The 57,302-nt window shown below is 70.8% G+C and carries 55 protein-coding genes and 1 tRNA gene (2 of these 56 only partly in view); 20 read left to right on the top strand and 36 right to left on the bottom strand.

All coding sequences use genetic code 11. The features are described from left to right. The 5 genes from LY41_RS03985 to rdgB all read left to right on the top strand — a co-directional run. Positions 1–123, top strand: the 3' portion of a protein-coding gene (locus LY41_RS03985) for a rhomboid family intramembrane serine protease (RefSeq protein WP_253862885.1). The gene continues 543 nt to the left of window position 1, outside the view; only the last 123 of its 666 coding nucleotides appear in the window; the start codon falls outside the window, past its left edge; it ends in the stop codon at positions 121–123. 36 nt (positions 124–159) lie between these two features. Then, positions 160–942 (top strand): glutamate racemase, encoded by a 783-nt coding sequence (gene murI, locus LY41_RS03980; RefSeq protein WP_372493075.1) that lies wholly within the window; start codon positions 160–162, stop codon positions 940–942. Positions 943–1,081: 139 nt separating this feature from the next. Beyond that, a complete protein-coding gene (locus LY41_RS03975; protein ID WP_253862433.1) occupies positions 1,082–1,852 on the top strand; it encodes an MBL fold metallo-hydrolase in 771 nt (256 codons plus the stop codon). Positions 1,853–1,891: 39 nt separating this feature from the next. After that, positions 1,892–2,674, top strand: a complete 783-nt coding sequence (gene rph / locus LY41_RS03970; protein ID WP_253862432.1) for a ribonuclease PH — start codon at positions 1,892–1,894, stop codon at positions 2,672–2,674. Further along, entirely contained in the window at positions 2,671–3,285 is a 615-nt protein-coding gene (rdgB, locus tag LY41_RS03965) for an RdgB/HAM1 family non-canonical purine NTP pyrophosphatase (protein WP_253862431.1), read from the top strand. The genes rph and rdgB overlap by 4 nt, the downstream gene beginning before the upstream one ends. Positions 3,286–3,388: 103 nt before the next feature. On the opposite strand, the gene bcp is transcribed toward rdgB, so the two are convergent. The 5 genes from bcp to LY41_RS03940 form a co-directional block, all read right to left on the bottom strand. After that, the gene (bcp, locus tag LY41_RS03960) at positions 3,389–3,868 is read right to left on the bottom strand and encodes a thioredoxin-dependent thiol peroxidase (RefSeq protein WP_253862430.1); all 480 of its coding nucleotides are present in this window, start codon (positions 3,866–3,868) and stop codon (positions 3,389–3,391) included. Between the two features lie 41 nt (positions 3,869–3,909). After that, positions 3,910–4,470, bottom strand: a complete 561-nt coding sequence (locus LY41_RS03955) for a hypothetical protein (protein ID WP_253862429.1) — start codon at positions 4,468–4,470, stop codon at positions 3,910–3,912. 413 nt (positions 4,471–4,883) lie between these two features. Beyond that, entirely contained in the window at positions 4,884–5,060 is a 177-nt protein-coding gene (locus LY41_RS03950) for a hypothetical protein (RefSeq protein ID WP_253862428.1), read from the bottom strand. A 191-nt stretch (positions 5,061–5,251) separates the two neighbouring features. Beyond that, a complete protein-coding gene (locus LY41_RS03945) occupies positions 5,252–5,731 on the bottom strand; it encodes a nucleoside deaminase (protein WP_253862427.1) in 480 nt (159 codons plus the stop codon). A 43-nt stretch (positions 5,732–5,774) separates the two neighbouring features. Then, entirely contained in the window at positions 5,775–6,689 is a 915-nt protein-coding gene (locus LY41_RS03940) for a LysR family transcriptional regulator (protein WP_253862426.1), read from the bottom strand. A gap of 127 nt (positions 6,690–6,816) precedes the next feature. Here LY41_RS03940 and LY41_RS03935 point away from each other — a divergent pair, with 127 nt between their 5' ends. After that, positions 6,817–7,827 (top strand): DMT family transporter, encoded by a 1,011-nt coding sequence (locus tag LY41_RS03935; protein WP_253862425.1) that lies wholly within the window; start codon positions 6,817–6,819, stop codon positions 7,825–7,827. 45 nt (positions 7,828–7,872) lie between these two features. Here the strand turns inward: LY41_RS03935 and LY41_RS03930 are convergent, their stop codons facing one another. The 11 genes from LY41_RS03930 to LY41_RS03885 all read right to left on the bottom strand — a co-directional run bounded on the left by LY41_RS03930 (position 7,873) and on the right by LY41_RS03885 (position 14,548). Next, positions 7,873–8,088: a helix-turn-helix transcriptional regulator gene (locus LY41_RS03930; RefSeq protein ID WP_253862424.1), complete on the bottom strand. Its 216-nt coding sequence runs from the start codon at positions 8,086–8,088 to the stop codon at positions 7,873–7,875. Continuing rightward, positions 8,088–8,525, bottom strand: coding sequence for a hypothetical protein (locus LY41_RS03925; RefSeq protein WP_253862423.1), 438 nt, complete (start codon positions 8,523–8,525; stop codon positions 8,088–8,090). The genes LY41_RS03930 and LY41_RS03925 overlap by 1 nt, the downstream gene beginning before the upstream one ends. Before the next feature lie 105 nt (positions 8,526–8,630). Next, the gene (locus LY41_RS03920; RefSeq protein WP_253862422.1) at positions 8,631–9,041 is read right to left on the bottom strand and encodes a hypothetical protein; all 411 of its coding nucleotides are present in this window, start codon (positions 9,039–9,041) and stop codon (positions 8,631–8,633) included. A gap of 167 nt (positions 9,042–9,208) precedes the next feature. Then, the gene (locus tag LY41_RS03915) at positions 9,209–10,417 is read right to left on the bottom strand and encodes a peptidoglycan-binding protein (RefSeq protein ID WP_253862421.1); all 1,209 of its coding nucleotides are present in this window, start codon (positions 10,415–10,417) and stop codon (positions 9,209–9,211) included. Positions 10,418–10,450: 33 nt separating this feature from the next. Then, positions 10,451–10,765 (bottom strand): hypothetical protein, encoded by a 315-nt coding sequence (locus LY41_RS03910; RefSeq protein WP_253862420.1) that lies wholly within the window; start codon positions 10,763–10,765, stop codon positions 10,451–10,453. A 345-nt stretch (positions 10,766–11,110) separates the two neighbouring features. After that, positions 11,111–11,494: a lipopolysaccharide assembly protein LapA domain-containing protein gene (locus LY41_RS03905; RefSeq protein WP_253862419.1), complete on the bottom strand. Its 384-nt coding sequence runs from the start codon at positions 11,492–11,494 to the stop codon at positions 11,111–11,113. A gap of 150 nt (positions 11,495–11,644) precedes the next feature. Further along, positions 11,645–12,049 carry an Imm1 family immunity protein gene (locus LY41_RS03900; protein ID WP_253862418.1) on the bottom strand — a complete coding sequence of 135 codons (405 nt, stop codon included), beginning with the start codon at positions 12,047–12,049 and terminating at the stop codon, positions 11,645–11,647. A gap of 65 nt (positions 12,050–12,114) precedes the next feature. Next, positions 12,115–12,834, bottom strand: a complete 720-nt coding sequence (locus LY41_RS03895) for a DddA-like double-stranded DNA deaminase toxin (RefSeq protein WP_253862417.1) — start codon at positions 12,832–12,834, stop codon at positions 12,115–12,117. 107 nt (positions 12,835–12,941) lie between these two features. Then, on the bottom strand, positions 12,942–13,169 hold the full coding sequence (locus LY41_RS03890) for a hypothetical protein (protein WP_253862416.1): 228 nt from the start codon (positions 13,167–13,169) through the stop codon (positions 12,942–12,944). Beyond that, complete coding sequence (locus LY41_RS23520) at positions 13,166–13,291, bottom strand: hypothetical protein (RefSeq protein WP_301296481.1); 126 nt, start codon at positions 13,289–13,291, stop codon at positions 13,166–13,168. Before LY41_RS23520 ends, LY41_RS03890 begins: the two co-directional genes overlap by 4 nt. A gap of 69 nt (positions 13,292–13,360) precedes the next feature. Further along, positions 13,361–14,548: a helix-turn-helix domain-containing protein gene (locus LY41_RS03885; protein ID WP_253862415.1), complete on the bottom strand. Its 1,188-nt coding sequence runs from the start codon at positions 14,546–14,548 to the stop codon at positions 13,361–13,363. An 897-nt stretch (positions 14,549–15,445) separates the two neighbouring features. Between LY41_RS03885 and LY41_RS03880 the strand changes: the two genes are divergently transcribed. Further along, positions 15,446–16,417, top strand: a complete 972-nt coding sequence (locus tag LY41_RS03880; RefSeq protein WP_253862414.1) for a hypothetical protein — start codon at positions 15,446–15,448, stop codon at positions 16,415–16,417. Then, complete coding sequence (locus LY41_RS03875; RefSeq protein WP_253862413.1) at positions 16,414–17,220, top strand: hypothetical protein; 807 nt, start codon at positions 16,414–16,416, stop codon at positions 17,218–17,220. Before LY41_RS03880 ends, LY41_RS03875 begins: the two co-directional genes overlap by 4 nt. A gap of 40 nt (positions 17,221–17,260) precedes the next feature. Here the strand turns inward: LY41_RS03875 and LY41_RS03870 are convergent. Continuing rightward, a tRNA-Leu gene (locus LY41_RS03870) sits at positions 17,261–17,334 on the bottom strand. A 124-nt stretch (positions 17,335–17,458) separates the two neighbouring features. Between LY41_RS03870 and LY41_RS03865 the strand changes: the two genes are divergently transcribed. Further along, a complete protein-coding gene (locus tag LY41_RS03865) occupies positions 17,459–17,680 on the top strand; it encodes a DUF3618 domain-containing protein (RefSeq protein ID WP_253862412.1) in 222 nt (73 codons plus the stop codon). Between the two features lie 83 nt (positions 17,681–17,763). Here LY41_RS03865 and LY41_RS23515 read toward each other — a convergent pair whose 3' ends face one another. Beyond that, the gene (locus tag LY41_RS23515) at positions 17,764–18,501 is read right to left on the bottom strand and encodes a hypothetical protein (RefSeq protein ID WP_301296480.1); all 738 of its coding nucleotides are present in this window, start codon (positions 18,499–18,501) and stop codon (positions 17,764–17,766) included. A gap of 244 nt (positions 18,502–18,745) precedes the next feature. Then, positions 18,746–19,414, bottom strand: coding sequence for a TetR/AcrR family transcriptional regulator (locus tag LY41_RS03855; protein WP_372493074.1), 669 nt, complete (start codon positions 19,412–19,414; stop codon positions 18,746–18,748). A gap of 90 nt (positions 19,415–19,504) precedes the next feature. On the opposite strand from LY41_RS03855, the gene LY41_RS03850 reads away from it, so the two are divergent. Further along, positions 19,505–20,974 carry a flavin-containing monooxygenase gene (locus LY41_RS03850; protein ID WP_253862411.1) on the top strand — a complete coding sequence of 490 codons (1,470 nt, stop codon included), beginning with the start codon at positions 19,505–19,507 and terminating at the stop codon, positions 20,972–20,974. Between the two features lie 161 nt (positions 20,975–21,135). Here LY41_RS03850 and LY41_RS03845 read toward each other — a convergent pair whose 3' ends face one another. The 4 genes from LY41_RS03845 to LY41_RS03830 form a co-directional block, all read right to left on the bottom strand. Beyond that, the gene (locus tag LY41_RS03845; RefSeq protein ID WP_253862882.1) at positions 21,136–21,642 is read right to left on the bottom strand and encodes a helix-turn-helix transcriptional regulator; all 507 of its coding nucleotides are present in this window, start codon (positions 21,640–21,642) and stop codon (positions 21,136–21,138) included. Positions 21,643–21,858: 216 nt separating this feature from the next. Beyond that, positions 21,859–23,298, bottom strand: coding sequence for an LCP family protein (locus LY41_RS03840; RefSeq protein WP_253862410.1), 1,440 nt, complete (start codon positions 23,296–23,298; stop codon positions 21,859–21,861). A 731-nt stretch (positions 23,299–24,029) separates the two neighbouring features. After that, positions 24,030–26,297 (bottom strand): phospholipase A2, encoded by a 2,268-nt coding sequence (locus tag LY41_RS03835; protein WP_253862409.1) that lies wholly within the window; start codon positions 26,295–26,297, stop codon positions 24,030–24,032. 143 nt (positions 26,298–26,440) lie between these two features. After that, positions 26,441–27,823 (bottom strand): GGDEF domain-containing protein, encoded by a 1,383-nt coding sequence (locus tag LY41_RS03830; protein ID WP_253862408.1) that lies wholly within the window; start codon positions 27,821–27,823, stop codon positions 26,441–26,443. Between the two features lie 869 nt (positions 27,824–28,692). On the opposite strand from LY41_RS03830, the gene LY41_RS03825 reads away from it, so the two are divergent. After that, entirely contained in the window at positions 28,693–29,583 is an 891-nt protein-coding gene (locus tag LY41_RS03825) for an SDR family NAD(P)-dependent oxidoreductase (RefSeq protein WP_253862407.1), read from the top strand. A 12-nt stretch (positions 29,584–29,595) separates the two neighbouring features. Here the strand turns inward: LY41_RS03825 and LY41_RS03820 are convergent, their stop codons facing one another. Both LY41_RS03820 and LY41_RS03815 read right to left on the bottom strand, forming a co-directional pair. After that, entirely contained in the window at positions 29,596–31,461 is a 1,866-nt protein-coding gene (locus LY41_RS03820) for an AMP-dependent synthetase/ligase (protein ID WP_253862406.1), read from the bottom strand. A 191-nt stretch (positions 31,462–31,652) separates the two neighbouring features. After that, complete coding sequence (locus tag LY41_RS03815; RefSeq protein WP_253862405.1) at positions 31,653–32,828, bottom strand: aminotransferase class I/II-fold pyridoxal phosphate-dependent enzyme; 1,176 nt, start codon at positions 32,826–32,828, stop codon at positions 31,653–31,655. A 72-nt stretch (positions 32,829–32,900) separates the two neighbouring features. Here LY41_RS03815 and LY41_RS03810 point away from each other — a divergent pair, with 72 nt between their 5' ends. After that, the gene (locus LY41_RS03810) at positions 32,901–33,608 is read left to right on the top strand and encodes a PIG-L deacetylase family protein (protein ID WP_253862881.1); all 708 of its coding nucleotides are present in this window, start codon (positions 32,901–32,903) and stop codon (positions 33,606–33,608) included. Positions 33,609–33,619: 11 nt separating this feature from the next. Here the strand turns inward: LY41_RS03810 and LY41_RS03805 are convergent, their stop codons facing one another. Continuing rightward, complete coding sequence (locus LY41_RS03805) at positions 33,620–35,077, bottom strand: DEAD/DEAH box helicase (RefSeq protein ID WP_253862880.1); 1,458 nt, start codon at positions 35,075–35,077, stop codon at positions 33,620–33,622. A 294-nt stretch (positions 35,078–35,371) separates the two neighbouring features. Between LY41_RS03805 and LY41_RS03800 the strand changes: the two genes are divergently transcribed. Beyond that, positions 35,372–36,505 carry an NAD(P)/FAD-dependent oxidoreductase gene (locus LY41_RS03800; protein WP_253862404.1) on the top strand — a complete coding sequence of 378 codons (1,134 nt, stop codon included), beginning with the start codon at positions 35,372–35,374 and terminating at the stop codon, positions 36,503–36,505. Positions 36,506–36,563: 58 nt separating this feature from the next. Here the strand turns inward: LY41_RS03800 and yaaA are convergent, their stop codons facing one another. Continuing rightward, positions 36,564–37,304: a peroxide stress protein YaaA gene (gene yaaA / locus LY41_RS03795; protein WP_253862403.1), complete on the bottom strand. Its 741-nt coding sequence runs from the start codon at positions 37,302–37,304 to the stop codon at positions 36,564–36,566. A 113-nt stretch (positions 37,305–37,417) separates the two neighbouring features. Here yaaA and LY41_RS03790 point away from each other — a divergent pair, with 113 nt between their 5' ends. Then, positions 37,418–39,166: a proline--tRNA ligase gene (locus LY41_RS03790; protein ID WP_253862402.1), complete on the top strand. Its 1,749-nt coding sequence runs from the start codon at positions 37,418–37,420 to the stop codon at positions 39,164–39,166. A gap of 370 nt (positions 39,167–39,536) precedes the next feature. Here LY41_RS03790 and LY41_RS03785 read toward each other — a convergent pair whose 3' ends face one another. Beyond that, positions 39,537–39,953: a YjbQ family protein gene (locus tag LY41_RS03785; protein WP_253862401.1), complete on the bottom strand. Its 417-nt coding sequence runs from the start codon at positions 39,951–39,953 to the stop codon at positions 39,537–39,539. Positions 39,954–40,175: 222 nt separating this feature from the next. Here LY41_RS03785 and LY41_RS03780 point away from each other — a divergent pair, with 222 nt between their 5' ends. The 3 genes from LY41_RS03780 to LY41_RS03770 are packed head-to-tail and all read left to right on the top strand — an operon-like array spanning position 40,176 to position 43,036. After that, a complete protein-coding gene (locus tag LY41_RS03780) occupies positions 40,176–41,300 on the top strand; it encodes an NAD(P) transhydrogenase subunit alpha (protein WP_253862400.1) in 1,125 nt (374 codons plus the stop codon). After that, entirely contained in the window at positions 41,301–41,648 is a 348-nt protein-coding gene (locus LY41_RS03775) for an NAD(P) transhydrogenase subunit alpha part 2 (protein ID WP_253862399.1), read from the top strand. 56 nt (positions 41,649–41,704) lie between these two features. Next, positions 41,705–43,036 carry an NAD(P)(+) transhydrogenase (Re/Si-specific) subunit beta gene (locus LY41_RS03770; protein ID WP_372493114.1) on the top strand — a complete coding sequence of 444 codons (1,332 nt, stop codon included), beginning with the start codon at positions 41,705–41,707 and terminating at the stop codon, positions 43,034–43,036. Between the two features lie 36 nt (positions 43,037–43,072). On the opposite strand, the gene LY41_RS03765 is transcribed toward LY41_RS03770, so the two are convergent. Next, entirely contained in the window at positions 43,073–43,990 is a 918-nt protein-coding gene (locus LY41_RS03765) for an Lsr2 dimerization domain-containing protein (RefSeq protein WP_253862397.1), read from the bottom strand. Between the two features lie 118 nt (positions 43,991–44,108). On the opposite strand from LY41_RS03765, the gene LY41_RS03760 reads away from it, so the two are divergent. After that, entirely contained in the window at positions 44,109–45,515 is a 1,407-nt protein-coding gene (locus tag LY41_RS03760; protein ID WP_253862396.1) for a dihydrolipoyl dehydrogenase family protein, read from the top strand. A 95-nt stretch (positions 45,516–45,610) separates the two neighbouring features. Here LY41_RS03760 and LY41_RS03755 read toward each other — a convergent pair whose 3' ends face one another. Further along, positions 45,611–47,437 carry a hypothetical protein gene (locus LY41_RS03755; protein WP_253862395.1) on the bottom strand — a complete coding sequence of 609 codons (1,827 nt, stop codon included), beginning with the start codon at positions 47,435–47,437 and terminating at the stop codon, positions 45,611–45,613. A gap of 235 nt (positions 47,438–47,672) precedes the next feature. On the opposite strand from LY41_RS03755, the gene LY41_RS03750 reads away from it, so the two are divergent. Both LY41_RS03750 and LY41_RS03745 read left to right on the top strand, forming a co-directional pair. Next, positions 47,673–48,164 (top strand): DUF3145 domain-containing protein, encoded by a 492-nt coding sequence (locus LY41_RS03750; protein ID WP_253862394.1) that lies wholly within the window; start codon positions 47,673–47,675, stop codon positions 48,162–48,164. 67 nt (positions 48,165–48,231) lie between these two features. Next, positions 48,232–48,825, top strand: a complete 594-nt coding sequence (locus tag LY41_RS03745; protein ID WP_253862393.1) for a hypothetical protein — start codon at positions 48,232–48,234, stop codon at positions 48,823–48,825. A gap of 96 nt (positions 48,826–48,921) precedes the next feature. On the opposite strand, the gene LY41_RS03740 is transcribed toward LY41_RS03745, so the two are convergent. The 6 genes from LY41_RS03740 to aceE all read right to left on the bottom strand — a co-directional run. Next, on the bottom strand, positions 48,922–50,169 hold the full coding sequence (locus LY41_RS03740) for a beta-ketoacyl-[acyl-carrier-protein] synthase family protein (protein ID WP_253862392.1): 1,248 nt from the start codon (positions 50,167–50,169) through the stop codon (positions 48,922–48,924). Positions 50,170–50,204: 35 nt separating this feature from the next. Continuing rightward, positions 50,205–50,450 carry an acyl carrier protein gene (locus tag LY41_RS03735; RefSeq protein WP_253862391.1) on the bottom strand — a complete coding sequence of 82 codons (246 nt, stop codon included), beginning with the start codon at positions 50,448–50,450 and terminating at the stop codon, positions 50,205–50,207. An 84-nt stretch (positions 50,451–50,534) separates the two neighbouring features. Further along, complete coding sequence (locus LY41_RS03730; RefSeq protein ID WP_253862390.1) at positions 50,535–51,509, bottom strand: beta-ketoacyl-ACP synthase III; 975 nt, start codon at positions 51,507–51,509, stop codon at positions 50,535–50,537. Next, positions 51,506–52,426, bottom strand: a complete 921-nt coding sequence (locus LY41_RS03725; protein WP_308292197.1) for an ACP S-malonyltransferase — start codon at positions 52,424–52,426, stop codon at positions 51,506–51,508. Before LY41_RS03725 ends, LY41_RS03730 begins: the two co-directional genes overlap by 4 nt. 243 nt (positions 52,427–52,669) lie before the next feature. Further along, a complete protein-coding gene (locus LY41_RS03720; RefSeq protein ID WP_253862879.1) occupies positions 52,670–53,839 on the bottom strand; it encodes a PucR family transcriptional regulator in 1,170 nt (389 codons plus the stop codon). A gap of 791 nt (positions 53,840–54,630) precedes the next feature. Continuing rightward, on the bottom strand, positions 54,631–57,302 hold the 3' portion of the coding sequence (aceE, locus tag LY41_RS03715; RefSeq protein WP_253862388.1) for a pyruvate dehydrogenase (acetyl-transferring), homodimeric type. 136 nt of this gene lie beyond the right edge of the window; 2,672 of the gene's 2,808 nt are visible here — the last part of the coding sequence; its start codon lies beyond the right edge, outside the window; the stop codon is at positions 54,631–54,633.

Below are 57,302 nucleotides of genomic sequence, written 5' to 3'. Positions count from 1 at the left end.
ATCTCCTGGCAGGGACACCTGTTCGGTGCGCTCGGCGGTGTGCTGGCCGCCTGGCTGGCGGCGAAGGCCGACCGGGCGGCGAACCGGAAGACGGCGGGCGGCGCCGGTTCCGCCACGGGATAGGCCGCGGTACACCCGCTACGGGATAGCCTGCAGTACGTGAGCGCCCCGATCGGAATCTTCGACTCCGGCGTCGGCGGACTGACCGTCGCCCGCGCCGTCGCCGACCAGCTGCCCGCCGAGAGCCTGCGCTACGTCGGGGACACCGCGCACGCCCCGTACGGCCCGCTGCCCATCGCGCGCGCCCGTGAACTGGCGCTGCAGGCCCTCGACGGGCTCGTCGACGACGGGGTGAAGGCGCTGGTCATCGCCTGTAACACGGCCTCGTCGGCCTGTCTGCGGGACGCCCGCGAGCGCTACGACATCCCGGTCGTCGAGGTCGTACTGCCGGCGGTGCGCCGCGCCGTGGCCACGACCCGCAACGGCCGCGTCGGCATGATCGGCACGGAGGGCACCGTCCGCTCGCGCGCCTACGACGACGCGTTCGCCGCCGCCCACGACGCGCAGCTCACCAGCGTGGCCTGCCCGCGGTTCGTCGACTTCGTCGAACGCGGCATCACGTCGGGACGGCAGGTGCTCGGGCTGGCGCAGGGGTATCTCGAACCGCTCGCGCGCGACGGCGTCGACACGCTGATCCTCGGCTGCACGCACTACCCGCTGCTCACCGGCGTGCTGCAGCTGGCGATGGGCCCGGAGGTCACGCTCGTGTCCAGCGCCGAGGAAACCGCCAAGGACGTCGTGCGCCTGCTCACCGAGCACGACCTGCTGGCCGAGCCGGAACAGGAGCCGCGGCACGTCTTCCACGCCACCGGTGACCAGGAGCGGTTCGCCCGGCTCGCGGGCCGGTTCATGGGGTTCGGCCCGGCCCTGACGCTCGCCTGATCCACCGTCGGCGCCGCGGCAGTGATCGTCGGCGCCGTGGCAGTGATCACCGGCGCCGCGGTAGTGATCGTCATGCTCGGCGTGCTCGCCGCCACGTAGTGCGGGCATCGGCCGATCGGACTGTGGCAAGGTACGAGTCGTGCGACTCTCGATCCTCGGTTGCTCGGGCAGCATTCCCGGGCCGAACAGCGCGGCATCCGGCTACGTCGTCGAGGCCGACGGTTTCGTGCTCGGCCTCGAGCTGGGCAACGGAACGCTGGCGCAGCTGCAGGGCGTGCGGGATCCGTTCGACGTGGACGCCCTCGTGCTGTCGCACCTGCACCCCGATCACTGTGCCGACATGACCGCGCTGACCGTGCTGCGCCGGTACCACCCTGCGCCGCCGTACGACCCGGCGCGGCGCCGGCTGCCGGTGCACGCGCCCGAGGACGCTCCGGTGCGGCTGGCCAACGCGTTCGCCGCCGACGAGGTCGAGCGCAGCGATGCGGACCTGTCCGACGTCTACGACTTCCATGCGCTGTCGCAGGGCACGTGGCGGCTCGGCCCGTTCGACGTCGTGACCGTGCCGATGAACCATCCGACGCCCGCGTTCGGCGTCCGGCTGTCGCACGGTGGGCGCACGCTCGCCTACACCGGCGACACGGGGCCGTGCGACGAGCTCGACGAACTGGCGGGCGGAGCCGACGTGCTGCTGGCCGAAGCGTCGTGGACCGACAGCCCCGACCGCCCGCCCGGGGTGCATCTGTCCGGCACCCAGGCCGGCAGGCTGGCAGCGCGTGCCGGCGTCGGGAGGCTGCTGCTCACGCACATCGCGCCGTGGACCGACGCCGCGGAGGTGCTGGCCGAGGCGCGGGCGGTGTTCGGCGGCGACATCGATGTGGTGACCCAGGGCGACGTGTACGAGGTCTAGCGATCGCGCCGGGCCGCTCGGGTTGTAGGGTCGGGCGCCGTGGTGCGAAAAGACGGCAGGAACGACGACCAGCTTCGCGAGGTACGGATCACCCGGGGCTTCCAGCAGTGGCCCGCGGGATCGGTACTGATCGAGTTCGGCGACACGAAGGTGCTGTGCGCAGCGAGTGTGAGCGAGGGCGTGCCGCGCTGGCGGGCGGGATCCGGGCTCGGCTGGGTCACGGCCGAGTACGCGATGCTGCCGTCCGCGACGCACGAGCGGAGCAGCCGGGAGTCCGTGAAGGGCCGGATCGGCGGCCGTACCCACGAGATCAGCAGGCTCATCGGCCGGTCGCTGCGCTCGTGCATCGACCTGGCTGCGCTCGGTGAGAACACGATTCAGCTCGACTGCGACGTGATCCAGGCCGACGGCGGCACGCGCACGGCCGCGATCACCGGCGGCTACGTCGCCCTGGCCGACGCCATCACGTGGCTCGAGGCCGCAGGCAAGCTCGCCGACCCGAAACCGCTGTCGGCGACGGTGTCGGCGATCAGCGTCGGCGTGGTCGACGGGCGGGTGCGTCTCGACCTGCCCTACGAGGAGGACTCGCGCGCCGAGGTCGACACGAACGTTGTGGCCACGGACGCGGGAACGCTCATCGAGGTGCAGGGAACCGGTGAGGGTGCCACGTTCACGAGGTCCACATTGGACAAAATGCTGGACCTCGCGCAGGCGGGCTGTGCCGAACTCGCGCGCATGCAGTCCGAGGCGCTCGCCGAGCCGTACCCCGGCACGCTGCCCGAGCGGGCACGCACGGACAAGAAGTCGAAGGGCTCCAAGTGACCACGCGGATCCTGCTCGCCACCCGGAACCCGGGCAAGCTCGACGAGCTGCGGCGCATCGTGGTCAAGCGCGGACTGAGCGACGTCCGGGTGCTCGGACTGTCCGATGTGGAGGAGTTCGCGGAGGCTCCGGAGACCGGTGCGACGTTCGAGGAGAACGCGGTCGCCAAGGCGTACGACGCCGCGAAGGCGACCGGATTGCCTGCGATCGCCGACGATTCCGGACTGAGCATCGATGCGCTGGGCGGCATGCCCGGCGTGCTGTCGGCCCGCTGGGCAGGGCGGCACGGCGATGACGAGGCGAACCTGCGGCTCGTGCTCGGCCAGCTGCAGGACGTGCCGGACGAGCGCAGGGGCGGCGGATTCGTGTCCGCGGCCGCGTTCGTCGTACCGGATGGCAAGGAGATCGTCGTCCGCGGTGAATGGCGCGGCACGATCATCCGCGAGCCGCGCGGCAGCAACGGATTCGGCTACGACCCGATCTTCGTGCCCGAGGGCGAGACGCGGACCTCGGCCGAGCTCGACCCCGCCGCCAAGGACGCCGCGTCGCACCGGGGCAAGGCGCTGCGCTCGTTGCTGCCGCACCTGCAGGAGTACGCCGAAGCCGGCTGAGCCGCGTCCCGGCGCCCCGCGTGCTTCCGCGGGGCGCCGGGACGGCGAAAGACCCGCACCGGCGCCGACCCCGTGTTCCCGGGCTCCGGTCGTCGCGAGGGAATCAGCCGCCCAGCTCGAGTTCCTTGAGCAGCCGCGCGACGTGGCCCGTGGCGCGGACGTTGTACATCGCCTTCACGATCACGCCGTCCCCGTCGAGGACGAAGGTCGAGCGGATCACGCCCTGCACGATCCTGCCGTAGTTCTTCTTCTCCCCGAACGCGCCGTATGCGGTGAGCACGGTCTTGTCGGGGTCCGAAAGCAGCGGGAACGACAGCCCCTCGTTCCCGGCGAAGGTGGCGAGCTTGTCCGGCTTGTCCGGCGAGATGCCCAGCACCCGGTAGCCGGAGTCGCCGAGCAGGGCCAGGTTGTCGCGGAAGTCGCACGCCTGCGTGGTGCAGCCCGGCGTGCTCGCGCGCGGGTAGAAGTACACGACGACGTCGCTGCCACGGAAATCGGCGAGGGAGACGTCGTTTCCCTCGCTGTCGGGCAGGGTGAAGTCGGGGGCCGTGTCGCCGGGTTCCAGTCGCGTCTGCTCGGTCATGCCCGAAGCGTATCCGGCGCCGTCCTGCGGAGACCGGGGCGTCAGACCGTGCCGTGGTAGATCGCTCGGGACTCACGGGACATGTCCGGGCACACGGTGAGCTTGAGCATCTCGTGCCGGGGCGGGACGGCGAAGGCGTACGACAGTTCGACGCGCTCGCCTGCGGGCAGATCGCTGTCGGCCTCGACGATGCCGGTGTATCCCTGCGTGGGGTCGACGACCTGCGGGGCGCGTTCGCCGCCGGAGGCGGCGCGCACGGACAGCTGCGAGATCCGGTACGGCTTGTCCGTCTCGTTGTACACGGTGAGGGTGAATGCCGCGGCACGGTCCGCGTCCGGGAACGCCGAATCGCTGGGCGTGAACGTCTTCGGCTCGGACACGTTGACGACCAGTCCGGAGCCGAACCGGTGGTCCGCGCCGAACAGCACGGCCGGTTGTGCGGGCGTCTCGCGGGCGGGTGTGTCGGAGACCGGAGCCCGGCTGGTGGTGCCAGGGGGGACGGCCGCCCCGCCGGTGGGTGTGGCGGACTCGGCACCGCAGGCGGTGAGTGCCAGGAGCGCGCAGACGGCCAGCCCCGGCCTGCCCTTTCGCACCGCTGTCACTCCTGTTCCGCCCGCTGGGTGCACACCGCACCGCCGGCTCGTCGTCGATGCGGGGAATGCGCACGCGGCGTCTTCGGCCTGCGCGGTACCTCGCATCGGGCGCCGGGTGACGCCCCGGACCACTGTGCTTGCGCGAACGGAGTAGTGCCACCCGCACGGCGGTGTTGAGGCGTTCCTGGTTCTGGGATGTGTCCTGCTCGTGACCCGCGAATGTCCTGTGTCACACGATCCGGTACCGCCGAATGGTGCAGTACGGATCGGTGCCGGGTCGGCACCGGTGTCACCGCGCGGGGACGTGCTGACGTGGGGGACACGGCGACACGGGACGTGGGACACGGTGGCACGGGACGTGGGATACAGCGACGTGGTGACGCGGGAGCGGGTGCTCCGCCACGGGCAGGGAGACGAGCCTGTCAGAGCGCGAACGCGAACAGGAGGATGAACACGGCGAACGTCACCAGCCACGCGACGATCAGCCAGCCCCAGTCGCGCCACGGGTCGACGACGCGGTTGTCCTCGCCGGGTACGTACACGCCGCGCAGTTCGAACCAGTCGGCGAGACGTCCCGGCCAGCGCAGCGGGTTCTGCACGGGAAGGTCACCTCCGGCGTGGTCGGGGGCAGCGCGGTCGCGGGCAGCGCGGTCGCGGGTGGGGTTGTGACGGTACTGCATCCATCCGGACCCGTCCGGCCCTCCGGCACTCGTTCGTGCGGACACGCGATCGCGTTCGGCCGGCGGGCCGGGTGGGTGCGCAGGCCCCAGCAGGCCCGCGGGCCGCCGGTTCACGAGCCGCGGTGCCTGCGGGCGTGCAGAGCCCGGACCTGCCCGGCGAGCTCCGGGACGGGGCCGTCGAGCAGGGCATCCGGAACGATCTCGCCGATCGGCAGTGGGCGCACGCGCGGTGGCGGCGTGTCCAGCTCGGTGAGCCAGGAGGTCAGCTGCTGCGACGAGGACGCGTACACGATGCGTCCCAGGCCGACCCAGCCGTGCGCCGCGGCGCACATCGGGCAGTGCTCGCCGGACGTGTAGACCGTCGCCGCCGCGCGCTGCTCGGAGGTCAGGTGCTCGGCGGCCCAGCGTGCGATCGCGAACTCCGGATGCCGGGTGTGATCGCCGCCCGAGACATGGTTGTGGTCCTCGAACGCCCTCGTGCCGTCCGCCGTGACGAGCACGGAACCGAACGGATCGTCCCCCGAGTCGAGCGCCGCTTCTGCGAGCTCGACGCACCGCCGCAGATGCTTCAGGTCGGTTTCGTCCACCATGGCGGGCAGTTTCGCGCACTCGCCGTCCGCCCGCCAGGCCGGATCACGGTGTGGCGTGGTCGAGCTGGGCCGCGTCGGCGAGCGCATCGAGGCAGGCTCCGACGGCGGGTCGCGGTTGGGGTTCGGCCGTGACGGCGTACAGCGTGCGGCGCGGTGACGGGTCGTCGAGCCTCAGTGCGCGGATGTCGTGTCCGGAGGCCACGGCCAGCGACATCGCCGGCATGAGCGCGGTGGCCCCGAGCCGGGCGACGAGCGAGAACTGGGTGGCGTACCCGGTGACGTAGTGGCGCACGTCCGGTTCGACACCGCGTTCGCGCAGCGTGTGGCACAGCCATGCGTGCGCGCGGGAGCCCGCCGTCCACGACACCCAGCTGTCCCTGGCCACGTCGCGTGCGCCGATCACGTCCGCAGTGGCGCGCGGATCGTCGGCGGGCAGCATGACGCGCGCGGTGTCGTCGCGCAGCGCCCGCCACGTGGTGTGCGGTGGGCGGGTGAGCGGCATGTTGTCCCAGCTCTCGACGACCGCGATGTCGAGCTGGCCGTTGATGAGCATGGGCAGGCTCGCCTCCGGCTCGACCTCCACCACGGCGGGTTCGATGGCGGGATGGTCGGCCACGAGTGCGGTGAGCGCCTCGGTGACGAACACGTAGACGCCCGTCGGCACGGTGCCGACCCGCACCGGTCCGGTGATGCTGCCGGACAGCGCGTCGATCCGTGTGCGCGCTCGTGTCAGCTCGTCGAGGGCGGTCTCCGCGGATTCGGCGAGCACCTTTCCGGCCGGGGTGAGCTTGACCGTGCGGCCGTGCGGCACCAGCAGTCGGACGCCCGCGTCGCGTTCCAGTTTGGACAGTTGCTGCGAGACCGCGGACGGCGTCAGGTGCAGCGTCTCGGCCGCGGCGGCGAGCGAACCGTGCCGGTCGACCGCGTGCAGCGCCTGGAGGCGTTCGATGCGGAACACATAAACAACGATACGGGCTCGCGGTGCCGGGTGCGGGATGACGTGATCGGCTCATGACGATTCGTGATGGGTATTCGTCAGTTTTCATCGCTGGTGTTCGTGCCGGTGCGCAGGTCTGATGGATGTCGTGACCGACACCGCCACGCCCGCCGCCGTCCGACCGTCCACTCCCGACACGCCCGCCGCGCCCGGCACGGCAACGCCGCCGGGCTTGCTCGACCGCCTTGACGCGCGGCTCGTCGCCGTCGCCGGGGCGCTGACGATCGGCACGACGCCGCTGTTCGTCGCACTGGCCGGTGCCTCCAGTGCCACGGTGACGTTCTTCCGCTGCCTGCTGGCCGTGCCGCTGTTGCTGTTGCTGGGCCTGCGCGCGGGCGTCCGGTGGCGGTTCCATCGGCGGCACGTGCTCGCCGGACTGTTCCTCGGCCTGGACATGGTGCTGTGGTCGGAGTCGATCCAAGCGGTGGGCGCGGGAGTCGCGACCGTCATGGTCAACATCCAGGTCGTACTGGTTCCGCTGGCGTGCCTGGTGTTGTTCCGGGAGCGCGTGCGCACGGCGTTCTGGGCGACGGTGCCGCTGGCGCTCGGCGGGGTGGCGCTGGCCGCCGGCATCGGTGATGCGCACGCGTTCGGTGACGCGCCGGTCTACGGCGCCGTGACCGGCCTGCTCGCGGGCGTCGCCTACGCCGGCTACCTGCTGGTGCTGCGCCGCACCGACCAGCCCGGCTCGCAGGTCACGATGCTGACGACCGTCAACCTTGCCGGCGCCGCCGTGGCACTGGCCGCCGGGCTCGGGACGGGCACCCTCGACCTCGCCCCGTCGGTGTCGTCGTTCGGCTGGATCGCCGTGCTGGCCGTGACGGGGCAGATCCTCGGCTGGTTGCTGGTCGGGTCGGCGATCCGCAGACTGCCCGGCGCGCTCGGCGCCACGATCCTGCTGATCCAGCCGGTGGCAGCGATCGCGCTCGGTGTCGTGTTCCTGGGGGAGACGCCGTCGCTGCTGCAACTGCTCGGCTGCGGACTGGTCGTCGCGGCCGTCGCCGCCGTGGCGAGGACGACGTCCCCGCCGGTGACGCGCAGCCGCACGGCGTGCGCATCGCCGGCCGTGGACGGTCCAGTCAGACGAGTGCGGGATTGACGCGCGTGAACCCCTCCTGCCGCCGGTAGGGGCAGTGCGGAGGTCTCACGTCGCGCTGCCGGGGGTGGACTCGTCGGGGGTGAAGATGTCTTCGACGGGGCGCGCGAACGTGCGCGCGATACGGAACGCCAGTGGCAGGCTCGGGTCGAATCGGCCCTTCTCGATCGAGACCACCGTCTGCCGGGACACGCCCAGCAGGTCGGCGAGATGCGCCTGGGACCACTCCTGTTCGGCGCGCAGGGCGGCGACGACGTTGTCCATCACGCGGCCCGGCGCTTGAGGAGCTGATAACGCACGACCGTGTCGACGGCGGCGACGACGAGGACGCCGCTCAGCGCCGCCGCGGCACCGACCTCGATGCCACTGATCGACAGCAGGAACAGGGCGATTCCGCACATGATGACGAGGTCGTGGAACGCGCTGCTGGTCGCCTCGGTGAGCCACCGGCTCTCGGCGTTGTCGTCCCGGTGGGAGTCCGGGCGGACCGTGTACCGGGCGACGAACACGAGCCAGGTCAACGACAGCAACGGGCCTGCGGTCGTGGCCGCGAAGACGGCGAAGGTCGGCCACCAGTCGTCGGATCGGAGCGTGGCGGCGAGAAGGCCGACCGCGGCCGCGAGCGCGAGTCCCGTCACGACCATCAGCACGTAGGCCCGTGCGGGCGCTTTCGGCCGGGTGGTGTCAAGTGAGCTTTCCATGCCTGGAAGTAAAGCGTGCTTGACATTGATGTGTCAAGGAAACTTGACCATTACGGATGGTCGCGCCGGGGTGCCCGGTCCGGGGCCGGTCACCGAGTGTGAGTGTCAGGCTCCGAACAGTGCGCGCGGTGCGCCGTGCCGGTCCGACCACGGCAGCCACGCGATGTCGGTCGGGCCGATGGCGCATTCGGTCACGCGCCACCCCCGCGGGTCGTTGTCGGTGATCGCGGGATCGGCCTTGTCCAGCAGCGCCATGTAGACATCGGACATCACACCGTCGGCACGGCGCGTCTCGAAGACCGTGTCGGTGTAGTTCGGCGGTCCACCGTCGGCGCCGCGCATCGTCCCCTGCAGGAACACCCACGAGCCGATGCGGGTGAGACGTTCCACCGCCACGTCGAGCCGGTCGCCGACGGCGTTGCGAAGCGGTGCGGTGGCGGCCTGGAGTACCGCTTCCCTGGCCGGATCGCCGGGGTTCAGCGAGTGCGGTGCGGGTTGCGCGGGCGGGGTGTGCATCGAGCTACCTCCCAGATAGCAGGGCAGCGGTTCGGCCGATGATCACGACCGCGTCCCGGCGCCGACGTCGGAATCTGCGGGGCGGCCGGCCCGGCCCGGTGATGGTACAGCGTCGGGTGAGTGCGGCAGGGGACGTCGACCTGCCGGGTGGCGGTGCCGTTCGCCGATCAGGTCGGAGGGGTGAGCACCTCGACCAGGCCGCTGCCGCCGCCCATGCTGATCTGCTGCGAACCGTCGGGATTGATGTTGTTCGAGCCGATGAACTGACCGTCGCCCGCATACAGCACGACGTGTCCGCCACCGTTGGAGACCACCACGTCGCCGGGTTTCGCCTCGGAGAGCGGTACCGACTCCCAGCCGTCCGCCTTGAGGTTGGCCGAGAGCTGGTCGACCGAGGCGCTGGCCTGATTCTGATCGATCAGGCCTGCCGCCTCGAGGGTGCCGGAAACGAAGTTCGCGCAGTTGACGTCGTTGGGTACCCACGACTCCATCGCGGGCAGCTCACCGCTGTTCTTGAGGTCGCCCGCGTTGCGGCCGAGGAACTGTTCGGCGATCTTGGCCGGGTTGTCACCCCGGGCATCGATCGGCTTGGCAGGCCTCCCGTCGCCCTGGACCGCGGCGACGGCGCCACCGCCGCCGGAGTCCCCACCACCGCCTGCGGCACCGCCGCCGACAGCGGGCGCCTGGCCACCACTGGTGTCGATGGGGCCGGGGCTCGCGCTGGCCGTCGTGGTGTCGCTGTTGCCGGCCGGTAGCCGGGACGCAAAGCCGGCATCGATGGCGATGCCCAGGGGTTCGAGGAGCTCGTCGATCTGCTTCTCGGCGTGGTCGAGTATCTCCTCGATCTCGGCCTTCTTGCCGTTGGCGCTCTTCTCGTTGAGCTGCCGCAGCCGTTCGATCTCGGACGCTGCGGCCTGGATCTCGTTCTCGTCGTCGGCGCTGTTCTTCCGCTGCCGAGCGGCACCGATCAGCTTGCGGTTCGCCGCGTCGTTCTCGGTGGCCTCACCGGCGAGTTGTGCGACCTGCTTCTTGGTGCTCTCCAGAATCGAGGACACGCCCTGTAAGACGCTCTTGGCCTTCGCGGCCTTGTCGCTGACCTGGTAGCTGGCCCTGCTCAGCTCGTTGAGATGGTCGGCGGCCGCGTCGGCGTCCCTGCCCTCCCAGTTGCGTTCCAGGTCGTCGCGGAAGTTTTTGAGATTGTCTCCGAGTTCGCTGGAGCTGGTCGCGGCTCCGCTGACCTTCTGGGCCTGGTCGTTGAGCGCCGACGCGTCGAGCTTCTGGGCCTGCTGGGAGTGCTTGTCGATGTCGTCCATCGACTTCGGACGGTCGTACGACGGGTCGTCGAGCGTCTCCGACTGCTGTCCTGCGGTGGTCATCGGCAACTCCCCTGGTTCCGGTCCTCGATCCGATCAAGCCCGCTCGGGGTCGACGCCCCCGAAAGTGTGCACGCCCGCGTCCTCGTCGCCCTGCATGCGCTCGGCAGCGTCGGCCAGCGCCCGGGACGCGGCGTCGACGAGGTTCGCGGCGGCTTTCAATTCGGAGTTCATACCGCTGTAGAAGTGCCGCATCGTCTCACCGGCGCTGGCCGCGTTGCTCAGCGAGCCGTACGCGCTGCCGGGGTCGCCGTCGCCCAGGTCCGTGCCCGTCTTGGTGAAACTGTCCTTGAGCTGACCGACCTTCGTGGCCAGTTCGGCGATCTGCTCCGGATCGAATTGGCGGCTCATGCGTGATCCCTCCCCATGATGACGTCCGCGCCGTGCCGACGCCTGTGTTCCGCCGCGCGGGCCGACGGGTTCGTACCCATAGGCGCACGGTCTCCGCAACGAGACGGCGTTGATGGTACCGACGCATTCCGGCGAGCACCGGTTCCATGGGGAAATCCCCCGAGCTGCGACCCGGTCGGGTTCAGCGGCACCGGCGGTGGTCGGGGAGGGCGGTGGTCGAGGGGAGGGTGGGCTCGAACAGCCGTGACCCCGACGACCGCCGGGTTCATCTGGTGGAGCCGACCGAGCACCGGTCGCGCGGGTAGCCACGCTTCCGAGGTCGGAGCGTGGCTGTGTGGCGCGCGGTCAGTGGCGGGGCGAGCGCGGTATGCGCCGGCGTAGCTGCCGGATGCGCAGGGACCCGGCAATCGCGGTGAGCAGCACCCCGGCGACGGTGGAGAGCAGCATGGCCACGGCGAGCGAGACGCTGCCGCTGACGGTGAAGTAGGAGATCTCCACGGCTTGCGTGTTCTGCAGGATGAAGATCAGCAGGAGCACGAGCACGGCGGCGAAGACGATGACACCGATCCACAGCGCGCTGGTGCGTGTCCGGCGCCGCGGGTCGGGTGCGGCCGGGGCCGCCGGTGGCTCGGTGGCGGCGCTCGGGCCGACCGGTGGAGCCGAGTTCGTGGGCGGAGGGTCCGGCGAAGGGGTGGACTGTACGGGCCCGGTGGCCGGCGTATCGGTCATGATCGGCCCCCTCTCGGTGATGGGCCTGCCTTCATCGTACGCCGTTCGGCCTGGTCATGCGGGTTCGTCATGCCTAATTCGAGTGACTACGTCCCCATCCGAGTGGCCCGTGTCGCGGGCCGGGTCGGCAGCTGCACTTACCGACGTTGGTCACAGCTGCGTCTCCGTCCACGGCACGCAGGTCGGCCGCCGGCCGGTGGTGACGAACTCGCGGACCGCGTCGAACACCGTGTCGGTCGGCACCTCGGCGCGGGGTGGCTGCACGAAGTGGTGGCCGTCCCAAGTGAAGTAGTCGACCTCGCCACCGTTCGACCCGTTCGCCGGCACAAACTCGGTGCCGTCATCGGCCTCCCACGTCAGGCACCCCACGGCGCCGTTCACGCCAGCGACCAGACCGGCAGCCGACTCGGCGCCGGGTAGCAGATTCCACACCACCCCGCCCGCACGGTCCGGGGTCAGCTCGTCGTTCAGTCGGCGCATCATGAGCACGAGCGCGTCGGGGTCGTCGATGGTGCTCACGTCGTAGACCGGCTGTTCCTCGATGGCTGTGGTCATGCCGTCCCCTCGAACGTTTCGCTGTACGGTTCGCCGTGCTCGGTGGTGCCGTGCACTGTCAGTGTCTACCCACGTGGAAGGTACCGCGGTAGCAGCTCGCGGCATCCCGGTCGCAGCGCGTCGCGCGCGCGGCACGGCTCGTTGTTGATCACGAGCTCGGTGTGGCGCTGCCTGGTGGTCAGCATGTACTCGGCGACCTTGAGTTCGACGTGTGCCTGCATGAATCGCGCCGACTGCGGCCGCAGGCCGAGGTCGCGCAGCCGCTGCTGCACTGCGCCCGACCAGGTGTCGTCCACGCCGGAGGTGAACTGGCCGGGCACGCCGTCGATGAGACCGACCGTGCGCTGCTGTGTGCGTGGCACCACTCGCGACGGCAGCATGTCGGCCGCCCACGCCGCGGCGTGCGGGTACCGCGAACCGTCCGGCGCCGACACCCCAGCCGGTGCCGGTGGTGGTGCCGGATCGCCGGCCGGGGCGCTGGGCGCGACGGGCGCCGGTTGCTGCCGCGACGCGGGCGCAGTGGTCGCGCCGAGCCGGTCCAGATAGCCGCGCAGCAGCGGCTCGATCTGGGCAAGGCGGCCGTGCTGCTGGTCGACCTGCTCGACGGCCTCCGTGGCCACGCCGGGCACCTGCGCGGCGTCCGCGTCGTGGGCCCCCTCGAGGGCCTGGGCGTACATGTCGCGCACCTCGACGGTGGCCTGCGACGCGTGGGCGAGTGCTGACCGTGCGGCGGCGAGCTGGTCGAGGACACGGCCGATGGTCTCGGCCAGCCGATCGAGCGACATGTCACCACCCCCAGCGTGTGCGGCGCGCAGCCTGGCACATCACCCCGACAGTCCTGGTGCGCCTGCCCGGCCGGGAGTGCGGGGTGTCACCGGCTGGGCAGGCGAGATCAGTGCGCGTCGATCACGACCCGCTCCGGTGCCTGGCCGCCCTCGAGCTCGGCGGCCCGCCGGTACAACTCGGCCGACATGCTACCGAGCAGCTCGGCCAGATCGCGCACCCCGTCGACAGGCAGCTCACCGTCGGCCTGCGCCGACATCAACGCAACGACGGCGCGGCCGAGACTGGTGTTGACCTGCCCGAGCCGGGCGAGCAGCTCGCGGTCGCGGGCGATCACTCGTCGTCCTCGTCGCCGTCGGCCGTGGTGGCCCCGGTGGTGGGCTCGGGCGGGTCGTCGGTAACGACGACCTGGCCCCAGTTCGGCCGGGACACGCCGCGCATCAGGTGTCGCTGGAACATGACCCGGACGTTATGAGCGGCGACGCCGTGGGTAGCGGGTAGGACGTCATGTCCCACTACACGGGTGGACTACCCCGATACGCCGAGTCGCTGTGCGAGGCCGCGCAGTCGGGACTGCCGGTCCCGTTCGAGCAGGTCGCCGACGATGCGCCGCGGCAGTGTCTGGTGCCGGATCCAGTCCGGCCCCATCGTCTCCGCGGCGAGCAATGAGTCGAGTGCTTTCTGCCGGTGGCCGAGGCGGGCGTGCGCCATCGCCTGATCGGCCAGATGCCGACAGCGGGAAGCGAGCGGCAGCGCGGCACCGTTACGTGGCATCTCCCGCGCCGCGTCGAGTGCGGCAGTGTAGTCCTCGGTGACCACGCCGACGTCGACGGTCTGCATCACGACCTGCGATGGGCCGAAATAGGTCTCGTAGTCGTGCCGGTCGGTGCCCATGCGGGCGGCGACGTCACGCGCCTGGCCGACCAGGTGCCGAGCCTCGCCGGTACGGAGGTCTCGACCGGACGCGGTCGCCGCGGTGATGATCAGCGACCCGTACGCCGACAGGTGCGACAGCGACGCGTCGCCGCGCGGCTCGAGCCCCTCCGCGGTGCGCGCCGCGACACGGTGCGACTCGTCGTAGCGGCCCTGCACGAGCAGCTGCCACGAGATCGACCCACGTACGGTCGCGGCGAGCAGCTCGTCGCCGCCCTGCTCGGCGTGCTCGTGGGCGAGCCGGATGGCCTGCCACGCCGGGTCGGTCTGGCCGAGGTGCACCAGCGTGCAGCCGGTGACCCAGTAGGCACGGGCGAGTAGCTCGGCCGCCTCGACACGCTCGTCGGGTCCGGCGGCGTGCAGCGTGGCGCGCAGCTGGGGCAGTGCGGTCGGCAGCAGCCCGGACAGCTCGTCGTAGCGGCCGTCCCAGTAGGTGCCCCAGGCGTAGTCGACGGTGCGGCGCGCCTCGGCGAGGGTGGCCGCCTGGCCGTCGTCGGCGGGGGTGTCGAGCAGGTCGTCGACCGGGGACAGTGCGCGGCGGATCGCGACCACGCCGGTGTTCGGGTCGCCGGAGGGAACAGCCATGCGCGTGCCGAGCAGCTCCGGCACCGACACGTCCAACGCACGCGCCAGCCTGGTCAGGGTGCCGCTGGACGCGGTAAGCCGGGCGCCCTGCTCGAGCTTGCGCACGATGTCGATGGACACGCCCGCCGTGTCCGCGAGCTGCCGCTGGGTGAGGGCCTTGCCGCGTAGCTGCCGGATGCGCTCGCCGATGGACTGCATCGCATACCTCTCACGGCTGCGGAGTGATCACCTGCGGAATGCCCCCGGTGGCCAAACCGGGGGCCGTGCCCTCCGCAGATGAGGTACGCGCTCAGAGTAGCCCGGCGAGCCGGGACAGTAGCAAGGATCAATCGAGTGCGGCTGTGCGACCAGCGCGTATGCGCTGAGCCACGAGCCGAATACGCCACCACGGCGATCGCCCCCACTCCGAGCGGGGAACACTTCCGCCCTGCCCAGACGTCCAGGAGGACGAGGAACGGAAAGGCGGACAGTAGTTGCCGCACGCGGTCGTGCTTGGCGTCGGCATGGCCGATCGTCAGCAGCCACACGAGCGTGGTGTATGCCCATGCCGTCAGCGGTCGCCGTGCTATCCGATAGATTGAAACGGTCACAACACTCCCGATGCGGGATACTAGGCGATATTTCCCCAGCGAATGTAATGCCAGTCGATTGCACTGATGAGTGGGACAATTATCTAGAGGGATACTTCGACGAGGTGTGGCCCAACGAGCTTGTGTGGTCAGCGATTCGCAGCTCTGGAGAGGGTGTTCCACTGAGCGGCACGAGCGACCTCAACGTGCATTGCGGAATGGAAAACCGGGGCGATGATCCATATCGCGCATCCGGATTACTCAGGAACAGTGCCCCCGATACATGCCAGCCAAGTAGATGCAGCACATGACTGCTTCACGCGGATCGTGTTCGACGGCGTTCACGTCGACCGAGGTCGTGGACGCTGGCAACTACGTTACGGCGGCGCAAGCGTGATCTATAATGCCAACAACGGGGGCGCATATACGATGTGGTCCAACGGGAATAGTCAGTCCGACAACTGGCGAGAGTGCGCCTACGGCTGGACAGTTGCGGCCGAGATGCCCCGGTGCAACCATACGGACCATGAGTCGCCGGTCACGGTACTTCAGGCCTACCTGCCTGGTCCCAATCGGGCTGCATCTCGTCGTTATCGACGAGATGCAGCCCGTCGCCATCATGCTGAACCGCTCGGGACGCTTTGTACAGATGGTCACTTGGGAGTGGGCCGCTGGTCCGACTGCCGCGCTGTGGCCGCCGCGAACCGTGGCTTACTGCGAGAACAGCGTATGGGTGGACGACCGGGCTGGCGCGGACGTTATCCGAATCGACAGTGTGGATGACACGGAGTTCACGGTCACACGCACCGAAAGTATTCCTGAAGACTCGGAGATCGTGCGCGTTCGCAGATCGATCTGGAGATCACGACTACTGAGGTCGGACGAATACGGCTCGTGGGATCTCTCTTCGTCCTTGAAGGACAATGGGACCGCCTGGGATTCAACTATCGCTCGCCATGTTGGCGAGTCGGCAACGAAAGAGTTCGAGGTGCCCGCCGGATTCGGCGCCTTTCAGGATGCCGTCGTTCTGAATAGAAATCTCTTCGCAACTATGCGGCGGGCGGCCAAACGTCCGTGGAGTTCTCGCCCGCCCGCAGAGGTGTTGCGAGTGGAGACCAACGGGGATGTCTCCACTGTGGTAGGTGCCCAGGAATTCGACATCACGTCTCACTGTCGCGGGGAATCTCCCTTTGCGCCATCGCCGCGCGATGTTGCCGTGAACGGCGTTGTCGGAGTTCTCCAATCTGGCGACCTTGATTCCCCGGCTGTGTCGAACCCTTCCGTGCGGGTAAGCGACTGGGAAGCGGACCCCGTCCTGGACATCCGTTTCGAGCATGAGGCTCGCCCTGGGTTGCAGCTCGTTCGCCGTGAATACCTGCTCCACGAATTCGGATTTGCTCAAGACTCGGGTGACTTCGGGGTGTTTCTTTCCGAGGACATACTGACTGAATTCTTTCCGCCGTCAATCTTGGCCGACGGTGATGTCTTGTACATTTGATCGCGCCCGAGCTGGAGGTCGGGCAGCGCATCCCGGACCTGCTCGTCGCGCTCCACACCCACGCCCGCGAGGCGGACGGGCTCCGCTCGTTGGTTACCGCCACCCACACGACGTCACTACTGGTGAAGGGGCTCGGGGCGCCGGACCTGGCGTGGATCGCGGCCGACCGCGGTCGCGCCGCGGCCGAGCGGCTCGGTGAGGCGCACTGGATCGCGCTCGCCGAGTTCGCCCGCACGCAAGCGTTGTCCGGGCTCGGCGCCCACAAGCGGGCGGGCACGCTCGCCCGCCGTGGCCTCGAGATAGTGCCGGACGACGCGCACGACGTCCGCGGCGCGTTGACCCTCACCGCCGGGTTCACCGAGTCGGTGACCGGTGGCGCGCCGGAGGCTGCGCTCGATGAGGCTGCCGGCATCGCCGAGCACGTCGAGCATGGGAACCGGCACCACCTGCTGTTCTCCCCGGCGAACGTGGTGCTGTGGCGCATGACCGCCGCCCTCGAGGAAGGCGACCACGCAACCGCCGCAGCCCTGGCCGAGACGATCGACCCGGCCGAGCTGGAGATCGACTCGCGGCGCACCACCTACCTGATCGAGTACGCGCGGGCCCGGTACGGGCTGCGTAAGCCGGACGAGCAGGTGATCGACCTCCTCACCCGCGCCGAACGGCTCGGGCCGGTGCGCACGCGGGGCAACATGTTCGTCCGCGAGATCATCTCGACCATGATCGGCCGGGCCCGCCGCGAGGCCGTCGCCCGCGAAGCACGTGGCATCGCCTCCCGCATGGGGCTGCTCAAGACGGTGTGAGACGCGACCGCGCACAGGGGACGGCCAGTCACTTCAGCGGTGGGCCCGGTGGGACTCGAACCCACACTGGCTAGGACCTAAACCTAGTGCCTCTGCCTATTGGGCTACGGGCCCGACGGGGGACAAGCCTAGCGGTGACGGTTCGGGCCGCGTTCGGCGTGGCCTGTGCGCCTTCCGGGGGCGTTGTGCTCTACCGTGACACCCTGCGCGCAATGCATGCATTCAGCGAGGAGGACACGTGGCTCGCAACCCGGACGCCATCGAACGCGAGATCGAGCGGTCTCGGACTGCCCTGGCCGGCACGATCGACCAGCTCGCGGTGAAGGCCAACCCGCAGCGGCTTGCCGACAACGCCAAGACGAGCGTCCAGGCCAAGCTCGAGGAGCCCAAGGTGAAGTTCCCGCTGATCGGCGCCGGTGCGCTGGTCGCGGCGCTGCTGGTACGCAAGCTGGTCCGCTGACACAGACCACGCCGACGCCCGCGCGTCGTCTCGCGTGGTCGTCGGCGTGGTGCTTCTCGAGCGGAGGGTGAGCTCGCGCGCTGTCAGCTGGCGGCGGCCGTGTTGGTGGCCGCGGCGTAGGGCTTGTCGCCCGACTCGTCGTCGCCGGCGGTGGTCTCCGCCGCGTCCGGGCTCTTGGTGAGCTCCTTGCGCGGAACCCCGCTGCCCGGTGCGGTCTGTGCGGCTGCACCGTCGTCCTCGTTCGTCGAGTCCACCGACTCGGACGCCGCCTGCGCCGCGTCTTCGGTGTCCGAGTCGGCGGACGTGTCGTCGGTCGCGATCTCGGCGTCGGCTTCCGCTGTGTCGGATTCGGTGGAATCGTCCTCGGCTCCGGAAGCTTCGACGTCGGCGGTCTCGACGTCAGCAGTGCCGGCCTCGGCGACGTCGGCCTCGGCGACGTCGGCAGTGCCGGCCTCGGCGGTCGAGACGTCGGTGGCTGCGGTGTCGGCGGCGCCGGTCCCGGCAGCCGCATCCGCCTCGCCGACGTCCTCGGCTCCGGCGGTGTCGCCGGATTCGTCCTGTTCCGCGGTCTCGGCACGCGAGAGCCGCGCCGTCATGTACGCCGACGTGAACTCGAGCGCACTGCCGTCGAGCAAGTGCACCACGGTCGGGTCCTCGTCGTCCCCGGTCTTGGGTGCGATCTTCTCGATGAGCTGGTCCGCGCGATCGCGCGCGGCGATGATGCCCGGAGCCCGGTCGGCGAACTCCTGGCCGTCGCCGGTCACCGTGACCGTGTAGTCCCCCTCTTCACGCACGTACACCGCAGTGATCGGCTGCGTCACTGTCCTCACCCCTCTCCCAACGGCAGGTCTCACTGTGCAGGACGCCCCCGCCGTCGTCCTATGACGCCAATTCGTTGACCACACGATCGAGTGGCAACCTTGCGCCAGTCTGAATTGTGTTACGAACAGGTGCCTCCGGCAACACGAGTTGGTGTCGGGAATTACGCAGGGTGAGAACGGTCTCAGTGTCGGCGCCGCGACGGTTACGGGGCGCCACCATTCGATCGGCGCCAGTGAATTTCCATCAACGGCCGGCGATTTGCGCGAGTCCGCCCCACAGCAGGTTGACGGCGTATTCGGCCACGATCTCCGGTGTGAGGTCCTCACGCTCCTCCGACCAGATCGCCAGCCGTTCACATCCGCCGACGACGAATTCCGCAGCCGCCTGCAGCAGCCCCGACTCTTCAGCGATCCGTGCCGTCTCGGGGTCTGTGAAATCACCCATGAGGGTTGCGATCAGGTCCGTCTGTTGCTGTCGCGTGGTCTCGAGTTCTTCTGCGGGCTTGCCGACCAGGTTCGCTTCGTGGCGTATCAGTGACCACGACTGCCTGTGGTCGCGGATGAAGCTGAAGAACGCGAGCAACCCCTGCCGTAGCGCCTCCTCGCCGGTGGAGGACGCCGCGACGGCCTGTTCGGTGACGCGTCGCAGTTCGGCGCGCGCTTCGCGGATGCACGCGAGGAGCAGGCCCTCTTTCGACTTGAAGTACTCGTAGAGCATCGGCTTCGACACGCCGACGTGCTCGGCGATCTCGTCCATCGATGCCGCGGTGTAGCCGTGTTTGGAGAACACGACTACGGCGACCTGGATCATCTGTTGCTCACGCTGCGCACGAGGCATGCGTTTGCGGGGGGTGGCCTGTCCCGACCCCGTCTTGTCCGCGGTGGTGTCGGGGGCTTTCGCCGTAGAACTCACGACCCTAGGCTACCGGAAGTAACCTACTTCGAGTAAGGTGGACTCGCGGTAACAGGGACCGGAGACGAACTAGAGCGGCTGGAGGCACGTATGGGCAACCGCATCGAGGCGGGCGTCATCATCGTCGGGACCGGGTTCTCCGGCATGGGTATGGCGATCAAGCTCCGTCAGGAGGAACGCGACGACTTCGTGGTCCTCGAGAAGGCCGACGAGGTGGGCGGCACCTGGCGCGACAACACCTATCCCGGCTGTGCCTGCGACATCCAGTCGCACATGTACTCGTACTCGTTCGAGCAGAACCCCGACTGGTCCCGGGCCTTCTCCGGGCAGCCGGAGATCCACGAATACCTGCGCTCGATCGCCAGGAAATACGACCTCTACCGTTCGATCCACTTCGGCCAGGAGTTGACCGGTGCCCGGTGGGACGAGGAGACCAACCGCTGGCACGTGACCACCGCGCGCGGTGACGAGTTCGTCGGCAGGTATCTGGTCGCCGGTGTCGGTGCGCTGCACATCCCGCAGATCCCCGAACTGCGCGGCGCGGAAAAGTTCCAGGGGCCCGCGTTCCACTCCGCGCAGTGGGACCACGACGTCGACCTGCGCGGCAAGAAGGTCGCGGTCGTCGGCACCGGCGCCAGTGCGGTGCAGTTCGTCCCGCAGATCGCGAAGGAGGTCGACCGGCTGACCCTGTTCCAGCGCACACCGCCGTGGATCATGCCGAAGCCCGACCGCAAGATGCCGGGCTGGGTCCGCAAGCTCTTCGCGCGGGTGCCGGGGGCCCAGCGGCTCTACCGCAGCGCCATCTACTGGATGCTCGAGATGCGGGCGGTCGGATTCAACGGCGACCCGCGGATCATGAAGTTCGCCCAGAAGGTGGCCGAGCGGCACATCAACAAGCAGGTGCGTGACCCCGAGCTGCGCGCCAAGGTCACGCCCGACTACGTGATGGGCTGCAAGCGCGTGCTCATCTCCAACGACTACTACCCGGCGCTGGAACGCGACAACGTCGACGTGGTCACCGACGGGGTTTCCGAGGTGACCGACAGCAGTGTCATCGACTCGGCCGGTGTGGAACACGAGGCCGACGTGATCATTTACGGCACCGGCTTTCACGTCACCGACGCGTACGACGACCTGGGCGTCGTCGGAGTCGGGGGACAGGACCTCGGCAAGCTCTGGGCGACCGAGGGGATGCAGACCCACAAGGGCATCACCGTTGCAGGCTTCCCGAACCTGTTCTTCCTGCTCGGCCCGAACACCGGTCTGGGGCACAACTCGGTCGTGTTCATGATCGAGCAGCAGATCCGGTACGTCGCGGAGGCGATCGACTACGTCGACGAGAAACAGGCCGAGGCCATCGAGGTCCGCCCCGAGGTGCAGGACAAGTTCAACACCGACATCCAGCGCAAACTCGAAGGCGGAATCTGGAGCCGCGGCGGCTGCACCAGCTGGTACCTCGACGCCCAGGGCGTCAACCGGACGGTCTGGCCGGGCTTCACCTGGCGGTACTGGATGCAGACCCGCAAGCTCGAGCCGAGCGACTACACCCTGACGAAGTGACGGCCCCGACGACGTGACGGCCCCGACGAAGTGACGGCCCCGACGACGCGCAGGGCCTGACGAGCTGACCGGCCCCGCCGAACGTGGCTCCCCGCCGAGGGAGTCACGTTCGACGGGGCCGGTCGTCGCGCGTGCCGAGGTGTGCCCGGGCGCGGGGCGCCTCAGTCGTGCCGGCCGTGGTCCGGTGGTTCGCCGATCGACGTTCCCGAACTCGACGACAGCTCGGCGAGTTTCGTCAGCAGCTGCGCCGTCGGCATGCGGCACAGTTCGGCCATGTGCTCCAGTGCCGAGCGGTCGAGCTGGATCTCCGGCGAGTTCGACTGCTTCAGCCGGTCCTCGGCCCAGCGCCGCAGCGGCGACAGGCCGGGGCTGTTATCGGCGACGACGCCTGCCAGGTTCACCCGGATCTGCTCGGGGTCGTCGCCGAACACGCGCCGGTGTACCCGCGCGAGCAGGTCCTGCGGCGGTTCCCCCAGTGCCAGGCACAGCTCCACCAGGCGCACCACCGAACAGTGCCGGGTTCCCAGTTCGTAGGTCGCGAGCGTCTGCAGGGAGATGTCGCTCTGCAGTCGTTCGTTCAGTTCTTTCCTCGTCCAACCGCGTTGCTTCCTCAGCTTGCGCAGTTCTTCCCCCAGGACGCGCTGGAAGGCGTCCGCGTCGATCAGCACTCCTCGTCCCCTGCCCGCATCATGTGCCGGTCCGGCCGGCTCTGCGTCCTTCACCCGAATGAAAGTCCGATGGGGCATGGTGCTGACGCCGTTGTGCGAAGAAGTTTCGCTCGACGAGCTCAAACTACTCCATGTGGGTTACCTGATTGACCCGGACGGGCTCACCCTGCATGGAAAGATGTCACCTGTGCCGTCAGGTGCGCGTTCGGCGGGATGTCAGTTGACGCAGGTGACGCCGTCGGCGCTGATCGGCTCGTCGCCGGACGGTTCCGGCTGTTGCCGTGGTGCCGGTTGTTGCTGCGGGGCCTGCGCGCGCACGCCGTCCGATGCGCCACCCGGTGCCGCGCCACCGCCGGACTCGGCAGGGGCCTCGTAGTCCGGCCCGAGCAGCACCTGCACCTGGCCCGGCGCCACCGAGGCGTTCGTCTCCACCGACACGTCGCCGAGCGCCTCGGCGACCTTCTCGCCCGTCGCCCGTTCGCCCTCGGCCGCCTGCACGACCGTCGTGGTGCGCGGATCGGTGTTGCCGACCTCGCCCTGCCCGAAGCCTGCGGTGGTCAGGGTCTCCGACACGTTGCCTGCCAGGCCGGTGATGCCGGTGCCGTTGAGTACGTCGACGGTGATCTCCGACGGTGCGGGTGCCGGTTTCGACGACTCCTCCGGCTGTTGCCCGCCCGCCAGGTCGCGGATGTACGACTGCACCTGCGCCGGGTCGACCTGGACGGCCAGGCCGTCGGACGGGGTGTCGTACTCGGGGTCGACGACCGGGATCGTGGTGAACTCGATGTTGCCGGCGGACAGGCCCTGAAGTTGCTGGGCGAACCCGAGCAGATCCCAGCCCTTGTTGACGACGACCGATTTCTGGACGGAATCGATGAGGCTGTTCAGCTTCGCCGGGTCGGCGAGCGTGCCCGCGGACACGACCTTCCTGGCCAGTCCCGCCATGAACACCTGCTGCCGGACGACGCGGTCGAGGTCGCCGCGCAGCAGGCCGTGTCGCTGCCGGACGAACGCCAGCGCCTGGTGCCCGGAGATCGTCTGCCTGCCGGCGTCGAACTTCGCACCCGAGTAGGGGTCGTCGACCGCCTGGTTGAGACACACTTCGACGCCGCCGATGGACTTGGTGATGTCGTGGAAGCCCAGCAGGTTGATCGAGGCGTAGTTGTCGATCGAGGCTCCGGTGACGCCTTCGACGGTTTCGATGAGCTTCTTGGCGCCCGCCTGGTTGCTGCGGACCTCGAGGTCGGACTCGTCGGTGACGCCTTCGGCCTCCAACCGCTGCCGCGCGTCCACCTTCGCTCGCGCGTATGCGGAGTTGATCTTGTGCCGGCCGTAGCCGGGGACGTCGACGTACGAGTCCCGCGGCAGCGAGATCGCCGTCGCCTTGCTGCCGTCGTTCGGGATCCGGACGAAGATGAGCGTGTCGGTGTTCAGTTCGCCGTCGGCGACACCGGCGTCGAGTTTGGCCAGCATCTTCTCCGGCAACGGGTTGCCCTGCGCGTCGGTGCGGCTGTCCATGCCGACCAGCAGGATGTCGCGGGCACCGTCGGCGGGTTTCGCCCCGTCGTCGATGACGTCGGCCATCGTCAGGCCGCTGACGAGGCCCTGCATGGCAGCCCATGCGTAGCCGGTGAGCGACATGACCAGCAGCGACACGATCGTCAGCGCGACCTTGGGTGCGACGAGCGACCTGCGTCGTTTCGGTGGCGGGGCGGGCCGGCCGCTGCGCGGGCCGTCGGCCCGCCCCGGAGGCGGCGTGCGGGTGCCCGTGCCTGCCGACGGCTCCGGAGGGGGCTCCCGGTCCGGAGGGGGAGTGCGACGTGGAGGACCGCCGCCGGGACCGCCGTCGCGGTTCCCGGACTGCGGCGGTGGGGGTGGACCGGGCCTGCGCGGGGGCTCCGGTCGGCGATCGTCGCCCTGTGGCGGCCGTTCCCGTGGCGGCTGTCCCTGCGGTGGCCGTCCCTGCGGTGGCCGAGGCGGGTTTCCCGGTCCTTGCGGTCCGCGAGGGCCCGATTGGCCGGGGCCGGGCTGGCCGGACGTTCCCTGCGGACCGGCGGGCGTGCCGTCGGAGTTCCGCTGCCATGGCCGCTGCGGGCCACGCCCCTGGGAGGGGTTCCGCGGTGGTTCGTTCACGCCGGCGGCTCCCTTTCTCGGCTCGTGCGGGGCGTGCTGCGGGTGCGGTTGCCGGAGTTCCGGTACCGGCTACTCGTGAGGCGGCCGGACGACGGCCGGACACCGCCCTTCCCGTGAGACGCGGCAGTGCGACCGGAGGTTGTCCGTAGCCTGGCACATCGGGGCCCCGATGTGGTTCAGGACACGGCAGGCCGTCGGGGAGGTGCCCGGATTGCGGCCGGTGCCCGGGTCGGACCCGGGTGGCCACGGGGTGGTCACGGGCTCTCGACCTCAGCGGCACTGGCGGACGGAACATGCCGTGACGACCGCGCAGGCCGGGACGTCCGCCTGGCGGCCCACACCGTGGCCAGGACCGCGGCGACGGCCAGCAGCCCGGTGCCGGTGTGGACGATCACGCCGGCGGTGAACGTGCCCGGGCCTGCGGTGGCCGACAGCAGCGGCGGGACGCAGGCCAGCGCCGTGAGCAGCCAGGTACGGGGGGAATGGCTGTCACCGGTGCGGACGGTGTGGAGCAGGGACATCCCCAGCAGCAGATGGACGAGGCTCTGGATCGGGTCCAGCGGCAGCTGCGGCAGCAACGGTGTGTCACCGAAGAGGCGGAAACTGGAGAGCGCGAACCCGAAGACACCGATCGTGGCGTAGCCGACTCCGGCAGCCGTTGCAATGTGGGCGAGCAGCCGCTCGAGGCGTGCCGCGGGCAGCTGTGCCGGCGCGGTGGACGGCCGGTGCGCGGCGTGGCGTTCGAACCACCAGAACACCGCGAGCGCGGGCACGGCCAGCATGGCCACGGCGAGTCCCACCCGGAGGCTTCCCGACGGCAGCAGGTCCGGCAGGTACACGGCTGCGACCAGCAGGACCATACCGGCGAGGAACAGCAGGTACAGGCTCATGGGTGCCCGTGCGGCCCGTCCGGCGGCCAGTCGCAGCCGAGGCCACCGCGCCGGCGCTGCCAGCGGGGTGTGTGCCAGGCGCAGCACGCTCAGCTGCACCAGGCCGAGGAGCAGTACCGGCAGGACCGGACCCGCCAACGGCGGCGGACCGTCGGGGGTGCCGAGGACCGTCGCGGGTACGAGACCCTGCCAGGCGCCTGCGATCAGCATCGCCGTCCCCACGGCGGCGGTGACCGCGGCAAGCCGTGGCGACCGGAGTCGTCCCGCCGCGGTCACGAGCGCCAGTTGCTGCGCGATGAGCGCCAGGACCAGCGCAGCGAGGCCGGCCAGCAGCGGGATGTCCGTGCGCTCGGCGGCCAGCAGCAGACCACCGAGGGCGGTGCCGAGGGCGAGCCCGGTCGCCGTGCCCGCCCGGTGATGCAGCCTGTGCATCAGCGGCGTCGCCACGGCCGTCAGCACGTAGACGCCCAGCAGCCACAGCGGGTGGAGCGCGATACGCACGGCGACCTCGACGGTCGCCGTCGGCACCGCCATCAGCTCGAGCGCCGTCGGTACCGCGAACGCGACGAGCACGAACACCAGTGCCATGCGCAGCAGCCAGCTCGTGCGATGTGCCAGGTACTCGCGGTAGCCGCCGCCCTCGCTGCGTACGTCGAGCCATGCGGTGAGGTTCGCGTGCCCGCCTGCGAAGAAGAACACGAACGCGAACTGGGTGAGCCAGGTCGCCGGCCACAGCCACGCCTCGTCCGCGCCTGCCCAGCCTGCGAGCGCGACGGCGGACTCGCCGAGCACGATCGCGCCGATCGCGACGACCCCGAGCAGGGTCCACCGGTTCGGGGTCGTCGCGGGCCGGGCGGTCGCGGCCACGACCCGGGGGAGGGCCTGCCGGGTCCGTTGCCAGGTGCGCAGGCGGAAGGCCAGCAGCAGGCCGATCGCCGCGACGCCCGCGAGCAGTGGCCCGAGCGGCTCGCCGGTCGGCGGCCCCCAGCGCTGGTGCCACGAATTGACGTCCATACCCGCCGTGTACAGCGACGCGACGGCGTGACAGGCCTGTCCGGAGTCACGCGGGTTGGCTTCGCAGGTGGCGTGCATGTCGTCGGCCAACCGCTGGTCGAGCGCGTCGCGCAGGCCGGGGTCGAGCGGGTGGCCCTTGGCGTCGGCGTAGCGCAGCAGGTCGTAACCGAGGTCGTGAGCCCGGCATGCCGGGCCGAAGTCCCAGCGGGTGCCGTCGTCGCCCCACGGCGCCGAGCATCCGCCGTCGATGTGCACCGACCGCACGGTGCCGTCCCGCACGGTCTCCTCGCCCGCGGCGACTCCCGTGACGGCGCCGAAGTCCGCGGGAAGCAGTCCGTGCGCCCGGCCTGCCGTCCGCGGGTCGAGCAGGGAATGGGCGGCCTGCTGTGCCAGGGCGACGTCGCCCTGGGGCGGTCCCTGCTCGGGTGGCGGTGCCGACCGTGAGGCGAGGAATCCGAATCCGACGACCACGACGAGCAGCAGCAGCGCACGGCCGGTGGTGCCCAGCCCACGTCCGAAGCCGCGTCGCCGGCGCCCGCGCGGACGTGGCGCGACGGGCACCGGCGACGCGGGCGAGGTGGACGCCTCGGAAGGCTCGGTGGTGGCCGGGTGGGTCATCGGCTTCCAGGGTGACAGCGGCCGAGTGAAGCCGATATCGGGGAAACCCCCGAAAGTGCGACGGCTTTATGACGGGGAGTGAGCTGCGGCGGCTGTGTCGCCACGGGGTTCGCAGCGGGACGGGGCGGTGGTGTTGCGGCCGGTCAGCTGCTTGTCGGCGGCGCGAGACGCACGGCGTCACGGCCGGTTTCCTTCGCGGCGTACACCGCCGCGTCGGCGGCCTGGGTGAGTCCGTCGAGCGTGGTCGCGTGCCGGGGATACACCGCGATGCCGACCGACGCCGTCGGCCCGGCGATCGTGACGGGCGAACCGCGCTTGTCGGTCGTGCCGATGTGCAGGTCGGCGATGGTCGCCCGGATCCGCTCGGCGGCGTGGCGCGCCGCGTCGGCGTCGGTGTCCGGCAGCAGGAGGAGGAACTCCTCGCCGCCGAAGCGGCCGACGATGTCCGCGGGCCGCGTGGCCTCGCGCAGCACCCCGGCCACCCGGACGAGGACGTCGTCGCCCGCGGGGTGGCCGTAGGTGTCGTTGACGTCCTTGAAGTGGTCGAGGTCGATCATCAGCACCGCGAGGGTGCCGTCGGCTCGGCGGACCCTGCCGAGCGCGCGGCCTGCGGCCTCCGACCAGCCGCGCATGTTCCGCAGTCCGGTTTTCGGGTCGCTCGCGGCGTCGGCCTGCAGTTGTTCGATTTCGGCAAGCCGGTTGAAGACCACGGCCACCGCGGTCACGATCAGCACCGCAGGCGGCAGTGCGACCAGCAGGACCGCGGTGACGGCGCCCAGCCCGGTGGCGATCGCCTCGAGCAGGTTGTCGGCCGTGCTGCCGAACACCCCGCGCAGGGTCGGCGCCGGTCCGCTCAGCGCGATGGCACCGCCCACGTAGATCAGCTGCACGCCTTCGTAGACCGCTGCGGCGAGCAGGATCAGGGCGAACTCGCGCAGTGACGCGACCGGGGTGAGCGCATCCCACTCCGCCGGGCCGAGGACGCGGTAGAGCGCTCCGGCCAGGACCGCGGCGAAACAGTGCGCCACCGTCGAGAACACGAAGTTGTGCGCGGGACGGCGCGCGATGAGCCAGCGCTGGGCACGGACGGCGACGATCAGTGCCACCGTCAGGGTCACGGGCAGTACCAGCACGGCCGGGAACACCCACACCGCGTTGAGGTCGATCAGCACCGACCGCATCCGGCTGCGACGGCGTTCCTCCTGCCGCCGCGTCAGCTGGATGTGGACGGTCGCCCCCGCGAAGAGGAGCGCGAGACGGAGCCAGTCCGTCGTCTCCGGCGTATCGGACGAGGCCGCGCCGAGCGCGACTCCGGCCAGCGCCACGAGCTCGGCGATCACGACGAACCCGATGAACGACGGTGGGCGCTGCCACAGTGCCCACCCCGCAGGGCCGCGCGGGCCGGGTGCGTGCCGGTTCCTGTGCCCGTCCGGCCGGGGCCGGCCGCGGGAGGGATCCCGCGAGGTGGCGGCACCGGGTCCGTCGGCAGGCTGTGCGGGAAGCCGGTCATGCCGCTCGCGCCGCATGGTGACCTCCCTGGTCGTCCTCGTGGCCCTGTGTCGTCCTCGTGACCGATGCCGTTCCGGCACCGTTCCTGCGCCGTTCCTGCCCGGCCGTTTCCGTCGGCCGGCGGAGCGCGCATGGGGCCGGGTGGTTGCGGATACCCGCAGCCGGGCCTGTGGCCGCATGCCTGTGCCACCACGTTGAGTGTTCGTCGTTGTCGTCTCCGTGACAGGGGATCATGTGGCCGACGGCGCTGCCGGGATGCGGCGCCGCCGTGGGCGAGAGATCACCGATACGGGGACGCCGCGCCTGCTGCGCCGACCGGGCCGTCGCGGCGGAATCCCTTGGTGGCCGGGTGGGCCGCGGACTAGGCTGACGGGCGTCGGTGTGCCGGACCGCGTACCGATCGTCCAGCTGGCAGCCGGGGAGGTGGGGGGAGGTTCCGCGATGCGCGACCGTGACTTCTGACTCTGGGATTTCCGACTCTGGGACTTCCGACCCGAAGTAGACCGCGTGAGCCGCCCTTGCCGTCCGGGTGCGCGCCGCGTCCCGTACGAGTGCTTTCGAGTGACTGCTTTCGAAGGACGCCCTCTCGAAGGACGCCCTTTGGTAGGGATGCTGCCTCGAAGGACGCCGTCTTGTCGGTGGCTGTGGTTGCCGCGGTCCGTCGCGCGGTCGCCGGTCAGACCGGCCGCCGGTCTGACCGGTCGCGCTGTTCCTCGGCGCCGATCGGGGGCCACGCGCTCGGCGCAGCTGGCCGCCCGTCGGCCGAATGGCCGGCATGTGCTGCGCCATCGGAGGGAAAGACTGGGAGCGACCGCTGCTGCGGGTAGAGCCACGTCTGTGTGGAGCCCAGCGCGGTCGGACCGGGAGCGGACTGCGGGAGGTCGAGATGGACGGGTTGCTCGGCGGAAAGGCCGTCGTCGTCACCGGCGCGGGGCGAGGACTCGGGGAGGCGTTCGCCGTGCATGCCGCGCGCGCCGGTGCGGACGTCGTCGTCAACGACGTCGATGCCGAGGCCGCCGGGGCCGTCGCGGCGAACATCCGTGACCACGGCGGTCACGCGGTCGCGAGCGCACACGACGTGTCCGACGCCGACCAGGCCGCAGCGGTCGTGGAGACGTGTGTCGGCGAGTTCGGCGCCCTCGACGGCCTGGTCAACAATGCCGCGCTGAATCACGAGGCGCTGCCGTGGGACGACGATCCGGCCCGGGTGCGCGCGCTGGTCGAGACCAACGTGCTCGGGGTGACGTTCACCGGTATGGCCGCGTCCCGCGCCATGGTCGACGCGGGACGCGGCGGGTCGATCGTCAACATCAGCTCCGGCGCGTCCCTCGGGCAGCGCAAGCTGGGGGCGTACGCCGCGAGCAAGGGCGCCGTCGCGTCGCTGACCTACTCGTGGGCCCTCGACATGGAGGACGAGGGCATCCGCGTCAACGCCGTGTGCCCGCTCGCGCACACCCGCATGGTGTGGACATCCGAGCGCGCGCTGCGCGGCTGCCCGCCGGACCGCACCCCGAACCGCATCGCACCGGTGGTGCTCTACCTGCTCGGGGACGGGTCGACGGGTATCACCGGACAGCTCGTGCGCTGCAACGGGCCGCAGCTGCATATCGTCGGCCAGCCGTACCTCAAGGCGCCGATCCTCGAGCGCGACGCGTGGGACACCGAAGGGGTGCAGCACGCGTTCGACGAGGTCTTCGGCGCGCACCTCGAGCCCTACGGCATGGAGAAGCGGGTGCCACCTCGGCTGCGCAAGTGGCTCCGCGTCACCAGCGCCTGACCTGCGTGGGCGTCACGTCCCGTACAGCGCCTCGATGTCGTCGTGGTAACGCTCGTTGATCACGCGGCGCTTGAGTTTCAGGGTCGGCGTCAGTTCGCCGCTCTCCGGGGTCCACGACCGCGACAGCACCCGGTAATGCTTGACCTGTTCCACCCGGGCGAGCCGCTCGTTCGCGGTGCGCACGGCCTGTTCGATCTCGTCGGTGACGCGCGGATCGCCCGCCAGCGTCGCCGGGTCGGTCGCCTCGATGCCGCGTGCGGCAGCCCACGCCGGCGCGATCTCGTCGTCGAGCACGATCAGCGCGCTGATGTAGGGTCGGTCGTCGCCGATCGCGACCGCCTGTCCGATCAGGGGATGCTCCTTGAGCAGGCCCTCGATCCTGGACGGGGCGATGTTCTTGCCGCCCGCGGTGATGATGAGTTCCTTCTTGCGATCGGTGATCGTGACGTAGCCGTCGTCGTCGATCGTGCCGATGTCGCCGGTCGCGAACCAGCCGTCCTCGTCGGTGGCGCCGGCGATGGTGCCGTCGGCTTGCAGATAGCCGCGGAACACGATCGGGCCGCGGACGAGCAGCTCGCCGTCGTCGGCCAGGCGCACCTCGACCCCGTTCAGGGGCTTGCCGACCGTACCGGCGCGGAACGCCTCCGCCGTGTTGGCGGTGATGGCGCCCGTCGTTTCGGACAGGCCCCAGACCTCCTGGATCTCGACGCCCAGCCCGGCGATGAAGTACAGCACCTCCACGGGCAGCGCGGCGGCACCGCTCGAGGCGAGGAACAGCCGGTCCAGGCCGAGCATCTGGCGAACCGGTGCGAGTACCGTCTCGTCGGTCTCGGCGATGCGTTCGGCCAGGTCGGCGGGTACGGGTTCGCCCGCGCTGCGGAGTTTGTAGCCCTGCTGCAACAGCTCGTTGGCCTGCGTCAGGGCGGTCTGCTTCTCCTCGGGCAGCCCGGCGAGCATGTTCTTCAGCCCGGCGACCATCTTCTCCCACACGCGCGGCACGCCGAAGAACTGTTGCGGGTGCACCTGTCCGAGCGCGGTGACGACGTTGCCGGGGTCGGCCAGCGTGTGCACGTGGCCCGCGTTGGCCGTCGGCAGGTAGATCGACAGTACGCGCTCGGCGATGTGTGCCAGCGGCAGATAGGCGATGTTCGTCAGGTGCGGCGGATGGCCGTGCAACTCGCGTAGCGCGACGGCCTCGTGGATCGCGTTGCGGTGCGAGAGCACGACGCCCTTCGGCATGCCGGTCGTGCCCGAGGTGTAGATCATCGACAGCGAGTCGTCCGGCCGGACGTCGGCGACGGCGCGGTCGAACGTGTCCGGATCCGCGGCGTGCGTGGCGGCGCCCTGTGCGTGGAGCTCGTCGAACGCGAGAAATCGGTCGTCTCCGGAGGGCACGGCGTCGTCGTCCATCACGACGACACGGTCGAGGGCCGGCAGCGAGTCCAGTACCGGTTGCCAGCGGGCGAGTTCGTCGGATCCGGCGAGGACGGCCAGCGGTGCGGCGCTGTGTTCGGCGACGTAGGCGATCTGCTCACTGCTCAGCGTCGAGTACGTCGTGCACGGGATCGCACCCAGGCAGGTCGCGGCGAGGTCGACGACGATGTGCTCCGGCCTGCTCGGCGCCATGATCAGCATCCGCTGCCCCGAGCGCAGCCCGAGACTCGCCAGCCCGCGTGCGACCGCGGCGACCTCGTCGCGCAGATCGGACCAGGTCAGGGTCGGCGCGCCGTCGACGTCGAGCGACGTCAGCGCGGGCAGGTCGCCGAATTCGACGGCGTTGCGCTGCAGCAGGCCGGGGATCGTGTCGGTGTCCGGATCCGGGTCGACGAACTGTGCGGCTGCTGCGGTGTCGGGCTGATCCGCGGACGGTGCTGCCATGGGGACTCCCGGGTGTAGGCGGCTCTGGTCGGCACTGACGAGAGGATTCCCACCCTAGGTGCTCCGAGTCACCCCGAAAAGTCCGTACGTCGCCGTCGCCCGCCGCTCCGCCGCCCCGCCGGGACGTGCACGCGCCGCACCGAGGTTCGCGCTCGTGCGGGGTCTCGTGCGGGGTCTCGTGCGGCGTGCGGTCAGGAACGCGGGGCCGTCTCGGCGATGACCTTGACCGCGGTGTCCACATCGGACTCCGACAGGCCGGCGCGGGCGGTGAGCCGGAGCCGTGTCACGCCGTCGGGGGCGACCGGCGGCGTGACGCGGCTCACGTGCACCCCGTGCTCGGCGCAGGCGTCCACCCACGAGGCCGCGGCCGGCGCGCTCGGTGCGGGCAGCGACACGATCGCCGCGGCGGGCAGGCTCGTCCGCAACCCGGCCGTACGCAGGCCCGTGGCCAGCGACATCGCACGCTCGACGGCTGTTCCCGGCAGGTCCGGTTCCTCCCGCAGTGCGGTGAGCGCGGCGAGTGCGGCCGAGGCCGTGCCGGGTGCTGGTGCGGCGTCGTGGCCGTACGTCCGTGCGACGTCGGTGATCTGCCGGATCGCCCGTCGCGGCCCGAGGACGGCGCCGCCCTGCACGCCGAGGGCTCCCGCGAGCGTCAGCGTCGTCACGACATCGGGCGCCGAGGACAGTCCTGCGTCGTGCACCGCGCCGCGGCCACCGTCCCCGAGGACACCGAACCCGTGTGCATCGTCGACCAGCAGTGCCGCACCGTGGCTGCGGCAGGTGTCCACGAGCCCGCCGAGCTCGGCCGCGTCCCCGTCGACCGCGAACACCGACTCGCTCACGACGAGTGCGCGGGACTTGCGCCGGGTGGACAGGGCGTGTGCGACGGCGTCGGGATCGAGGTGGGCGACGGCAGCGACGTCGCCGCGCGCGAGGCGACAACCGTCGACGAGCGCGGGGTTGACGTACTTGTCGCTGACGATCGCCGATTCGGCACCCGACAACGCGGTGACGGCCGCCAGATTCGCCGTGTACGCCGACGGGAACACCGCTGCTGCCGGTGCGCCCAGGAACCGTGCGAGTTCGTGTTCCAGCTCCGCGTGCAGTTCGAGCGAACCGCCGAGCAGCCGCGTCCCGGCCGCGCCCGCTCCCCACTTCAACGACGCTGCGGCGGTGGCTCCTGCGACGCGCTTGTCCCGCGCCAACCCGAGGTAATCGTCCCCCGTGAGGTCGATCTCCCCGGGCGCAGGCGCGGAGCCGCGGGGGCGCGGCCGGTGCGTGAGACCGGCCTCGGTCCGCGTGGCCGCGTCGGCGTCGAGCCAGTCGAAAACCTCGTCGGGTGGAAGGGCTGGACCGGGTGCGTTCACGGGTGGCAGTGTCGCACCGGGCAGACGGGGAAAGGGGAGCGAGGGGTGGCCGATACGCCGGAACTCGAGGTCATGCCCGGTGACTGGAGCCGGGCACTGGCCGTCGTGGCACATCCGGACGATCTGGAGTACGGCGGGTCCGGTGCGGTCGCGCGGTGGACCCGTGACGGAAAGTCGGTGGTCTACACCCTCGTCACGCGCGGCGAGGCGGGTATCGACGGCATGCGGCCCGAGGAGGCCGCCGTCGTGCGCGAGCGCGAGCAGATCGCCGCCGCGCACGTGGTCGGTGTCGACACGGTGGAGTTCCTCGGCCACGCCGACGGTGTCATCGAATACGGCCTGCCCCTGCGCAGGGACATCGCCGCGGCGATCCGCAGGCACCGGCCCGAGCTGGTGCTCATGACGAACCACCGGGACACGTGGCCGGGCGGGCCCTGGCTGAACATGGCCGACCATCGCCACGTCGGGCTCGCGACACTGGATGCGGTGCGCGACGCGGCGAACCGCTGGGTCTTTCGCGACCAGGTCGACGACGGGCTCGAACCGTGGGACGGGGTGCGGTGGGTCGCGGCGGCCGCGTCACCGCACGCCACGCACGCCATCGACATCACCGACACGCTCGACCTGGCGGTGGACTCGCTGCGCGAGCACCGCGCCTACCTGGAAGGGCTGGGCGACGAGTCGATGGCCGATCCGAGTTTTCTCCGCGACGCCGCCGCCGAAGCGGGTACTCGCTTCGGCGGCGTGCTGGCGTGCGAATTCGAACTGTTCCCGATGTAGCCGGCAGCCGGTCAGGCGTCGACGCGGCGGCGCGGTTTGCGCTGATTCGGGCCGCCACGGCCGCCCTGGCCACCGCCACGACCCTGACCGCCACCACGGCCCTGACCGCCACCGCGGCCTTGACCGCCGCGATCCTGGCCGCCGCGATCGCCCGGCCGTCCGCCGCCGTTCCTGCCGCCGCCGCGACCACCGCCGCCGCGCGGGGCCTGCCCGGAGCGGCGCTGTTCCTGCTGCGGCTGCTTGTCGACCAGCGCGACGCCGCTGGGGGTGCGGGCACCGGTGATGCGCGCCAGCTCGGCGTCGCCCGGAGTGACGAGCAGCGACTTCGGCTTGACGCCCGCCTTGTCGGTGAGCCGCAGCGTCTGCCTGCGCTGGTCCCGAGTGATCAGCGTGACGACCGTGCCGGAAGCGCCCGCCCGCGCGGTGCGCCCTGCGCGGTGCAGGTAGTCCTTCTGGTCGGCGGGCGGGTCGACGTGCAGCACGAGGCTGACGTCGTCGACGTGGATGCCGCGCGCGGCGACGTCCGTGGCGACCAGCACCGTGGCGCGATCGTCCTTGAAGTCGGCGAGTACGCGGTTGCGCTGCCCCTGGGTCTTGCCGCCGTGCAGCGCACCCGCGGCCACACCCTGCGACCGCAGCTTCGTGGTGAGGCGGTCGACATGGTGCTTGGTGCGCACGAACATGATCGTGCGGCCCTCACGGGCGCCGATCTCGGTGATCACGGGCATCTTGTCCGGCTGCGCGAGCTGCAGCAGGAAGTGGTCCATGTTCGTCACCGACGCCGTCACGGGTGCGACGGAGTGCGTCACCGGGTTGTGCAGGTAGCGCTGGACGAGCTTGGACACGTCGCCGTCGAGCGTGGCGGAGAACAGCAGCCGCTGCCCGTCGCCGGGGGTGAGGTCGAGGATCTCGCGCACCTGCGGCAGGAAGCCCATGTCGGCCATCTGGTCGGCCTCGTCGAGCGCGACGTAGCCGATCTCGTCGAGTGCGCACGTGCCCTGGCGGACGTGGTCGGACAGCCGGCCGGGCGTGGCGATGAGCAGGTCGACGCCGCGGGACAGTGCGTCCGCCTGCCGGTTGAAGGCCATGCCTCCGACCGCGGTGCGGCACCACAGGCCGAGGGACTTGGCCAGGGGGATCAGTACTTCGGCGACCTGCATCGCCAGTTCGCGCGTGGGGACGAGCACGAGCGCACGGGGCTGCTTCGGACGGGCCTTGCCGCCCTCGAGCCGCGCCAGCAGGGCGAGGCCGAAGGCGAGGGTCTTGCCCGAGCCCGTCTGCGCCCGGCCGAGAACGTCGTGGCCGGCGAGGGCGTCGGGCAGCGTGGCCGCCTGGATGGCGAACGCGTCGGTCATACCGTCGGCCTCGAGTGCGCGCACCAGCGGGCGCGGCAGGCTCAGGTCGGCGAACGGTACGGACGCGGGCACCGCGGAATCCGGCGACGTGGAAGTGGATGCGGACGTGGACAGGTTGGTGCTCACACAGGCCTCTCGGACGTGGCACGTCGCAGGGAGGCCCGGGAGAACCGCACGTCGGCGGTGTGATGGGCGTTCACAAGGACGAACCCGGCGCGTCGAAGTCTCGTGCCGTCACCGGCCGAGGTGGCGCGCCCATGGATGGGAAATCGGATCGCCGTATGACGAAGCTCTTCGGCTCACGGCGCTCCAGGAACTCTACCGCAGACGGGGCGGCGCGTCAGCCAAGGGCGAGTGAGGTACCGCACCGGCGGCCCCGCGGCGGCCGGCACGGGGCATAGTGGCCGGATGCGCATCGTGATCGTCGGAGCAGGTATCGCCGGCGCGGGCGCGGCCTGGCAGCTGGCGCGGCGCGGCGCCGACGTCGCCGTGGTCGACGCCGACCTCGCGGGCCGGGCGACGGCCGCGGGTGCCGGGATCGTCTCGCCGTGGAACTCGCGGACGCTGGACGGTGAGGAGCTCGCCTTCCACGCGGAGGGCGCCGCGTACTACCGGACGCTCGTCGAGGAACTGGCGGCAGCAGGCGCGGGGGAGACGTCGTTCGCGATCGTCGGCGGACTGGTCGTGTCACCGGACGAGACGTGGCTGCGCGAGTTCCACGGACGTGCCGCCGAGCGGGCGCGACGCTGGCCCGACGCGGGGGCGGTGACGCTGCTGGATCCGGCAGGCGCCGCCGAGCGCATGCCGTTGCTGGCCCCCGACCTCGGCGCGGTGCACATCGCCGGTGGCGGGCGCGTCGACGGGCGCAGGCTCCGTGAGACCTTCCTCGCGGCGGCGACCGCGCGGGGAGCGCGGCTCGTGGACGGCGTGGCCGAGCTGGAGGTCCGTTCCGGTCGCGTCGCGGGTGTGCGGGTGGCCGGTGAGGTGGTCGAGGCCGACGGTGTGGTGCTCGCCGCGGGCGCGTGGACCGCTCCGCTGGCCGCGTCCCTGGACGTGTCCCTCCCGGTGGAACCGCAGCGCGGCCAGATCAGCCACTTCGGGGTCGGCGCCCCCGGCGGTGACGATCCCGGCACCGCGTCGTGGCCTGTCGTGTCACCGGCCGGATCCGGCCACTACCTGCTCGCGTTCCCCGATTCCCGGGTCGTGGCGGGAGCGACACGCGAGACCGGGACGGGTTTCGACCACCGCGTGACGGCCGACGGGCAGCGTGAGGTGCTGACGGAGGCGCTGGCCGTCGCGCCCGGTCTCGCCGGCGCGACGCTGCTCGAGACGCGCGTCGGCTTCCGTCCCGTCACGCCCGACGGCAGGCCGGTCATCGGTGCGCTCGACGCGCACCCCGAGGTCACCGTGCTCACCGGATTCGGCGCGGGCGGACTGACGATCGGGCCGCATGCGGCGAACCTGGCGGCGGCCGCCGCGCTCGGGGAGCGCCCGGACATCCCGGAGCTGTTCCGTCCGGAGCGCTTCGACGCCTGCCGGTGAACACCCGTCGGCCACGGTGCCCTGCGGTCCGTGCCACGGTCAGCGATCAGCGCCGTGGTCAGTGATCGGTGACGAGGACGAGGTCGGTCTCGCCTGCGCGTTCCACGGTCATCCCGGCCTTCTCCGCGACGGCCACGATCTTGTCCACAGTGGACGGTTCGGCGCGGCTCGTGGCCAGTGCGGCGGCGAGCCTGCCCTTGTAGGCCTTGTTGTGGTGACTGACGGTCTTGCGGTTGCCGGAGGCGTCCTCGGTGACCACCCGCACGGTGACGGCGCCGGGAATCCGCGCGAGCGCCGCGTAGGTCCCGGAACGCAGATCGACGACCAGTTCGTCGGACCGCAGCACCGGCTCCAGCGCCGGGCGCCACAGCGAACGCAGCGCTCCGAGACCGGGCAGCGAACTGCCGCCCGAGAGCCGGTACGCCGGGATCGGATCGCCGGCCCGGACGACGCCGAACAGCGCCGACGCCACGGCGAGGCGCCCGTTCGCCCGGCCCGCCTCCGCGGCGGTGAATCCCGGGGCGTCCAGCGCGTCGTAGAGCACGCCGGTGTAGCGCCGCAGCGCCGGCATCGTCGGCGACGTCCACAGCGCCGCGTTCCGTTCCACCTCGCCGGTCTGTCGTTCGGAGAGCCCGAGCGCGGCCAGGCTCGCGGGCACATCGGCGGCCAACTCGACGAGCGCGTCGGCCAGCTTGCGGCGCACCGGGGTCAGTTCGGGCAGCGACAGCGCGTCGAGGTCGAGCGGTGCGCCGTCACCGCCTGCGGCCTTGGTCTCGGAAGGGGGCAACAGAACGAGCACGCCGCCCGAGGGTAGTGCCGCCCCTCCTCCCGGCCGATAACCGGTTGTCCAGGCTCGCGACCCGCCGACTACCCTTCGTCCATCACCGCTTTCCGTCTCCCTAGGAGCACACCGTGATCACCAGGATGTCGTCGTTGTTCCTGCGCACACTGCGTGAGGACCCGGCGGACGCCGAGGTGCCCAGCCACCGTCTGCTGGTGCGCGCCGGGTACGTCCGCCGTGCCGCTCCGGGTGGCTACTCCTGGCTGCCGCTCGGCCTGCGCGTGCTGCGCAACATCGAGCGGGTCGTGCGTGAGGAGATGGACGCCATCGGCGCGCAGGAGATCCAGTTCCCCGCGCTGCTGCCGAAGGAGCCCTACGAGGCGACCGGCCGGTGGAGCGAGTACGGCGACACGCTGTTCCGCATCAAGGATCGCAAAGGCGCCGACTACCTGCTCGGGCCGACGCACGAGGAGCTGTTCACGCTCACCGTGAAGGGCGAGTACAGCTCGTACAAGGACTACCCGGTGATGCTGTACCAGGTGCAGACGAAGTACCGGGACGAGGCGCGGCCCCGCGCGGGCGTGCTGCGCGGGCGCGAGTTCGTCATGAAGGACTCGTACTCGTTCGACCTCGACGACGAGGGTCTCGAGGTGTCGTACCAGAAGCACCGCGCCGCCTACATCAAGATGTTCGACCGGCTCGGGCTCGACTACGTGATCGTCGCGGCCACGTCGGGTGCGATGGGCGGTTCGGCGTCGGAGGAGTTCCTGGCGACCGCCGAGTCCGGTGAGGACACCTACGTCCGCAGCACCGACTCCGGCTACGCGGCCAACGTCGAGGCCGTCGTGACGCCCGCGCCGCCCGCGCGGTCGCTCGAGGGGCTGCCCGAGGCGCAGGTGCACCACACGCCCGACACACCGACGATCGAGACGCTCGTCGACTTCCTCAACGGCGCGGGCCTCGGCCGCGAGTTCACCGCCGCGGACACGCTCAAGAACGTGCTGGTCAAGACGCGCATTCCCGGTACGAAGGAGTGGACGCTCCTCGGTATCGGCGTCCCCGGCGACCGCGAGGTCGACATGAAGCGCCTCGAGGCCGCGCTCGAACCCGCCGAGGTCGCCCTCGTCGAGGAGTCCGACTTCACGGCGAACCCGTTCCTGGTCAAGGGCTACATCGGGCCGGGTGCGCTGCAGGCCAACGGGATCCGCTTCCTCGTCGACCCGCGCATCGTCACGGGCACCGCGTGGGTCACGGGCGCGGACAAGGCCGACCATCACGTCGTCGACCTCGTGTGCGGCCGCGACTTCACCCCGGACGGCACCGTCGAGGCCGCTGACGTCCGCGAGGGTGACGCTTCGCCCGACGGCCGGGGCACGCTCGTCGCGGCGCGCGGCATCGAGATCGGCCACATCTTCCAGCTCGGCCGCAAGTACGCCGACGCGTTCGAGCTCGACGCGCTCGGCCCGGATTCGAAGCCCGTGCGGATCACGATGGGTTCGTACGGCATCGGCGTCTCCCGGCTGGTCGCGGCGATCGCCGAGCAGCACCACGACGAACTCGGCATGGTGTGGCCGCGTGCGGTGTCGCCGGCCGACGTGCACCTCGTCGTCGCGGGCAAGGACGAGAGCGTGTTCGAGGGCGGCGAGCGCATCGCGGCCGAGTTGTCGGACCGCGGGGTGTCGGTGCTGTTCGACGACCGCACCGTCTCGCCCGGCGTGAAGTTCGCCGACGCGGAGCTCGTCGGTGTGCCGACGATCGTCGTCGTGGGCAAGGGGCTGGCCAAGGGCGTGGTCGAGGTGAAGGATCGCGCCACCGGCGAGCGCACCGAGATCGACGCCGACGCGATCGTCGACCACGTCGCCGGTCTCGTGCGCGAGTAGCCCGCGCCGACCGGGGGAGTGGCTACCGGTGATCTTCGGCCGGAAGGGGCGGGACGAGACGGCGGCGCGCCACGGCTACGAGGACGAGGCCGCGCTGAACGGTGTCGGCGGCTACGAGCCCGCCGACCCGGGTGACGCGTACGGGCCGCAGTCGTCGCCGGCCCCGATGCCGGACCCAGCCGCCCACGACGCCGCTGCCCACGACCCCGCCGCCCACGACGCCGCTGCCCACGACCCAGCCGTTCACAATCCAGCCGCCTACGACCCGGCCGCCCACGACCCGTGCACGGCCGGGAGCTCGGCGCCGGCTACGACGACCGGTTCGCACTGTCCGCGCCGACCGTCGTGGACGCTCGGCCGGTGGCGGCGGTCAGCCGGCGAGGAAGCTGAACCGGACGCGGCGGACGGGGTTGTCGACGTTGGTGTCGACGAGACAGATCGACTGCCACGTGCCCAGGGCGAGCGCGCCACCGAACACCGGAACGGTCGCGTACGGCGGGAGGAAGGCGGGCAGCACGTGGTCGCGGCCGTGGCCGTGGCTGCCGTGGCGGTGCCGCCACCGGTCGTCGCGGGGGAGTAGATCGTCGAGCGCGGCGAGCAGATCGTCGTCGCTGCCCGCTCCGGTTTCGAGGATCGCCAGCCCGGAGGTCGCGTGCGGCACCCACACGTGCAGCAGGCCGTCCTCGGCTCCACCCGGCGTGCCGGCGAGGAACCGTCCCGCCTCCCGCGTCAGGTCGGTCACCACCGCACTGCCGCCGGTGCGGATCTCGAGCTCGGTGGAGTGCATGCCCCCACGGTACTGAGTCAGCGGCATGCACGGCACGGCTGCCATCGGCATGCACGGCATGGCTGGATGTACCGGCACTCGGGGTGCGCGCAGGCCTGCGGGGGTGATCACGTCCGGCCGAATTCTCTACGCCATCGCCACGCGGCACACAAGACGTGATCTTCGTTACATGATGGTCCATGATGGTGATCGAGAGGTGCCCCGACGAGGAGGACGTGCAAGGTGGCAGGACCGCTGACGGTCGGTGTCGTCGCCGAGACGGCGCCGGGGGAACGACGGGTCGCGCTGGTACCGAAACTCGCCGCGCGGCTGATCGGCCGGGGGCTGCGGGTTGTGGTCGAACCGGGCGCAGGCAGGAAGGCGGGCCTGCCCGACGAGCTGTTCACGGCCGTCGGCGCCGAGCTCGGAGCCGAGTCCTCCTGCGGTGACGCGGCCGATTCCCGCCGCAGCGACATCGTGCTCACCGTGACGCCACCGTCCGAGGAGGACATCGCGCGGCTCCCGGCCGGCACCGTCCTCATCGGATTCCTCGACCCGCTCGGCGACCCCGCCCGGGTCGAGGCCCTCGAACGGGCCGGGATCACCGCGCTGGCGGTCGAATCGATCCCGCGGGTCTCGCGGGCGCAGGCGATGGACGCGCTGTCGTCGCAGGCGAACGTGTCGGGGTACCGTGCCGCGCTGCTGGCGGCCCAGCTCTCGCCGCGGTTCTTTCCCATGCTCACCACTGCTGCGGGCACCGTTCCGCCCGCGACCGTGCTCGTGCTCGGTGCGGGCGTCGCGGGATTGCAGGCACTCGCCACGGCGAAACGGCTCGGCGCGCGGGCGACCGGCTACGACGTGCGCCCCGAGGTCGCCGAACAGGTGCGATCCGTGGGCGCTCAGTGGCTGGACCTGGGCATCGAGGCGATCGGCGACGGCGGGTACGCCCGCGAACTCACCGACGACGAGCGCGCGCAGCAGCAACGCAGGCTCACCGAGGCCATCGCCGGGTTCGACGTCGTGATCACCACGGCTCTCGTTCCGGGCCGCACGGCGCCTACGCTCGTCACCGCCGAGGCCGTACGGGGGATGCGGCCCGCCAGCGTCGTCGTCGACCTGGCCGGTGCGACCGGCGGCAACTGCGAGCTGACCGAACCGGGTGAGAACGTCGACGTCGGCGGCGTGACGATCAGCTCGCCGCTCAACCTGCCCGCCGGAATGCCGCTGCACGCCAGTGAGCTGTACGCGCGGAATCTCGTCGAACTGATCGAACTGCTCGTGGATTCCGAAGGCCGGTTCGCGATCGACCCGGCCGACGAGATCGTTGCCGGCGCCTGTGTCGCCGGCCTGCCGGAGGAGGTGGCGTAGGTGCCGATCGAAAGCATCGCGATCCTGGTGCTCGCGGGATTCGTGGGCTACACCGTGATCTCCAAGGTGCCCAACACGCTGCACACCCCGCTCATGTCCGGTACGAACGCCATCCACGGCATCGTGCTGCTCGGCGGGCTCATCGTGCTCGGCCACGGCGTCGACGGGGTGCTGAACAAGATCCTGCTCGTCGTGGCCATCGCCTTCGGCACGATCAACGTCGTCGGCGGATTCCTCGTCACCGACCGCATGCTCGGGATGTTCAAACAACGTCCCAGCGGGCAGGGCCCCGGTCGAGAGCGGCCCGGCGGGCGCGCAGCAGAGGTGCGTGAGGGGGGCGAGCAGTGACCACGCTCGTCTCCGCGGGCTACATCGTCGCGTTCGTCCTGTTCATCTACGGCCTCATGGGGATGACGGGTCCGCGTACCGCCGTCCGGGGAAACTGGATCGCCGCAGCCGGGATGGCGGTCGCCGTCGTCGCGACACTGTTGCTGCCCGGCATGGGGAACTGGCTGCTCATCGCGCTCGGTCTCGGCATCGGTGCGGTGATCGGCGTCCCCGCGGCCCGGCGCGTGAAGATGACGGCGATGCCGCAGATGGTGGCGTTGTTCAACGGCGTCGGCGGTGGCGCGGTGGCGCTCATTGCGTGGGTGGAATTCCGGGTGACCGCCGGCTACGAGGGCGAAGCGCTGTACGTGGCGATCGCGTCGCTGTTCGCAGCGCTCGTCGGGTCCGTGTCGTTCTGGGGTTCGGGCGTCGCGTTCGCGAAACTGCAGGAGATCCTGCCCGGAAAGCCGGTGACGCTCGGGCGGCTGCAGCAGCCGCTGAACATCGTGCTGCTGGTCGTGGCGCTGGTGTGCGCCGTGATCACCGTCGCGGGCGGCCGATCCGAGTGGCTGATCGCCGGGGTACTGGTCGCCGCGGGACTCATCGGTGTCATGGTCGTGCTGCCGATCGGCGGTGCCGACATGCCGGTCGTGATTTCGCTGCTCAACGCGTTCACCGGATTGTCGGCCGCGGCGATGGGTCTCGCGCTGGACAACACGGCGCTGATCGTGGCGGGCATGATCGTCGGTGCGTCCGGTTCGATCCTGACGAACCTCATGGCGCAGGCGATGAACCGGTCCATCCCGGCGATCCTCGCGGGCGGCTTCGGTGGAGGTGCTGCCGGCGCGACGGCTGGTGGGAGCGGCGGCGCGGACCGTCCCGTGCGCAGTACCAGTGCGGCCGACGCGGCGATCCAGCTCGCCTACGCCGGCCGCGTCATGGTCGTACCCGGATACGGACTGGCGGTCGCCCAGGCGCAGCACGCCGTCCGCGAGATGGCCGACCTGCTGGAGGCCAAGGGCATCGACGTCGCCTACGCCGTGCACCCCGTCGCCGGGCGGATGCCGGGACACATGAACGTGCTGCTGGCCGAAGCCGACGTGCCGTACGAGTCGCTCAAGGAGATGGACGAGAGCAACTCGGCGTTCCCGCAGGTCGACGTGTCGCTGGTGATCGGCGCGAACGACGTGACGAACCCGGCCGCCCAGTCCGACCCGGATTCCCCGATCTACGGCATGCCGATTCTGCACGTCACGTCGAGCCGGTCGGTGATCGTGCTGAAACGCTCCATGGGGTCGGGGTTCGCCGGCATCGACAACGCCCTGTTCACCGACCCGAGAACGGCCATGCTCTTCGGCGATGCCAAGGAATCCGTCGGCGGCATCGTCGAGGAGCTGAAAACGTTGTGATCGCGCGGGGTTCGGCGGGGAACGGGCCGCCGTACGTCAGCGGGCGGCCGAGAACGTGACCTGAGGGGCGGACTTGGCGCCGTTTTCCGCCGCGGTGTCGGTGGGCTTCTCCGGCCCGGTGGCGGGTTTCGCGGCGGAGCCCTTCTTCGTTGTCGAGCCCTTCTTCGGAGCCGAGGTCTTCTTCGGAGCCGAGGCCTTGGCTGTCGAGGGCTTGGCAGCCGGGGGCTTGGCAGCCGGGGACTTGGCGGACGCCTTCTTGGGAGCTGCGGCCGGGGTGGCCGCCCGCGTGGAGGCCCCGCCCGCGGCGTTCCGGGTCGTCGACGTCGTGGCCGCGGGCTTCGCGGCGGCCTTCCTCGTTCCGGTTTTCGCGGTGCCGGATTTCGCGGCAGTGCTCTTCGCCGGGGTGCTCTTCGCCGGGGTCTTCTTGTCCGGAGTCGTGGCTGCGGCGGTGTTCTTCGCGGTGGTGGTGTTTCCGGCCCGCGTGGTCTTCCCGGCCGCGCCCGTCTTCGCCGCGGGGGTCTTCTTCGCGGCGGACGCCGTTTTCGCAGCCGTTGCCGTTTTCTTGGCGGCCGTTGCCGTTTTCTTCGCCGCCGTGCCCTGTGCCGCCGTGCCCTTGGCTGCCTTCGCCGTCGAGCTCTTGGCCGCCGTGGCTGCCTTCTTCGTTGCCGCGGTCTTCTTCGCGGTCCCCTTCGCCGGGGTCTTCGCGGTGCCCTTGGCTGCGCCGGGTGTACCGGGGGTGAGCAGCCGCCGTTGACGCTTGCGTCCGCCGGTGCGGCGTGCGTTGTCGGCGTAGCGCGTGAGCGCCGTGCGCAGGACCTCGGCGTTGGCCGTCGCCAGATCGATTTCGTAGTGGACGCCATCGAGCGAGAACCGCACCACCTCCGCAGCCGGTTCACCGCTGATGTCGTCGAGTACCTCGACCGCCGTATTGCGTGCCACCAACGTCCTCCGCATGTTTCGAGTCGACGCAGGCGTTCTCCCCGACCGTGGGCCACGGCCACGTGCCACCTGCTCCCCGACCAGGGTAGTTGCCGGGTTGCGGGTCGGCGCGCGGTGGTGTGCGCTTGTCGGTATGGCAGAGCGCGCGTACGACGTCGTGGTGATCGGAGCCGGGCCGGTGGGGGAGAACGCGGCCGCCCGCGCCGTCGGAGGCGGTCTGACCGCGGCGCTCGTCGACCACGAACGGTTCGGCGGCGAGTGTTCCTACTGGGCATGCGTGCCCAGTAAGGCGTTGCTACGACCCGGGAATCTGCTCGCCGCGCTGCGGCGCATGCCGGGGATCGATCACGACGGCCGGCTGGATCCGGCTGCGGTGTTCGCCCGCAGGGATGCCTTCACGCACGGCGGGGACGACAGCGCCCAGGTCGAGTGGGCGCGCAGCGCGGGTATCGCGCCGGTCCGCGGACATGCACGCATCACCGGGGAGCGCGAGGTGACCGTCGACGGCGCCGTGCTGCGCGCGCGGCAGGCGGTGATCGTGTGTACGGGCAGTGTGGTGAAACGCCCGCCGGTCGCCGGGCTTGCGGAGTTGCCGGGCGAGCTGGTGTGGACGTCACGGGAAGCGACGTCGGAGTCGACGGTGCCTGCGCGCCTGGCGGTGCTGGGCGGAGGTGTCGTCGGCACCGAGATGGCGCAGGCGTGGGCGCGGCTGGGTGCCGAGGTGCACCTGTTCATGACCGGGTCGAGGCCGTTGCCCGCCTACCCGGCGTTCGCCGGGGACGCGGTTGCCGACGGGCTACGCGGGGACGGAGTGCGGCTGTATCCGGACACCGCCGTCGAGCGGGTGTCCGAAGTGGACGAGTCCGGGGCGAGAGCGGTACGGCTCGCGCACGGCGGCCGGGAGGTCGATGCCGATCGGCTGTTGATCGCCACCGGGCGCAGGCCGGCGACGGCGGAGCTCGGACTCGACGTCGTCGGGCTCACCCCCGGTGCGCCGTTGCCGGTCGACGACAGCGGACGGGTGTCCGGAGTGGACGGCGGTTGGCTCTGTGCCGCCGGTGACGTGACCGGCCGTGCGCCGCTGACGCACCAGGGCAAGTATGCGGCGCGGATCGTCGGTGACGTGGTCGCCGCGACGGCCCGTGGTGACAGCGTGAACAGTTCGCCGTGGAGCGCCCACACCGCGACCGCCGACCATCACGCCGTGCCGCAGGTGGTGTTCACCGACCCCGAGGTGGCGTCGGTCGGCCTGCGGGAGTCCGCCGGGCCGGGTCAGCGGGCGGTGGAACTCGACATCGCCGTCGCCGGGTCCGCGCTCCACGCGGACGGGTATGCCGGGCGCCTGCGCGCGATCGTCGACACGCGGCGGGACGTGCTGCTCGGCGTGACCCTGGTCGGGCCCGACACCGCCGAACTGTTGCACAGCGCCACGATCGCTATCGTCGGCGAGGTTCCGCTGCACCGGTTGTGGCACGCCGTTCCCGCGTTTCCGACCATCAGCGAAGTCTGGCTCCGCTTGTTGGAGGAGTACGGGCTGTGACCCCTGCGGCATGCCTGTGCCGGCGGGACCGTGCCGCCGATGACGAGTGCCGACGGGGCCGTGCCGCCGACAGCGTCAGTGACGCGGAGTGACTTTCAGTCGTTCAGCTTCACCAGTCCGAGTGCGGCCTCGGCGGCGTCGGCGACCTCGGGCGATTCGACCGACGCGCGGTCCCGCGGCGAGGCCTGTACGAGTCGCACCGTGGTTCCCTCGAGGTCGTTGACGTAGGCGGCGCCCGACCAGTCCGGCGCGGGCGGTGCCCATCGGTCCGAGGTCGTGGCGAGGTCACGGATCGTGCCGGTGCCCGGGGTGTCGGCGACCTCGAGAAAGCGCTGCGCCGCCTGCTCGTCGGTGAAGGTGAGCGCAGCCACCGAGACGGCCACGTCCGTGCCGCCCGCCGTGGTGTCGAAGCTGCCACGGCGCAGCTCGGTGCATCCACCGTCGGTCAGCGCCACACTCAGGTCGCCCACCGCATGGGCGGCGCACTCCTCCGTCAGCTGCGCCGCCCGCTGGGTGAATTCCAGCCCGCCGGCACGCATGCGCACCGGTTGATCGCCGTCGTCCCCGCCGCTCATGGCCGTGAAGGTGATGATCACGACGAGTGCCACGGCGAACACCGCACCGGCCGCGATCCATCGCCACGTCTGCGCCGGCGATCGCCGCCGGCGCGGCTGCGGTGCCGCGCCGCCCGGGCGGGACGGCACCGCCGGTGCCTGTCCCGACGCGGCGGAGGCTGGCGGCGTCCGCGGCGACTGCGGAGCACCGGGCCGCGGAGTACCGGACTGCGGAGTACCGGACTGCGGAGCGCCGGGCTGTTCGGCGTGCCCGGGTCGGGATGCCGGTGTACTCGGTCGTGGAGCGTGCTGCGGTGCTGTCGTCGCGGGCCCGGCCGGAGCGGAACCCGCGGCAACGTTCGTATCGGTCGATGCACTCGGCTGCATGTCCGCGGGCTGCGCACGGGTGGGCGGGGGCGGCGTCACCGGTGCGGATCCGGCAGGCGGTGTCGGTGACGCTGCGGGAGATGACGCTGCGGGAGATGACGCTGCGGGAAGCGACGGTGCAACGGGTGCCGGCGTAGCTGCTGCGGCGGACGCCGCCGAGCCGGACGCGGCTGCGCCCTCCGGCCCCGGCGGCGCGGTGCGGTCGAGCGTTTCGGTGTCCGCGTCGTCGGTCAGCGGATCGTCGGCCTGCGGGTCGGCCAGGGGGCCGCCCGGGTGCTCCGGAGCGGGCCCGGAAGCGGACGCGCCGTCCGGATCGGGCTCGGGGGAGGGGCCGGCGCCGGTGGCAGCCGCTGCGGCGTCGGTGGTGGCGAAGCCTTCTCCCGCGAGCGCCTCGTCCTCAAGTTCGGTGTCCGGGGACAGTGCGGTGATGACGGCGCGGGCCTGGTCGACCGTGAACGGCCGCGGAGCCGAGGCGAGCGAGACGACCGAGGCCAGCAGGCTCGTCGACGTCGGATACACGATGCGTACCGGACCGGAGAGTTCGCCTGCGGGCTGTTCGACGTGCTCGGCGAACGGACCGACCGCGACGACCGTCCCGACGGCGGCCCCGGGCGAGCCGGATGCCGTGCGGATCCGCTCCGCGACCTGGTCCGACACGGTGAGTGCTTCGCCGGACGGATTCCCCGCGTTCGTGCCGGAATCGTCCTCGCCGCGCACGAGTGGCCAGCCGTCGGCCTTCCACACACCGTGCAACGGCGCTTCGAGCCGGATGGCGGGATCGGGCAGGTCCACGCCGATGACGACCACGACGCCGTGAGTCGTGACGGCCACCGCGTCGACCGGCGCATCCATCCCCGGGGGCTGCACCCCCACCAGGCCCACCCCGCCGATGGTGTCGCCATCGCGCCCGAGGGAGGTCAGTGCCGCGCGAATGTCCGGCGAGATGTGCGCGGGACGGGCCGAGAACCGGACGAGTCGCACCCCTCGAGCCTCCCTGCGACTGGTGAACTGGCATCGGGAATCTACCGGTTCGGAGGTCGTCGCGGGTCCACCTGGCCCAGGTCGCGGTGTGATCTCTGGGGTCCATGTGGCGTAACAGGCCCCTGCGGTGCAAAATGTGCGAAGAGAAATTCAAGCGGTGCTCACGCACTGAGCTCGGCGTGGTTCGCGAGGTCGTAGGGGAAGACGCCCCTCGTCGAACAAGCGGAGGTCAGCAGTGAGCACACGTGGCGTTGTGTACGTCCACTCGTCGCCGTCTGCGGTGTGTCCGCACGTCGAGTGGGCGATTTCAGGCACGCTCGGCACGCGTGCCGAGCTGCGCTGGACTGCGCAGCCGGCGGCGCCCGGTCAGCTGCGCGCCGAATGTGAGTGGCGCGGTCCGGCGGGCACCGCAGGCAAGCTGTCCGGTGCGCTCAAGGCGTGGCCGATGGTCCGCTTCGAGATCACCGAGGAACCCAGTTCCGGCGTCGACGGCCAGCGTTTCTGTCACGTCCCCGGCCTGGGGCTGTGGCACGCGCGCACCAGCGCCAACGGCGACATCGTCGTGCCCGAGGACCAGCTGCGCACCCTCGTCGCCAAGAGTCGCGCCTCGGAGCAGCTCGCCCACAAGATCGACGAGCTGCTCGGTGCAGGCTGGGACGAGGCGCTCGAACCGTTCCGGCACGCCGGTGACGGCGCGCCCGTGACGTGGTTGCACCAGGTCGGCTGAACCGGCGGCGTCGCCGTGGTCGGCGGTTCTGCGAGTACGGCGACCGGGTGCGCAGTAGTCTGGACCGGTGCCGACCACGTCTCTTCAGCACCGACGCTGGCTGCTGCCGGTGCTCGTCGCGATCGTGGCGCTCACGGTCGGGGGCGGTCTCGTGGCACGCGAGGTCTATCAGCCACCGTCCCGGACGTCGCGGCCCGCGGCCCCGCAGACCTCCGCTCCGTCGAGCTCGGCCGAGCCGGACGAGCAGCCCGGCCCTGCGCGGGTTCGCCTCACGGGCGATGCGGCCGCCCATCCGAATGCCCAGGACGTGCGTGCCGTGCTGCAGGACTACTTCGACGCCATCAACCGGCGTGACTACGACCTGTGGGTCACGACGGTGGTCGCCGAACGCGCAGCCCTGCAGAGGGAGCAGGAGTGGCGGGCGAACTACCGCAGCACGCGGGACGGCAGCATTCGCGTCTACCGGATCGAAGCCGCACCCGACGGCGGGCTGACGGTGCTACTCGGCTTCACGAGCGTCCAGGACACCGTGGACGCGCCCGACGACCTGCAGTCGGACTGCATCCGTTGGCGTCTGGCGTTTCCGTTCACCGCGGCCGAAGGGGACTGGCGGATCGGCACCGTCCCACCGGGCACGGTGCCCGAACAGTCCCGCTGCTGACCCGGACCTGCTGCCGGCTCGGGCCTGCCGTCGGCTCGGGCCTGTGATCCTCCGGACCACAGGCCCGAGCCGTCAGTGGTTCAGGCCGTCAGTGGTTCAGGCCGTGGTGAACAGCAGGGCCGTGTTGTGCCCGCCGAAGCCGAACGAGTTGCTGATCGCCGCCGACAGTTCCATCTTGCGCGGTTCACCTGCGACGACGTCGAGTTCGACGTTCGGGTCGAGCTCACCGAGGTTGAGCGTCATGGGCACGACGCCGTGATAGAGCGACAGCAGCGTGGCGATGCCCTCGACCGCGCCGGCACCGCCGACGAGGTGGCCGAGCGCGCCCTTCGGCGCGGTCACCACCGGATGGTCACCGAGTGCCTTGCGGATGGCCGCGGCCTCGCCCACGTCGCCGACGACGGTCGACGTGGCGTGCGCGTTGACGTGGCCCACGTCCGGTGCGGTGATCCCGGCCTGCTCGATCGCCTCGCGCATCGCCGCGACTTGACCGATGCCGTCCGGGTGGTTGCCCGTGATGTGGTACGCGTCGGAGGTGATGCCGGTGCCGGCGACCTTGCCGTACACCCGCGCTCCGCGCGCCTCGGCGTGGGCGGCGCTCTCCAGCACCACGACGCCTGCCCCTTCACCGAGGACGAACCCGTCGCGGTCGACGTCGAACGGCCGGGAGGCGTGCTCCGGGTCGTCGTTACGGGTCGAGACGGTGCGCGCCTGCGCGAACCCGGCGATCGTGATCGGGTGGATGCACGCCTCGGCACCGCCTGCCACGACCACGTCCGCCTTGCCGGAACGGATCATGTCGAAGGCCTTGGCGATGCCCTCGGCGCCCGATGCGCACGCCGACGCGGGCGAGTGCACCCCGGCGCGGGCCCGTAGCTCGATGCCGACGTGGGCGGCGGGCCCGTTCGGCATGAGCATCGGCACGGTCAGCGGTGACACCTTCCGGATGCCGTGCTGCTCGAGGTTGTCGTCCTGCTCGAGCAGCGTCACCGGACCGCCGATACCGGTGCCGATGGACACGCCGAGCCGTTCCGGCTCAACGTCCTCGCCGTCGTCGGACGGCAGGGCGAACCCCGCGTCCTCCCAGGCCTGCCACGCCGCGATGAGCGCGACCTGTTCGCAGCGGTCGAGTCGCCGGGCCCGGACGCGCGGGATCTTTTCGGTCGGCTCCTCGGCGAGGCTGGCGCCGATGCGGACCGGGAGGTCGTAGGTCTCCGCCCAGTCCGCCTCGAGGGCGCGAATGCCGCTGCGCCCGGCGAGTAGACCGTCCCATGTGGACGTCACATCCGGTCCGAGCGGCGTGGTCGCACCGATACCGGTGATCACGACGTCGGTGTTGCTCATGTGGAGTCTCCCCGAGGTAGCCGGCCGCGTGGCGTTTACTTGGAGTTGGCCGCGACGTAGTCCACGGCGTCGCCGACCGTCTTCAGGTTCGCGAGTTCGTCGTCCGGGATCTTCACGCCGAACCGGTCCTCGGCCTGCACGGCGATCTCCACCATGGACAGCGAGTCGATGTCGAGGTCGTCCACGAACGACTTGTCGGCCGTCACGTCGTCCTTGGCCACACCTGCGACCTCCTCGACGATCTCGGCGAGTCCGGTCAGCAGCTCCGTCTTGTCGGCCACTTTGGTGTTCCTTTCGTTGAATCGGATGGATGGTCGTCCGCGAACACTAACGGACCGGGGTCGGTCCGCCGTCCTCGTTTCCGGTTAAGGGCAGATGAGGACCTGCCCGGCATACGACAGACCGGCGCCGAAGCCGACGGCCAGTACGACATCGCCCGACGATACGGTGCCCGCCGCGCGCATGTGGTCGAGTGCGATGGGGATCGACGCCGACGAGGTGTTGCCGGAGTACCGGATGTCGTCGGCCACCACCAGGTCCTCGCGTGCGCCCTGGGACCGCAGACGTTTGGCGATCGCCTCGACGATACGCAGGTTCGCCTGATGCGGAATCAGGACGTCCACATCGGAGAGCCGGAGGCCCGCACGCTCGACGGCGACGGTCGCCACCGGGGCGATCTTCGTGGTCGCCCAGCGGAACACCGACTGTCCCTCCTGGAACAGGTACTTCTCGTCGCGCATGTAGATCATGTCGACCTGATCGCCCGCGCTGCCCCACGACACCGGCCCGATGCCCGGTTCGTCCGCGGGGCCGACCAGCGCCGCCCCCGCGCCGTCGGCGAAGATGATCGCCGTCGAACGGTCGGCGGGGTCGACGACGTCGGTGAGCTTCTCCGCACCGATCACGAGGACCTTGTTCGCCGAGCCGCCGCGGATCAGGTCCGAGGCGAGCGCGAGCCCGTAGCAGAACCCGGCGCACGCGGCGTTGATGTCGAACGCGCCTGCGGCCGTGATCCCGATCCGGTCGGCGACCTGCGCGGCGGCGTTGGGGATGGGGGAGGGCATCGTGCAGTTCGGCAGGATGACGGTGTCGACCTCGGACGGGTCGGCGCCCGCATCGGCGAGGGCTTTCGCGCCGGCGGTGACGGCCATGTCGACCAGACGCTCGTCCTCGCCCGCGAACCGGCGCTCGATGATGCCGACGCGCTCCCGGATCCACTGGTCGTTGGTGTCCATGTGCTGCGCCAGCTCGTCGTTGGTGACGACCCGGTCGGGCTGGGTGCTGCCGATGCCCAGCACTCGAGTGGCGGAGGGTCCCTGGCGGAGGGTCAGCGCGCTCATGCGCTCGGGTCCACGTCGTCGAGATCAGCGGGCTTCTTGAGCGCGACCGTCGAGGTGACGGTGCCCTTCAGCTCCCGGCGGACCAGGCCGCTCAGCGTCCCCGCGGGCGGTAGTTCGACCGTGGTGGTCGCGCCGAGGCCGACGAGGCCCTGCATCGTCAGGTCCCAGCGCACCGGCTTGGTGACCTGGGCGATGAGCCGGTCCAGGTATTCGGCACCGTCGGAGACCACGGCGCCGTCGGCGTTCGACAGCAGCGGGCGGACGGGGTCGGCGGGGGAGATGCCGGCGATGTGCTCGCGCAACGTCTCTTCGGCCGGTGCCATGTACCGGGTGTGGAAGGCGCCCGCGACCGGCAGCGGGCGCACCTTCGTGCCCGCCATCGGCTCGGAGACGATCGCCTCGATCGCCTCCGCCGAGCCGGACGCGACGATCTGGCCTGCGCCGTTGCGGTTGGCTGCCTCGAGACCCCGCTCGGCGAGCCAGGCGACGACCTCCTCCGGGTCGCCCAGCATGATCGCCGCCATGCTGGTGGGCTCGAGGGCACAGGCCTTGGCCATCGCGGCGCCCCGGGCGGCCGCCAGGGCGACCGCGTCCTCCGCCGGGAACACGCCGGCGATCGCGGCGGCGGCGAGTTCGCCCACCGAGTGGCCGGCCACCGGCGCGCCGGCCGGCTGCTCGGGCAGGTACTCGGCAGCCAGCAGCGAGGTGGCGACGGTCAGCGGCTGGGTGATCGCGGTGTCGCGGATCTCCTCGGCGTCGGCGTCCGTACCGAGGCGGATCAGGTCGAGGCCCGCCTTGTCGGACCACTGCTGCAGCCGCTCGCGTGCACCGTCGAGTTCGAGCCAGTCGTTGAGCATGCCAGGGGATTGCGCACCCTGGCCAGGGCATAGAAGCGCGATCACGGCACCAGAAAACACGGTCGAGGCGGTTCGCGGGGATGCCGAGCCCTCACGAACTCCGGGCGTCTCGCTTGTGGAGAAGCTACAAAAGCGTGCCGGCTCGGGCGGCTGTCCTGCGAGATCACCTTGTCGGTTCTGCGCAGTTCGAGCCTGTCCTGCGCCATGATCGTGATCGGTCTCACCGCGGTCCGGCGGGAGTGGGCGGCCGGATCGACGGCCGCGCCGTCACCACTGGCCGCGCCGTCACCACTGACAGTGCCGTCACCACTGACCGCGGCTGCGGCCGAGTCTGCTCGCGGCCAGCGCGACGCGCAGCACGAGCGCATCCCGCGGGTCCGCTGCGTTACGGCCGGACAGCTCGGCGGCCTTGCGCAGCCGGTAGCGCACCGTGTTCGGGTGCACGAACAGCTGGCGGGCGCACATCTCGAGGACACCGCCGGTCTCGAGGTACCCCTCGACCGTGGCCAGCAGTGCGGGACCGGCCTCCTCCAGTGGCCTGGCGATCTCGTCGACGAGCCGCCGCTCGGCGGACGGATCGCCGGCGAGGGCGCGTTCGGGCAGGAGGTCGATCGAGCGCACCGGACGGGGCGCGCCCGGCCACGCCACGACGGCGCGCATGGCCGACAGGGCTTCGGCGGCGCTGGCGTGCGCCTCGCCGAGGCTGCCGACCGTCGGTCCGGCGACGATCGGCCCGTCTCCGAACGCCGCAGCCAGGGTGTCCAGCAGCGCGCCGTCGCGAGTCTGCTCGTCGTCCGCTCCGCCCGCCACGACGACGAGCCGCGTGCCCTGCACCCCGAGCAGTACCGGACAACCGGCGCGTGCGGCCCGGCTGCGCACCTCGAAGACCACGGTCGGCGGATCGTCCGACGGTGACGTGCCGACCATCACCGTCGCGCTGGCCGCGGGGTCCCAGCCGAGTGCGGCCGCCCGGGACAGCACGGACTCCTCGGCGTCCCCGCGGACGATGCCGTCGACGACCAGTGCTTCGAGCCGCGCGTCCCACGCGCCGCGCGCCTCGGCCGCGGCGGCGTACGAACTCGCGGCGGCGAACGCCACTTCGCGGCCGTAGCGCAGGATGCCTTCGACCAGTGCGGCGCTTTCGGTCTCGTCGGCCGCGAAGTCGGGCAACTGCTGCTCGAAGACCTCGATCGCCAGCCGCACCAGGCCGACCGTCTGGCGCAGGCTGATCCAGCGCGACAGGTCGCGCGGGGCGCCGCGGAACGCCTCGGTCGTCAGTTCCAGAGCGTGCTCGGGATCCCGCAGCCAGCGGACGAACCCCGTGGCGCCGGCCTGGGTGATGAACAGGACGCTGGCGCGCTGGTCGGCGGGCAACCTGCTGAACCAGGACAGCCGCTCTTCCATCGCGGCGACGCTGGCCTTGGCGATCCTGCCGGAGGAGCGTTCCAGGTCCCGCAGCGTTCGCGCCGACAACCGGTTCCGCCCGCGTACGGTGCCCGAGGCCGCGTCCGACGTACTCCTCGAGGGAGGGGCTCCCGATTCCGTGGTCTCCGATTCCGTGGTCTCCGATTCCGTGGTCTCCGACGCCGGGGGTTCCGACGCCGGGATGTCTGATGCCGGGGTGTCCGATTCCGCGCGTTTCGGTGTCGGGGTCTTCGGTTTCGGGGGTTTCGGTTTCGGGGTCTTCGGTTTCGGGGGTTTCGGTTTCGGGGGTTTCGACGAGGAGGACTTCGAGGCCGGCGGTGTCGAGCGCGCGGTCTTCTCGGTCTTCGGGTCCTGCCCTGTCGAGGCGTCCGGGTTCGACCGCGTGCGCCGGGGATTGTCGGAGGTCATTTGCCTGCGATCCTACGTCGCCGTGGTGGCGGGCGGCCACGGCGGAAAGGCCGCCACGGTGCGTGGGGGCGGCGGTGCGAACACGGTGGAAGGACGGGCACGGCGGAAGGACGGGCACGGCGGAAGGACGGGCACGGCGGACAGTGATCGGGCCGTGGCGGATACGGCGACCCGCCCGACCGAGCGGATCCGGCCGACCGGCGAAACCGGCCGACCGAGCGAAACCGCCCGACGCGGCGATGAATCGCTGCGTCGGGCGGTTTCGTTCTCCCCGGTCCCCACCGGTGATTCCACTATGGACCGGCGGGATCGTCGCTGGCCAGAGGCCTCACTCGTTCGTGGAGCGACCTCACGCGAACGGCGAAATCCATCGCGAACCGTTCTTACGGTCGGTGGCGACCGTCGTCCTGTTCGTCCGGATTTCCGTGGGGTCAGGCCACTCCGGAGTCGGACGTCTGCGGTCCGGCCGCGCCGACGTCGTCGATCCGGTACTGCTGTGCAGCACGCGAGACCGTGGCCCGGTCGACCGTGCCCTGTTTCGCCAGTGCCGTGAGCACGCCGACCGTGATCGATTCGGCGTCCACCAGGAAGTGGCGCCGCGCCGCCGGACGGGTGTCGGAGAAGCCGAAGCCGTCGGTGCCGAGCGTCAGCATGTCGCCGGGCACCCACGGACGGATCAGGTCCGGCACGGCCTTCATCCAGTCGGACACCGCCACGTACGGGCCGTCCGCGCCCTGCAGCGCCTCGGTCACGTACGGCACCCGCGGCGCGTCGTCCGGGTTCAGGAAGTTGTCCCGGTCCACGTCCACGGCCTCACGGCGCAGCTCCGTCCACGACGTGGCCGACCACACCGCCGCGCGCACCCCCCACTCGTCGAGCAGCATCTGCTGCGCCCGTAGCGCGTCGGGCATCGTCACGCCGGAGACCAGGATCTGCGCCTCCGGTCCGTCACCCGCCGGTGCCTCGGCGTAGCGGTACAGGCCCTTGAGCAGGCCGTCGACGTCGAGGTCTTCCGGCTCGGCGGGCTGCTGGTACGGGTCGTTGTAGACGGTGAGGTAGTAGAAGACGTTCTCGCCGTTGCCGTCGGGGCCGGTCTCGCCGTACATGCGGCGCAGGCCGTCCTTGACGATGTGGGCGATCTCGAACGACCACGCGGGGTCGTACGTCACGGCCGCCGGGTTCGTGGCCGACAGCAGGATCGAGTGGCCGTCGGCGTGCTGCAGGCCCTCACCCGTGAGGGTGGTGCGGCCCGCGGTGGCACCCAGCACGAAGCCCCGTGCCATCTGGTCGGCGGCCGCGTACAGGCCGTCGCCGGTGCGCTGGAACCCGAACATCGAGTAGAAGATGTAGATCGGGATCATCGGCTCGCCGTGGGTGGCGTACGACGTGCCGACCGCCGTGAACGAGGCCGTCGACCCCGCCTCGTTGATGCCCTCGTGGAGGAGCTGGCCTTCCTCGGACTCCTTGTAGGCCAGCATCAGCTGGGCGTCGACCGAGGTGTAGCCCTGCCCGTGCGGGTTGTAGATCTTGTTCGTCGGGAACATCGAGTCGAGGCCGAACGTGCGTGCCTCGTCCGGGATGATCGGCACGATCCGCTTCCCGAGCTCGGCGTCCTTGGCCAGTTCGCGCACGAGCCGGACGAACGCCATCGTCGTGGCGACCTCTTGCTTGCCCGAGCCCTTCCGGATCGTGTCGTAGACCTTGTCGCCGGGCAGCGCGAGCGGCTTGGCGCGGGCGGGGCGGCGCTCGGGCACGTAGCCGCCGAGGGTCTTGCGGCGGCCCTGCATGTACTCGATCTCCGCCGAGTTCTCACCCGGGTGATAGTACGGCGGCAGCTTCGGGTCGCGCTCGAGTTCCTCGTCGCTGATCGGGATGCGCTGGGCGTCCCGGAACTGCTTGAGGTCGTCGAGGGTCAGTTTCTTCATCTGGTGCGTGGCGTTGCGGCCCTCGAAGGCCGGGCCCAGGCCGTAGCCCTTGATGGTGTGGGCGAGGATCACGGTCGGCTGGCCGTGGTGCTCCATCGCCGCCTTGTAGGCCGCGTACACCTTGCGGTAGTCGTGCCCGCCGCGCTTGAGGTTCCAGATCTCGGCGTCGGAGAGGTCCTTGACGAGGTCCTTCGTCCGCGGGTCGCGGCCGAAGAAGTGATCGCGGACGTAGGCGCCGTCGTTGGCCTTGTACGTCTGGAAGTCACCGTCCGGGGTGACGTTCATGAGGTTGACCAGTGCGCCGTCACGGTCGCCGTGCAGCAGCGCGTCCCATTCGCGGCCCCAGACGACCTTGATGACGTTCCAGCCCGCGCCGCGGAAGTAGGCCTCCAGCTCCTGGATGATCTTGCCGTTGCCGCGGACCGGTCCGTCGAGGCGCTGCAGGTTGCAGTTGATGACGAACGTCAGGTTGTCGAGGCCCTCGCCCGCGGCCACGTGGATGAGGCCGCGCGATTCCGGTTCGTCCATCTCGCCGTCGCCGAGGAACGCCCACACGTGCTGGTCGCTCGTGTCCTTGAGGCCCCGCGAGTGCAGATAGCGGTTGAACCGTGCCTGGTAGACGGCGTTCATCGGGCCGAGGCCCATCGACACGGTCGGGTACTCCCAGAACTCGGGCATCAGCCGCGGGTGCGGGTACGACGGCAGGCCGCCGCCCTCGCCCGCGTGCGAGAACTCCTGGCGGAACCCGTCCATCTGGTCGGCCGAGAGCCTGCCCTCAAGGAAGGCGCGCGCGTAGATGCCGGGGGAAGCGTGACCCTGGATGAAGACGTGATCGCCCCCGCCGGAGTGGTCCTTGCCCCGGAAGAAGTGGTTGAAGCCCACCTCGTACAGCGCCGCCGACGAGGCATAGGTGGAGATGTGCCCGCCGACCCCGACGCCCGGGCGCTGGGCGCGGTGCACCATGACCGCCGCGTTCCACCGGATGTAGGCGCGGTAGCGGCGTTCGAGTTCCTCGTCGCCGGGGAACCACGGCTCGTTCTCGGTGGGGATGGAGTTGACGTAGTCGGTCTCGGTGAGTGGGGCGACGCCGACGTTGCGCTCCCGTGCCCGTTCCAGCACCCGCAGCAGCAGGTACCGGGCACGCTGCTTACCGCCGGTGGCGAGCGCTGCGTCGAAGG

This window comes from Prauserella halophila, from assembly GCF_024171895.1.
In the GTDB taxonomy this organism is placed as follows: Bacteria; Actinomycetota; Actinomycetes; order Mycobacteriales; family Pseudonocardiaceae; genus Prauserella; species Prauserella halophila.
The sequence above is the reverse complement of the archived record's forward strand: the minus strand, read 5'-3'. Positions and strand labels throughout refer to the sequence as shown.

Excerpts from the sequence above, each read along its gene's own strand:
- LY41_RS03810 (WP_253862881.1), top strand. The coding sequence starts at position 32,901 with ATGCCCGGTGACTGGAGCCGGGCACTGGCCGTCGTGGCACATCCGGAC.
- LY41_RS03920 (WP_253862422.1), bottom strand. The coding sequence starts at position 9,041 with ATGCACACCCCGCCCGCGCAACCCGCACCGCACTCGCTGAACCCCGGC.
- LY41_RS03785 (WP_253862401.1), bottom strand. The coding sequence starts at position 39,953 with ATGCACTCCACCGAGCTCGAGATCCGCACCGGCGGCAGTGCGGTGGTG.
- LY41_RS03830 (WP_253862408.1), bottom strand. The coding sequence starts at position 27,823 with ATGCGGCGCGAGCGGCATGACCGGCTTCCCGCACAGCCTGCCGACGGA.
- LY41_RS03770 (WP_372493114.1), top strand. The coding sequence starts at position 41,705 with ATGGGGATGACGGGTCCGCGTACCGCCGTCCGGGGAAACTGGATCGCC.
- LY41_RS03740 (WP_253862392.1), bottom strand. The coding sequence starts at position 50,169 with ATGAGCAACACCGACGTCGTGATCACCGGTATCGGTGCGACCACGCCG.
- LY41_RS03835 (WP_253862409.1), bottom strand. The coding sequence starts at position 26,297 with ATGACCCACCCGGCCACCACCGAGCCTTCCGAGGCGTCCACCTCGCCC.
- LY41_RS03760 (WP_253862396.1), top strand. The coding sequence starts at position 44,109 with ATGGCAGAGCGCGCGTACGACGTCGTGGTGATCGGAGCCGGGCCGGTG.
- LY41_RS03850 (WP_253862411.1), top strand. The coding sequence starts at position 19,505 with ATGGGCAACCGCATCGAGGCGGGCGTCATCATCGTCGGGACCGGGTTC.
- LY41_RS03820 (WP_253862406.1), bottom strand. The coding sequence starts at position 31,461 with ATGGCAGCACCGTCCGCGGATCAGCCCGACACCGCAGCAGCCGCACAG.
- LY41_RS03880 (WP_253862414.1), top strand. The coding sequence starts at position 15,446 with ATGAGTCGCCGGTCACGGTACTTCAGGCCTACCTGCCTGGTCCCAATC.
- LY41_RS03765 (WP_253862397.1), bottom strand. The coding sequence starts at position 43,990 with ATGCGGAGGACGTTGGTGGCACGCAATACGGCGGTCGAGGTACTCGAC.
- LY41_RS03930 (WP_253862424.1), bottom strand. The coding sequence starts at position 8,088 with ATGGACAACGTCGTCGCCGCCCTGCGCGCCGAACAGGAGTGGTCCCAG.
- LY41_RS03730 (WP_253862390.1), bottom strand. The coding sequence starts at position 51,509 with ATGAGCGCGCTGACCCTCCGCCAGGGACCCTCCGCCACTCGAGTGCTG.
- LY41_RS03825 (WP_253862407.1), top strand. The coding sequence starts at position 28,693 with ATGGACGGGTTGCTCGGCGGAAAGGCCGTCGTCGTCACCGGCGCGGGG.
- LY41_RS03945 (WP_253862427.1), bottom strand. The coding sequence starts at position 5,731 with ATGGTGGACGAAACCGACCTGAAGCATCTGCGGCGGTGCGTCGAGCTC.
- LY41_RS03900 (WP_253862418.1), bottom strand. The coding sequence starts at position 12,049 with ATGACCACAGCCATCGAGGAACAGCCGGTCTACGACGTGAGCACCATC.
- LY41_RS03800 (WP_253862404.1), top strand. The coding sequence starts at position 35,372 with ATGCGCATCGTGATCGTCGGAGCAGGTATCGCCGGCGCGGGCGCGGCC.
- LY41_RS03885 (WP_253862415.1), bottom strand. The coding sequence starts at position 14,548 with ATGCAGTCCATCGGCGAGCGCATCCGGCAGCTACGCGGCAAGGCCCTC.
- LY41_RS03895 (WP_253862417.1), bottom strand. The coding sequence starts at position 12,834 with ATGTCGCTCGATCGGCTGGCCGAGACCATCGGCCGTGTCCTCGACCAG.
- LY41_RS23520 (WP_301296481.1), bottom strand. The coding sequence starts at position 13,291 with ATGTTCCAGCGACACCTGATGCGCGGCGTGTCCCGGCCGAACTGGGGC.
- LY41_RS03925 (WP_253862423.1), bottom strand. The coding sequence starts at position 8,525 with ATGGAAAGCTCACTTGACACCACCCGGCCGAAAGCGCCCGCACGGGCC.
- LY41_RS03915 (WP_253862421.1), bottom strand. The coding sequence starts at position 10,417 with ATGACCACCGCAGGACAGCAGTCGGAGACGCTCGACGACCCGTCGTAC.
- bcp (WP_253862430.1), bottom strand. The coding sequence starts at position 3,868 with ATGACCGAGCAGACGCGACTGGAACCCGGCGACACGGCCCCCGACTTC.
- LY41_RS03905 (WP_253862419.1), bottom strand. The coding sequence starts at position 11,494 with ATGACCGATACGCCGGCCACCGGGCCCGTACAGTCCACCCCTTCGCCG.
- LY41_RS03910 (WP_253862420.1), bottom strand. The coding sequence starts at position 10,765 with ATGAGCCGCCAATTCGATCCGGAGCAGATCGCCGAACTGGCCACGAAG.